The organism is Duganella sp. GW821-FHT07F09, assembly GCF_059418705.1.
The window spans coordinates 114,826-172,289 of the sequence record NZ_JBWKQJ010000003.1; the positions used below are offsets into that span (position 1 = coordinate 114,826).

A 57,464-nucleotide genomic window follows, 5' to 3' on the forward strand; every position below is an offset into this window, starting at 1 on the left:
ATTCGCCGCGCACGCGTCTCATTGGCTGCTGTATGCGCTGATGCTGGCGATGCCGGTGATCGGCTGGGCCATGCTGTCGGCCGGCGGCTATCCGATCCAGATGTTCGGCGGCGTGCATCTGCCGGCCATCCTGCCGCACAGCCCGGAGGTGTATGGAATGTTGCGCCCGCTGCACGGCGTCTTGGCTTACGTGCTGTTCCTGACCATCCTGGCCCACCTCGGCGCGGCGCTGTTCCACGCCTGGGTGCGGCGCGACGAGGTGTTCGGCCAGATGGCCAAGGGCGATGCGCCTTAGGAATCCGATGCTTGAACGGGTGGGGGACGACGTCACGGCTTCAGCGATGGGATGCGCCACCGATGAAGCGCGCGACTGGAAGAAGATGACTGATCACAAGCGCCACCAGATCGTCAACGACAAAACGCGTCGTCTGAAAAAACTGGCGAAGGTGGGCGGTGCGGACATGGACGAATGACATCGCGCCGAAGGGGCTAATCAATTTTTTTGAATAGTTGTAGACGACTGGTCTAATGGATGCTAAAGTACCTTCCATAAACACACGAAACCGCTAAAGCCAAGCGTTTCATCCTCGCACCATATGAAGAGGAAGAGCTTCAGCATCCCGTGAGTCGTTTTTTTTTAAATACGTTAAAGACGACTGGTCTATTAGTGGCGGATTTGCCTTGATTTTTAACTTAACTTTGGAGAACTAACATGAAAAAAGTACTGATGGTTTTGACGTCGCACGACACCCTGGGCAACACCGGCCGCAAGACCGGCTTCTGGCTTGAGGAACTGGCCGCGCCGTATTACACGTTCAAGGATGCCGGCGTGGAAGTCGTGCTGGCCTCGCCGCTGGGCGGCCTGCCGCCGCTGGACCCGAAGAGCAACGAGCCATCGTTCCAGACCGAGCAGACGCGCCGCTTCGAGGCCGATGCCGCCGCGACCGCCCAATTGGCAGCCACCGTCCGCCTCGACAGCGTCGACCAGGCCGACTTCGACACCGTCTTTTATCCGGGCGGTCACGGCCCGCTGTGGGACCTGGCCGAAGACCGCCACTCGATCGCGCTGATCGAATCCTTCCTGGCCGCCAATAAGCCCGTCGCGCTGGTCTGCCACGCTCCCGGCGTGCTGCGCCATGTCAAAACACCGGCCGGCCGCCCGCTGGTCGAGGGCAGGCAAGTCACCGGCTTCACCAACACCGAGGAAGAGGGCGTCGGCCTGACCAACGTGGTGCCGTTCCTGGTCGAGGATGAGCTGGTCGCCAAGGGCGGCGTCTATTCCAAAGGTCCGGACTGGGGTTCGTACGTGGTGCGCGACGGCCTGCTGATCACCGGCCAGAATCCGGCCTCGTCGGCGGAAGCGGCAGCCCTGCTGCTCACGCAAATCGCTTAAACGGCGTTGCGGGCGCGCCAGCCATGGTAGGTGCGCCCGCTGCCTCATCAGTAAAAATAACGCAGAGTAACTATCTAAGGGGAAATTTTTCTTGATATAATCATACTTTACTTTTTTATAAGGATGCTGGTTTTGCCGGCAAAGTGTCCATGCACCATGTAATCAGAGTTTTCGTCAGCGCTTCCTGCGCCCTGGCGTTGTCCGCGTGCGGCGGCGGCGGTGGAGGTTCGTCCACCGGTGCCCCCGCACCGATACCGACGCCGCCGGTGGTCAAGCCTGACCAGAGCTGGCTAACGCTGACTCCCGCGTCACAGGATTTGACGACCTATCCAGATGAGCCGTTGACCTTCACGATCAATGCGCGGTCGAGCAAGACGTTTTCCAAACCGTTCAATGTCGCCATCGTGGACAGTGTGGGCCTCATATCCACCAACGTAAAAATCGACGCCATGTCCAGTACCGAGTACTCGGCGACGTTGCAGACTTCTTCCGTCTTGACAGTGGGTACGCACACGACCAATCTGGAACTGCGGCTGTGCGAGGACGACGCCAAGGTGTGCAAAACGCCGCTGGAGGGCTCGCCATGGTTGATACCGCTGAACGTGACCGTCAAATCGGGCAACAATCTCACTACCTTGCGCGCTACACCGTTCATGGCAAACTGGAGCACCTACCAGGGCAATGCCTCGCACACCGGTTATGTGCCGGCCAATTTCGATGTCAACAAGTTCGCCCGACGCTGGACTCTACCAGCCTCGGCAACGACCAGCGAGCTGGTCCCGCTGGTACACGACAACGGCAAGGTTTTTGGCGTGTACAGCGGCTATTTCAGCCCACAGTCCACCCTGGTGGCATGGAGTGAAGATACCGGCAAGGAAGTGTGGCGGGCCGACCTGGGCGCCGTGCATCGAGCGAATCCAGCAGCCGCTGCGAACGGGAATGTCTACCTTGCCACCAGCGGTCATGAGAGCACCTTCTTCTGGGTATTCGACCAGGCGACGGGGCAGTTGCAAAGCAAAAAAAGCATGAGCTCACAGTGGGAACGCTACCTGGCGCCCACGGTATATGGCGATACCGTCTATACGAACAGCGGTTACTACGGCGGCATGAGCAAGTTTAGTACCGTCACGAACGACCTGCTGTGGGCAAGCACGGCGCTTCCGCAATATGACGGCTGGACGCCCGCAGTGGATGGCACCTATGCCTATACTTTCATCGGTGGCAGCTTGTATGCGGTCAACGTGGGCGATGGCACGGTCGCATACAAGATCGAGGATATCGAGAATTCCTGGAGCGGCTACACCGGCACGGTACCGGTGCTTTCGGACGCCCAATCCGCGTTTATCATCAGCGGCGGCCGTCTTGTCGCATTCGACCTTGTCGCGAAGACGCGGTTGTGGTCGGCCAATGGTACCGCCGTGGGCCAGCCTGTGTTTGCGAAAAAGGTCGTGTATGCCTTGAACGCGGCCGGCACGGTACTCGAAGCGCATTCGCCTTCAACCGGCGCCATGCTCTGGACATCGCAATCGCTGAATAGCGGAGAGGTCTTTAACAAGCTGCTGGTGACCGATAACCTCGCCTTTGTTAGTTCGGAGAACGTCACGCTGGCGATCAACCTGGCGACCAGGCGGGTGGTGTGGAACTACCCGCTCGGTGGCGACTTGTCTATCTCTAACCGCGGTGTCCTTTTCATCAGCGGGCCTAACCGTAAGATCGCGGCGATCAATCTCGAATGAAAAAGCTCGGCCTATAAGGATGGCGATCATCCTTATTTTAAAAAAAGCTCCCTGAAGGGAGCTTTTTGCGTTTAATGTGGCGAAAAATATTTGATTACTGTTCGTTGCCGCGGACACGGCAGTCGTGGTGCGCTCAATAAAGCGTGGTGCGCAGACGGTCCGGCAGTTCGGCGTCATACTTTTCGCCATCGATGCCATTGTCGCTGAGGGCGGCGAGGATGGCGCCGGGGCGCGGCAGCGCGGTGTCGCGCACCGCCGCCGCCGGGTCCCACAGGCGTGACCGCAAGACCGCGCGGGCGCATTGGAAGAAGACCGACTCCACCTTGATCACCAGCACGCACTTTGGCGCGCTGCCGTTGACCGCGAAGCGCTCCAGCAACGCGGGCGCGACGACGATGCTCGCGCGGCCTTGGACGCGCAACGTTTCGCCATGTCCGGGAATCAGAAACAGGAGCGCGACGCGTGGATCGACGACCAGGTTGCGCAGGCTGTCGATGCGGTTGTTACCGCGCCGTTCGGGCAGCAGCAGCGTCGTATCGTCTTCCACGACGATGAACCCGGGGGCGTCGCCACGCGGCGAGACGTCGAGGCCGTCCGGGCCGTTGGTCGCCAGCACCGCGAAGGGCGAGGCCGCGATCAATGTCGCGTAGTGGGGGTGGATGAAAGCGGCTTCCTTCGCGATCGACGGGGCCGCCGGCGGCACGAACAACGCCTCGAGGTCGGTAAGCGTCGCGATGGTCTGATGTTGCGGGTACGCTGGCATAGGTTGTCCGGTCCGAGGGAAAGTCCCCATGGTCTCACACCAGCGCTAGCGGTGGACAATTTCGTCGGTAGCAGCGCTACAGCCAGCCGACGCGCTTCAACCGGCGGTAGAGCAGGAGGACGACGAGGGCGATCGCGCCCATCGCCATGGGGTAGCCCCCCTTCCATTTGAGTTCCGGCATGAACTCGAAATTCATGCCGTACAGGCTGAACACCATGGTGGGGACGGCCAGGATCGCCCCCCAGCCCGCCAGTCTCTTCACCACGTCGTTCTGGCGTATCGTCACTTGCGCCAGCGACACCTGCATGGCGGCGTTGATCATCTCCCGCATCCGGTCCGCCGCTTGCGTCACCCTGGCCACATGATCGAGGATGTCGCGATAGTAGACGCGGTTTTCCTTTGGGATGATGTCGCTGTGGAACCTGAGCAATTGGGTGCAGATCTCCACCAGCGGCATGGCGGCCGACTGCAACTCCAGCAGCTCGTTTTTGAGGTTATAGAAATCCTCGAGATTGTCGGACGTCGAGTCGGGTGTGAACAGCTGTTCCTCGAGGCGCCGGAATCGTTCCTGCAATTTATCGATGCACGGCTGATATTGGTCGACGATGAAATCGATGATGGAGTACAGCACATAGCCGGGACCCTTGGCGAGCCTGTCCGGCATGGACTCAGTCCGTTCGCGTACCTTCGTGTAGCCGGATGACTCTCCGTGACGCACCGTCACCACAAAGCGGGGAGCGATGAATATGTGGGTTTCGCCGTAGTGGATGTCTTCGCCCACGAGCGTCGCCGTGCGCAGAGCGACGAATAGCGTTTCACCATATTCCTCCAGCTTCGGGCGCTGGTGGGCCGTTTGCGCATCTTCGACGGCCAGTTCGTGAAGGGCGAATTCCTCCTGGATTTTCGCCATCAGTTCCTGGTCGGGCTCGAACAATCCAACCCAGACGAAGGTGCCCGCCTCCAGCAGCACATCGCTGATCGCCTCGAGCGACGTCTCGCCCAGCTTGTGGCCGTCACGGTAAGAAGAGCAATTTATAACTGCGTTTCCATCATTCATGTATTCGATCTATTCGGTTGGCGGCCTGCCCGGCGATTCGCGCGGGCAACGGCACGATTTCCGAAGTGTACTATGTGGGAGCGCGATTTCGCTTAGCGCGTCATCTTCATGCGGTCGATGGCGTGCAATGACCGCCTTAAATGCCGGCTTTCCTTTTCCGCTGCCGCCGTCACGTAGCCCGCACATACTGCACGTACTGCCCACCTTCGGCCTCGTCGATCTGCGCCAACAGCCCTTGTGCGACAGCCAGGTCGTTCAAGTGGCCGAGTTTCCCCTGCAGATCCTCCAAGGTGCGTATGTACGACTTGATCTGCTTTGCCGGCAAAAGGTCGCGGAAGAATTCGGCGGCGTAGCGCGTTTTCTTGGCGGCGATGCGGATACGGTGGCGCGCCGGCGCGTCATGCTCGTCGAGCGTGTCGATGCGCTTGTGCAGGCGGCGCTGCGCCTTGCGCAGCAGGGGCGCCATGGCCTCGTGCGCCGGGCGCACCAACGGCGAACCTTTCGGCAGCTTTCCTTCCGTACGCCATAGTCGCGCGTGGAACCATCCGTTTAACTGGAGTATCAGTTCGGTGTAGCGCGGCTCATGGAGCTTGTCCAGCATCTCGCTGTGCAGCCGCTGCGAGCGCTGTTGGGCGATCTCGCGCAACCCGGACACGTCCGCTCCCTGTATTTCCGCAAGGGTTGTTCCCGCCAGCACGTCCCAGTCGCGCGTCGCGCCGAGTTCCCCCGCCAGCCATTCCAGGCTGTCGCGCGTCTGCGCCGGCGGTGGCGCCATCTCCTCGAACATATCCAGCAGGGCACGCAAACGCCGCAAGCCCACGCGCATCTGGTGCAGGCTTTCCACGCTTTTTCTGAGCACGCCGGGTACGTTGGCCTCCATTTGCGCCAGACAGTTCAGTCCCATGCATTGCAGCGCGTCCTCCAGCGACATTTTCTTCGTCAATCTGACCGCCGTCGCCTTGACTGGCTTGATCGGTTCGCTGTGCAACAGCGCATAGCCACGGGCCGCCTTGCTGTCGTTGGCGATCTGGAACGGAATGTCGGCGTGCAGCGCCAGCGCCAGCTCGAACAGGCCGGCGGGATTGCCCCGCTTGAGTTCGAACTCGAGTTCGCCGATCGCCGCGTTGCGGCTACCGACGTGCAGGTCGCCGGCGTCCAGCGCGCACTCGACCTTGCGTCCGTCCGGCAGCACGACGCGCCAGCTGGTGCGCCGGGTGGTGTTGTTGAATATCGGCTCAAGCTGGTTGCCGATTTCCGGCGAGCGCAGCAACTCGGCGATACGGGCCTGCTTGATCTGCTTGGCCAGCAGCGCGGGGGCGGGAGCCGGTCCCGCCAGCTCGGACTCCCATTCGCCACGCTCGTGCAAGCCGGTTGAGCTCTGCGCGGCCGTTTTGACGGTTTGCGTCCAGCCGCCCGCTTCCGCGCGCACGCGCAACGTCAAACCGTTTTGCCACAAATCCAAATTCGGGGTGTCGTAGTACACATCGTGCAATTCGTGTTCCACCGGCGCCGTCGCCGGTGAGCCGGTCAGCAAATGATGGTGGCGCAGCCGCGCCAGATCGGGCTGGGCGACCTTCAGTTTCAGTTCGGTTTCCATTCGTATTCTCCATGCAAATTCCTGAGGCTCAATTAGAACCGTTTTGCAAGGCGACGAGAGTAGGACGGAAAGCAACTCCCGTGTAGGGGTGGACCGCTTGGAAGAGCATGGCAGCGAGCTGCTGACCTCCGCGTTGTCATGCCTGAGTAATTTTCTTCGGGCAAACTTTGCTTGGTGTGGCGAACCACGAAAGTAGACGCAATGGCGGTATGGCAGAGTGATGTGTATCTCATATCGGGTGTGGACAACCTGCCCGATATAACCCTGGATGGCTGGCTGCCACCGGTCTTGGACGCGAATCGGGTACTACGGGCGCAGCAGATGTTGGCCGGATACCTTGGGCCGTCGTGGCCGGTCGCAGACGACTGGTTTGTGTTCGGTCCGGAAAACGGCAACCGCATCGATGTCATCTTTTCGAATGCCTCGACGGCGACCATCGTGGCGCGCTTCGATAGAAGAAACGAGAGTGTTCATTTCCATGGACTGGTCTGCCGACTGGGCGGCGAACTTGCCAGCCTTTTGTTTTCGCCGGACCTCAACGCCATTATCCAGCCCGACCACAAGGTGCTGCGCATGGCGTTGGCCGATATCCAGACGGACGTCACGTTGTAGATTCCCCGATCCCCGATCGCCGGTCCCCCTTCCCGCGACCGGCGATAGGCGATGCCGGCCGGTCAAATACCCTACAATCGCGTCTTTCTCCTTTTTAAACGAGGGACGCTTGAATCAACGTGCCGAACCCGGAAGACCCAACAAGGCGCCGCAGCACGACGTACTGTTGGCCAGCGCCTGCCGTATCGTCGGCGACGGCGGCTTGGCGGCGCTGACGCTGCGCAGCCTGGCAGGGGAGCTGGACGTGTCGGTCACGGTATTGACCCATCATTACGGCGCGCGCGCCGGCGTCATCGCTGCCATTTGCCAAGCCGCCGCCCAACACGATGCGCGGATGCTCGATGGCTGGCGCGCCATGCTGGAGCAGCCGGCGCCGCTGCCCATCGCGCTCGCCGCCGACCTGGCCGAAGCGATCCTGGAGGAGCAGGCCACCGGTCAACGCGGGCTGACGGTGCTTTTTCTGGAAATGCTGCACGCCTGCACCTGGGAGGCGTCGTTGCGACCCGCGATGGTCGACTGGATCGGCGTGCGCCGCGACTTCTGGCACGCCTTCGGCGAGCAGGCGCGGGTGGCGCCGGCATTGATCGCCTGCGGCTGGTGGCATGGCTATGTGATTGCCGAACAGGCGTATGGCGTTGTGCTCGATGGTGTGGGGCCTTACCGCATGCTGCGCCGTTTGTGCTTGCAGCGCTTGCTCGGCGGTGGCGTCGCCGCCGCTCCGGAGACGGCCGATGCCCGTCTGTTTGCGGCGGTGGCGTTACGGATGGCATTGCCGCGCGTGGAGGCGGCAGGCGGTGACAAGGCGGCGCGCGTGCCGGCGTGGTCCGTCGCGGCGGCGCGGGTGTGCGGCATCCGGCTGGCCGCGCAGGGCATCGGCGGCCTGACCCATCGCGCCATCGCGGCCGAAGTCGGCATTCCGTCCAGCACATTGAGTTACCGCTATCCCGCCCAGCGCGATCTGTTGCTGGCCGGGCTGGAGTCGATCGTCGCGCATATCTCCGCCGCCGTCGATGCGGACGACCTCGACAAGTTGCAGCGCTTGCGCACGGACGGCGACGGCGAAAAGCTCGATTTGGCGCGCGCCAGCCTCGCCGTCGCCATCGCCGCCACGCGCATGCCGGAGCTGGCCGGATGCGTCGCCGACATGCGCGCCCGCCGTGGCGCCAACCTGGTCACGGTGTTCGGCAAATATCTGCCGCAGGCGCGCGGCATCGACGGGCTGGCGGCCCAGGTGGTTTCCATGGGGCTGACCGGGCTGACCATCACCGAGCCGCCCGGCGACGGGTCCGACAAGTCGGTCGCCACGGCGTTCGCGGCGGCGGGCAGGTGGCTCGCCACCTACTCCGGATAGGCCCACAGATCGACCGGCCCGCCGGCGCCCGGGGTGATCAGGCGGAAGGCGGCGGGCGCATAGTCGTCGTCGGCCACCAGCAAACCCTCCGATTGCGCGGGCAGGTCGCCACAGCCGCTGGCGGCCAGCGACAGCTTGAGGGCGTTCGGCAGGCTCGACGCCGCCAGCTTGCCCGACAGTTTGCAGGCGCTGGCGCCGGCCGTGATCTCGCCACCCGCGCCAATCGAAAACAGTGCGGCGTTGCCGTTGTCGAGCCACACCGCGTAGCTGCGGGCCAGTGGCGCGATGGCGAGCGCCTTGGCCGGGATCACGCTGCTGTGGAGCAGGTCGAGCGCGGTGTCCGCCTTGGCTTCCGGCGAACGCAGCCATGCGCCATTGGCGTCGCGCCGGTACGTGGCGCTGGCCCGCTGGGCGCTGTTGTTGAGCACAAGCAGTCGACTGCCATCGGCCGCAGCATAGTATTTGCCGGCGGTCGGATCGGCGGCGTCACCGGCGCTGACGGCGTAGGCGCCAGCGCTCAGTTCTGTCACTTTGACGACGGGAGAGGGCGGGGACGCCGGCGCGTCGTCATGGCTGCCGCCGCATGCCGACAGCAGCGTCGCCAACAGCGACACCATCAGAGACGTTGGCAAGCGCTGGGCGCCGGCACATGGGAGGAAACTCGGTGTCATGGCGCGGCTCATTGGGCAAACAGATCGCGCAGACGCAGGCGCAGCCACTGCTGGCCGGCGGGGCGCTGCTCATAGCCGACCTGGAACGCGGTCACGGCCACCTTGGTCCGGTACAGCAGCGCTTCATCCTCGGCCTGTTCGGCGGTCGGCGCACCCGGCGCCGTGCCGCTCAGCCCCCATGGCGCGGCGCTGCTGAACTTCAGGCGATAGCTATCGTAGGTGCCCTGGCGCGAAAAAGCCCAGCCGGCGTTGGCCGCCGGGACGTCGGGAAAATTCACGTTCAACGCGAGGCCGCCCGGCAACAGCGGGGACGCGCCCGCCTTCGATTGCAGTGCTGCGATCAGTTTGACGGTCAGTTGGGCCACAACGCGCGACTTCGGATTGGCCAGTCCAGTGTTGTCGGCGCTGTCGGCGCTGGCGCTCAGGGCGATGGCGGGAATGCCGCGCCCTGCGGCGAACTGCACGTTGCCGATGGTGCCCGAGTTGATCGCCAGCTTGCCGACGTTTTGTCCCTCATTCGGCCCGGACAACACGAGGTCAGGCGCCTTTCCCCAGCGCGCCGTCGCCAGCACGTCGAGGCCGTACATGGTGGCCATGACCGGCGTTCCATGCACATAGTTGTAATCGCCCCCGGTGTAGCCGCTCTTGGTGAAGGCGCCCACCGCCGGTGCGCCGAGCGGCGCCGCGCCGTTGTGGCAACCGCCCTCGGCTTCGATCTGGGTCTTGTCATTGTCGGCCACGATGGTGGTGGTGCTGTACATGACGATGGCGGCGCTGCGCCCGCTCTGGCCGGTGCAGGGCACCGAGACGATGACGGAGTGGCCGGCGGCCTTGAGCTCGTCGTACAAGGCCTTGACGTTGCTGGTCAGGCCGTCGTCGTTGGCGACCAGGATGTTCAGAGCCAACGCCGGGCTGGCGCACACGGCTAGGCCGACGGCGGCCATCAAACGGTGATTCATGTTCTACCTCTTGTGCATGGATGGAAGCACGAATCATATTTAAACTTTATGACGGCATTGTGACGGAAGTGCGAATTTATTATGGGACAATGTGTTTGGATTCCGCATTAAAAAGACAACTGTGCGAATTAATCCCGGAAATACGTGATTCGTGGCTCATTGCTGGACCTCGTACTGGAATCGGAGGAGCGGGCGCTGTGCGCTTGCAGACAGGCGGGTGCTCGCGTACAGACCGTCGTCATAGCGTTGGCCGGCGAGGCGCGTCGATTGCACCACGTTGGCCACGGTCAGGCGAAGGCGGCCACCGGCGGCCGGCCAGGTGGCGTAGGCTTCGAGCTCCCGTGCGACGCCGGTTTCCTGGACCAGGGACTGCGCCGTGCGCGCCCGCCAGCCGCCGACAAAGCGGAAATTCGTCCCCGCGCCGCGTCCCTGCGGCAGGCGCAGGTCCAGCCCCAGGTTGGCGGTCAGCGGCGCCTGGTTGCCGAGGCGGTTGTCGGAGCCGGCCAGGCCTTCGACGCGCGACCAGTTGCGGCTGAGGTTGGTCCGAAAATCGATCGTGCTTCCGCCGGCCAATGCCACCTTGAGCGGGACGCGCGCGTCGATCTCCACGCCGCGCACATTGGCGACGCCGCCATTGGCCGGGCTGCCGACCCAAACGCCGTTCTCCTGCCAAAGCCTGAGCTGGACCACGTCCTGTATGCGCCGTACATAGGCCGAGACACTGACCATCGCATCCCGCGCAAAGTAGGATTCCAGCGCGGCGTCCAATCCCCAGGCCAGCTCGGGACGAAGCGACGGATTGCCCTGGTAGTCCGGCTGCGTCGGTCCGTTGTCATTGTTGACCGTATAGCGGCGCGGCACCAGGTCGCGTGGCTGCGGCGCCTTGTAGGTGCGCGCGAGCGCAAGGCGCAGCTGGTCGCGCGCGCTGTCGGGGAGCTTCCAGAGCACTTGGGCCACCGGGCTCCACACGCGGGACGCCGTCGCGGCGTCGCCCGGCCCCCAGGTGCGCGTCTCCAGCCCTTCCCAGCGCAAGCCGAGATACGCTTGCAGGCGCGGCGTGACGCTCCACTCGTCTTGGGCGAACAGGGCCACTTGTTCGACGCTGGCGTTGTAGTCTTGATCCAGGCTGTACAAGGGCGCGCCGTCCGGTTCGCGCGGGGCGGTGTCCCGCTGATGCCGGCTTTCCTCGCGCCGCACCTGGGACGCGTCCCAGCCGATGGCGATGTCATGGCCGGCCGCCAGCGGTGTCAGGTACTTCCCGCTGGTGGTGGCGCGGCGCTGGTAGGCGCGCGAGGCGACCGCGCGATTCAGCCAGGGGATACCGCCAGCGTCGATGCCTTGGAAAAGGTAGTCGCCGTCGCGGTTGTTTGCCTCCAGGCCCGCCTTGAGCGTCAGGCTGCCAGCGTCGAAGCGCCGCATCCATGCCAGGTCCGACTTCACCAGCCAATTTTTAAACAGCCCCCGCCAGTCGGAGTCGGGAGATGCGGTGGGGGCGCCTTGCAGCGTGTGCTCGGACTGTGTCCCGCGCGCATCGATCCGCGACAGATCCACCAGTCCCTGCCATGTCAACGTGTTGCCGCCGTCCAGCTTGACGTCCGCGCGTGGCGCGGCGCTGAGACGGCGAGTAAGGTTGCGATCCCCGTCCTCCAGGCGGCGCACGGCGTCGAGGCCGGCGCCGCTGGCCTGTTCGTCGGTGGCGGTGCGTTCGCGTCGGCGTGTTTCGCTGGCGGTCGCGGTCAGACCGTAACCGACCGTGCCGCTGCGTCCTATCCATTGTGCCGTCGCGGTGGGGCTGGTGGCGTGGGCCTGCCGCTCGGCGCTGATTTTGGCGGTGCGCCGCGCCGCGCCTGCCGCCTTGCGCAATATGATGTTGAGCGACCCCGCCACCGATTGCGTGCTCGAATCGACTTGCGCGCTGCGCTGGATCTCCACGCGCTCGATCAGCTCCGGCGACAACGTGGCGATGTCAAAGTTGGCCGGCGCGGGCTGGCCGTCGATGAGGATTTGGGTGTACCCGCCGCCGAGGCCGCGCATGCGTATCTCGCCGCCGACGACGCTGAGGCCGGGCTGCCGTTTCAACGCGTCCGACAATGTCGTCTCGCCGTAGCGCTGCAGGTCGTCGCGGCCGATCACGATACGCCCGACGGCGTCGTCACGCCGCAGTTGGCTGCTTCCCGGTCCGCGCACCTCGATTTGCTGCGGTGGAGGTGTGTCGTCGCTGGCCGCGGCGGCGAGGCTGAACACCAGAAGCGGGACTGGTCGCAATAGGGAAAAACGCATGATGGTGGTAGACCGGAAGTTGGAGAGCGGCCAGCGTAGCGCAAGGCCGGACGCGGCCACATCGGCGTGTGACGAATGCCTGTTCCCGTGGGACGAAAGGGGGGCAAAGCGCTTGAGGCCGGCTGTTATACTTTGTCAATTAGATAAACAATATCGCTGCCTATGTCCGCTAAACTGCGCGCCTTCTTGATTAATTTCGGCCTCTGGACGCTGCTGTGCGCGGTGGCGGGAATCAGCACCTACGGCGATGCGGCGCACCATCTCGACGCCCGCAGTTACTGGATGATGACATTGGGTTGGTGGTGCGGCTACGCGGTGATGATGGTGCAGAGCTATTTGCTCTATCTGATTTATCAGCGCCATCCCGGCTGGCTCGCCACGCGCCGGCGCATCGTTCACGGATATCTCTTGTACCTGGCCTTGTGTTGGCCGGTTGCGATGCTCGGCCTTGCCTATCGGCGCTGCTTCAAGGTCGACCTGGTCCCGAACCTGCCGAACGCCTGGCGCTACTGGCTTTCGATGGGCAAATTCGAATGGTTCGTGGTGTTTGTGTTGTTGACCCTGGCGTTTGGCGTTGTGGTGGCCGGCCTGCTGTGGCAGCAGCGGCAGCAGCAGGCACGCGAACTGACCGAAGTGCGCTTGGCGCTTGAGCGGCAGCGCCTGGCCGCGTTGCGCGGACAGCTGGAGCCGCACTTCGTCTTTAATACCCTCAGCGCGATCGGCGCCATGGTGCGGACCGACGACAAACCGCTGGCGCTGGAGGGACTGTCGCGCTTCGGGGACCTGCTGCAGTACGCCTTGCTCAGTAGCGAGCGCGACTGGGTCAGCCTGAAGCAAGAGCTGCAGTTCGTGCGCGATTACCTGGAATTGCAACATCTGCGTTTCGGCTCGCGCTTGCGCGTCAGCATAGAGGGCGCCGATCTGCTGGACGAGGAGGTGGAGTGCCCGCCGATGCTGCTGCAGCCCTTGGTCGAAAACGCGCTGCGGCATGATCTGGAATGTCATGCGGACAGCAGCGATATCCGTGTGACGTTCGCTCGGGAGGGCGCGTTCCTGCTGGTGCGGGTCAGCAACCCGGTCTTCCCGCAGGCGGCACCGACGGCGGGGCTGGGGATCGGCCTGCGGGGCATACGGGCCCGCTTGGGGCTGGCCTACGGCAACCTGGCGTCGCTCGATATCGCGCGGGTCGACGGCCGGTTTGTGGCCGGACTGCGGCTTCCATGGCAAGTGATGGATTGACGATGGCTTTTAAAGTACTGATAGTCGACGACGAAGCGCACGCGCGCACCAATTTGAGACTGGCGCTGGCGCCGCTCGGCGATTGGGTGGTGGCGGCCGAATGCGCCAGTGCGGCCGCCGCTCGCAGCTTTCTGCAAACGAATGAAGTGGACCTGGTGCTGCTCGATGTCCAGATGCCGCAGGAATCCGGGATCGAGATGGCCCGTTCGCTGGGCCGGATGGAACAGCCGCCGCTCATCGTGTTCGCCACCGCGCACCGGGGACATGCGCTCGACGCCTTTGACACCCATGCGCTGGACTACATCGTCAAGCCTGTCGATGAGCGGCGCCTGCACCAGGCCATGTCGCGCGCCCGGGTGTTGCTGGAACAGCGCGCCATCTATACCAGGGCCTTACGCCAGTTCACCGATCCCGCGCCCGGGTTCTGGCGTGAATTGATCGTCAGGTCGGTGGGCCGTATGGATAAAGTCGCTTTGAAAGACGTGTTGTGGATCGAGACCGCGGGCAACTACGTCGAGTTGCACATGGCGGAGCGCACCCTGTTGCACCGGACGACATTGACGGAACTGGTGCAATACCTGGACCCGGACGAATTCCTGCGCATTCATCGCCGGATATTGGTGAGGCGTGACGAGGTACTGGGACTGCGTCAGATGCAAGAGGGGGGCTATGTCGTCGCGCTGCGCTGCGGCCAGTCGTTGCCGATCAGCGAGCGCCACTGGGCGGACGTCAAGTCCGTGCTGGAAAGCGGGAAACCGGCGCCGCCATGATAGTCTTGCCCGAGTCAATTTTTGAATGTCGATGATGAATAAAACTATGAACTGCTTGTTGCGTCGTCTGGCTGTGTTTTTCCTCGCGGGCGCCGCGGCATCCGCGCACGCGGCCAATCCAGTCGTCCCGGGTTGGTATGCCGATCCGGAAATCCGTATCTTCAACGGGCGCTACTGGATATACCCGACCTACTCGGCCGACCAGGGCACGCCGGACCGGTCGAAGGCCTTCACGCCCGCGCAACAGCGCATGCGTGCCCGGTCGGAGCTGATCTGGGAGCCTTTCCTCAAGAGCACCTTCTTCAATGCCTTCTCGTCGCCGGATCTGGTGCACTGGACCAAGCACCCGCATGTGCTCGATGTCGAGCATGTGTCGTGGGCGGCCTATGCCTTGTGGGCGCCCTCGGCGATCGAGCACAAGGGAAAGTACTATCTCTTCTTCGGCGCCAACGACATCAAAAGCGACACGCAGCTTGGCGGCATCGGCGTTGCCGTCAGCGACCGTCCGGAGGGGCCGTTCAAGGACGCGCTGGGGCGGCCCCTGATCGGGCAGATCCACAACGGCGCCCAGCCCATCGACCAGATGGTGTTCAAGGACGACGACGGCCAGTTCTATATGTACTACGGCGGCTGGAAGCACGCCAACGTCGTCAAGCTGGCGCCGGATCTGCTCGGCGTGGTGCCATTCCCCGACGGCGCCACCTACAAGGAGATCACGCCGGACCCGGAATACGTCGAAGGATCGTTCATGGTCAAGCGCAAGGGTGTGTATTACTTCATGTGGTCGGAGGGGGAGTGGACCGGCCCGGGATACAGCGTGGCGTATGCGATGAGCCCGTCGCCGTTGGGGCCGTTCAAGCGCATCGGCAAAATCCTGCAACAGGATGACAAGGTCGCCCGGGGCGCCGGCCACCATTCCGTCGTCAATGTGCCGGGGACGGACCAGTGGTACATCGCCTACCATCGCCGTCCCCTCAACGAGCTCGACGGCAATCATCGCGAGCTCGCGGTCGAGCGGATGGTCTTCAACGAGGACGGCACGATCCGGCCTGTTGTCATGACGACAGAAGGCGTGGCGCCCAATCCACTAACCGCTTCCGGTCGCTGAGACCGGCGGCCTTGCGCATTATTTCGGCGGCGCGACGATCCCCAGCCCGCGCAGAAAATCGCGCACCGCCAGATAAGCCTGCTGGTTCTGCTCGGGCGTGAAGCCGCCGTGGCCACCGTCCTTGATGGTCAGCAGCTGGTTCTTCTCGCCGGCCTTGTCCATCGCCTGGCGCAGGCGCACCGCGTGCGCGTACGGCACCAGCGGATCGGCGTCGCCGTGGATGGTCAGCACCGCCGGACCGTCCTTGCGCACATAGCTCAGCGGCGAGAGGCGGCGCGCCAGCTCCATCCGGCCTTCCATCGCGCCGAACCAGCCCACCGCGTAAGAGCGCACGTTCGGCCCCTGCAGCATGTCGGCCACGTCGGTGATGCCGAACCAGTTGATCACGGCAGCCACCTTCGGCGCCGGATTGACGTAGGGCCCGCTCCACGAACCGTTCGGCGCGCACTGGTTGGTGAACGGCGAATCGGACGGGATCATCGCGGTCGCCAGCGCCAGGTGTCCGCCCGCCGAGCCACCCGTCACCACCACCTTGGACAGGTCGAAGTTGTAGCGCTTGGCGTTGCGGCCCACCCATTGCAGCGCGCACAGCGTGTCTTCCACGGCGGCCGGCGCCAGCGCGGTTTTGGCCAGCCGGTATTCGATGTTGACCACCGCGAAGCCCATTTGCATGTACGGCAGCAATCGCAGCAAATCCCCTTCGCGCGAGCCGGCCACCCAGCCGCCGCCGTGGATGTTCAGCACCACCGGCGTGGCGGCCTTGGCGGGCGAGGGCTGGTAGACGTCGAGCTTGAGATCGCGTCCGCTGGCGGTCAGGTAGGTCACGTTGGCGTTGACGTTGTAGCCGCTGCCGATCGCGACGGCGGCGCCGTAGCCGTCGTCGGCCGCGCTCTGCGCCAAGGTGGGCGCCGGCGCGATCAAACACAGGGTGGAGCACAGCAGCACATGGGGGAGTCGCATCGTTTCTTTCCTTACATGTTGAGTTGGGGACCGCTTCGCGCCATCCGCCGGGCGGCGTTCGCGGCCCGGTCGGTCACGCCACCACGCGCAACAGGACGGAACCGTGCGGAACCAGTTTCTGGCGGATGACCCCGCGCACCGGCGGAAGGTCCTTGCGTGTCCACAGGTCGCGCAGTTTCACCGTCTTGCCGCCCAGGTTGAGGCGCGACAGGTCGAATTCGATTTCCACCGGCGCGTCCTCCGTGTTGAACAGCGCCAGGTAGTGGACCGGTTTGGCGCCGTCGGCCCGCGCGCTCCAGATCCGCGTGCCCGGATCGGCGCGGTGTGGATGGTTGTGGTGGCTCTTTTGATTCACCGCGATCACTTCCGGATTGGTCAGCAAGGCCAGCGTGTTCGTGTCCAGGCGCCGCAGGTCGCCGCCCATGATCAGCGGCGAGCGCGCGATCGACCATAAAGTCATCAGCGTCTGCTGCTCGTCCGGTGTGAATTTGGTGTCGCGCTCGCCCATAGCAAGGCGTCCGAGGGGCAGCATGTCGGCGTCCGGCCAGGCGTTTGCGGCCATCGTCGGGTTCCAGTTTTCCAGGCGCTGGAACTGATCCTTCAACAATTTCCATTCGTCCCAGAAATCGTCCGAGATGCGCCACAGTTGCGCGTAGTGCGGCACGTGCTCGGCCCATTTGAGATCGGTTTCGCCGGGCGACAGGCTCAGCGTGATAGCGCGCCCGGACGCCAGGATGGCTTTGTGCGCCGCTTCGATCTCGCGCCAGTTCTTGTCATAGGGGCGCGACATGTCGTCCATCTTGACGAAGTCGACGCCCCACGACGCGTACAGCTTGAAGATCGAGTTGTAGTACTCCTGCGCGCCGGGCTTGGTCATGTCGACGCCGTACATGTCGCCGTTCCAGCCACAGATGGAATTGGTGTCGGCGATATCGCGGGCGCGCAAGGTCGTGCCCAGGATCGGGGTGTTCAGCCGCACCGCCTGGCGCGGAATGCCGCGCATGACGTGGATGCCGAATTTCATCCCCATGCCATGGATCTGGTCGGCAAGCGCCTTGAACCCCTTGCCGTTCGCGGCGGAGGGAAACCGGTTCGGCGCGGGCAGCAGGCGGCTGTGCGCGTCCATCGTCAGTTCGGCATCCTTGCGATAGTCGTAGCCGGTGGCGTTCGGTTCGTACCACTGTATGTCCACGGTGAATATGTCGTAGCCCGACGGCAGCAACTTCTGCGCCATGATGCGCGCGTTCTCGAGCGCCTGGGCCTCGGTGATGGTGGTGGCAAACGAATTCCAGCTGTTCCAGCCCATCGGCGGCGTGGGCGCCAGCGCTGCACCGGTAGCGGTTTTTTTGTCGGCGGCCAGCGCCGCGCCGGGCAGGGTCGTGGCGGCGGCGGCGGCGATGGAAGCGGCAAGAAGGTGGCGGCGAGGTAAATTGATCATGAAATCCTAAGCGGGGCTAAGAAAAGGAAAAGTAGCACATTTCAGCGCGGAATAGCATTGCACAGCACGCAATCCTTATCAATTATGAATTCCGCCAAAACCGGAGATAAAAAGCGCTTGCGGCACTTCGGCAGGACCTCTCGACGGGGCATTATGTTGGATGGAATAGCACTATCTGTTATCATTGTCGTGGGTGTCCACACATGTCGTGTGGCAGGGATTGCGTCAGGTCGGGCCGCCGCGCGGTTTCCACACGCCATATGAACCTCATTCCAACGACCGTTTCCCACACATTCAACCGATTCGTCGAATCGGAAAAAGCCGGCGGCATCCTGCTGATCGTTTGCACCATCGTTTCCCTGTGCCTGGCCAATTCGCCGCTCGCGGAGCCCTATCTGCATTTTTGGCACGCCAAGGTCGCCGGACTGTCGGTGGAGCTGTGGATCAACGACGCCTTGATGGCGATCTTCTTCCTGCTGATCGGCCTGGAACTGGAGCGCGAAATCCACAACGGCGAGCTGTCGAGCGTTCGCACCGCGCTGTTGCCGATGTTCGCGGCGGCCGGTGGCATCGCCGTGCCGGCCCTGATCCATTTCCTGTTCAACGGCGGCACGCCGAGCCAGGCCGGCATGGGCATACCCATGGCGACCGACATCGCCTTCGCGCTGGCCGTGCTGATGCTGCTGGGCCGCGCCGTCCCCACCTCGCTCAAAGTGTTCCTGACGGCGTTGGCGGTCATGGACGATCTCGGCGCCATCATCGTCATCGCCGTTTTCTACACCTCGACCCTGGCGCCGCTCTACCTGCTCGGCGCGCTGCTCGTGTTCGCCGGCTTGTTGTGCATGAACCGGGTGTTTCGCGTGCTCGCGCTCGCGCCATATCTGGTCGGCGGGGCGCTCATGTGGTTCTTGATGTTCAAATCCGGCGTGCACGCCACCATCGCCGGCGTGTTGCTGGCGTTCGCCATTCCCTATTCGGCCAAGGGCGAGGACGCCGCCTCGCCATCGCACAGGCTCGAGCATGCCCTGCACACGCCGGTGGCGTTTGTCATCCTGCCCATCTTCGCGTTGGCCAATACCGGGATCGTCATCGGCGCCGGCTGGATGGGGGATCTGCTGTCATCCAACAGCGTCGGCATTCTTGCCGGCCTGGTCCTCGGGAAGCCGCTGGGCATCACGCTCGCCTGCGTGGCGGCGGTGGCGTTTGGCGTTTGTGCCTTGCCGTCCGATTTGAAATGGCGTCATGTGATCGGCGCCGGCCTGCTCGGCGGGATAGGATTTACGATGTCGATCTTCATTACCAATCTGGCGTTCAGCAACGACGCGGCGCTGATCAACGCGTCTAAGATGGCGATTCTATTGGCCTCGCTCGTTGCCGGCGTGGCGGGTTTCGTCTGGCTGAAGATGTTCGGCAAGCCGGCTGCCGAACATCCGTGACGCGGGAGGTTTACTTCTTCATCGCGTCTTTCGCCATGTCGTCCTTTTTCATTTCATCCTTCTTCATCTCATCCTTGGCCATGCCGTCCTTTTTCATGCCGTCCTTGGCCATTTTGTCGTGATGCATGGGCTTTTTCATGGCGTCCTTCTTCATGCCATCCTTCGCCATGCCTTCCTTGGCCATGGCGTCCTTGGACATCTCGTCCTTTTTCATCGCGTCCTGGGCGTAGGCGGTGCCGGAGATCATCAGGCAGGCGGCGAGCAGGGTGGTGGTCAGTTTGTTCATGGTGATTCCTTTTAGTGGGGTTTAACAGCGGGTTTAAAAACGAGGTTTAACAACGTGGGTACCGGTCAGCTGCCGCCGAACCAGTTATATCCCTGGTCTTCCCAATAGCCGCCAGGGTGGGTATTCGTGACAAAAATGGCTTGTACGTGCTTGGGATTCTTGTAACCGAGCTTGGTCGGCATGCGCAGCTTCATCGGGAAGCCATAGCGTGGTGGCAGCGGTTGGTCGTTGAAGCTGAGCGCCATCAGCGTTTGCGGATGCAGCGCGGTGGCCATGTCGATGCTGGTGTGGTAGTCGTCGCCGCATTTGAAACCGACATATTTGGCGCTCAAATCGGCGCCGACGTGGCGCAGGAAGCGGGAGAACGGCACGCCGCCCCACTTGCCGATCGCGCTCCAGCCTTCGACACAGATGTGGCGCGTGATTTGTGATTGCTGCGGCAGCGCGCGCAACGCGGGCAGCGTCCACGGTTTGCGGTCGGCGACCATGCCGCCGAGTTCCAGGCGCCAGTCGTCGCCGTCGATGTCACGGATTTCGTCCTCGCCGTAATAGGCGTTGAACGGAAACGGCTGCGTGATCATCGATTCCGGGTAGGTGGGCGCCAGCCGGGCGGGATCGAACAGCATCGCCTGGACCCGGTCGTTGAAGCGGGAAACCTGGTTCAGCGCCGCCTCGATGCTTTCCTCGCTGCCGAGGGAGCAACCGGTCAGCAAGGTCAGTCCGCCCAGGGTGACGCTGCGTTGCAGGAAGGCCCGGCGCGACGGCTCCGCCACCCGCGCGATGGCGTCGGCCAGCATTGCGGCGCCCTCGGCGGGGATGACGATCTCGCGTTTCTTGAAAAGTTTTATCATGATGTTCCAGTTCGGCGATCAGCGACCGCTTAGCATGGCAAGCAGTGTGCGCGGCACGAGGGCCACCACTACCACGTGGATAACGATGAAGCCGAACAGGCCCGCCATCGCGAAAAAGTGCACCAGGCGCGCGCCTTCGTAGCCGCCCATCAGCTCGCGCAGCAGCGGAAACTGCACGGACTTCCACAGCACCAGCCCGGACAGCACGATGACGACGCTGGCGACCATCACAAACAGATACGCCAACCGCTGCACGCTGTTGTAATGGCGCGGGTCGGCGTGCGACAGCTTGCCCCGCAAGGCCAGGCCCAGGTCGCGCAGCAGCTGGCGCGGCGTGACCGGGAAAAACTGCCGACGCAACCTGCCCGAGGCGACATTGATCAGTAAATACAGGATGCCGTTGGCGACCAGCAGCCACATGGCGGCGAAGTGCCATTGCAACGCGCCGCCGAGCCAGCCGCCCAGGGTGAGGCCCGGCGGAATGGCGAAATCGAGAAACCGGGTGGCGTTGTAGATGCGCCAGCCGCTCGTCAGCAGGACCAGCACGGCGATGGCGTTTAGCCAGTGTGTCAGGCGCAGCCATGCGGGGTGGACGATGGCCGGCGCGCCGCGAGCGGGTGGATCGATGGATTTCATGGTGTGCGTTCTCGATGAAGGTAACATTGAGTTCGCAACAGCCCGGCGATTGGTTACAGGCCGGGTCGAAATATTCGTAAAAAATTTATTTGATGGGCGATGTAACCAAAGGGCGCGATGCGACGAATAGAAGAGGTGGACCACCTGCGCATGACCGAACTACGCCTCCATGCCCTGTTTTTACAGGGCATGGACGGCGACGCCCTGGCTTATCGCCGTTTCCTGACGGCGACGGCGACGCATTTGCGCGCCTTCCTGCGCCGGCGTCTGAGCCGCTGGCCCGACGAGGTGGAGGATCTGGTGCAGGAGGCGCTGCTGGCGATCCACAACCAGCGCCTCAGTTACGACACCGCCGTGCCGCTGACGGCCTGGGTCTATACCATCGCCAAGTACAAGCTGATCGACTGGCTGCGGCGGCACGCGCGGCGCGACAGCCTGCACGATACGCTGGACGATGTCGACGAGGGCGAGGGCGGGCTGTTCTCCAGCGCGGCGGCGGAGGCCGGGGAGGCGCGCCGCGATCTCGCCAAGCTGCTCGCCCTGCTGCCGGACAAGCAGCGCGACGCCATCGTCCATACCAAGCTGGACGGCTTGTCGACGCGCGAGGCCGCCGCTGCGCTGAAGATGTCGGAGGCGGACGTCAAGGTATCGGTGCATCGCGGAATGAAGACATTGGCCACTATCCTGAGAGGTTCGCCATGAAAACAGACGATTTGATCACCATGCTGTCCAACGGTCCGGACGTGGCGCTGGCAGCTCGGCCGGTGCGCGCCACCGCGCTGCCGCTGCTTGGCGGCCTGCTCGCCAGCGCCGCCTTGATGCTGGCGATACTGGGCCTGCGCCCGGATCTCGACCTTGAGATGACCTGGCCGAAGTTCTGGCTGAAGCTGGTGTTTTCGCTGACGCTGGCGGGCGCGGGGGGGCTGGCTGTCAAGCGCCTGGCCGCGCCCGGCGCCAGCACGCGCGCGCTGCCGCTGTTTGTCGCCGGGCCGGTGCTGGCGCTGTGGGCGGTGGCGGCCGTGGCGCTGTGGCTGGCGGCGCCGGATTTGCGTGCCGATCTGTTCTGGGGCAGCACGTGGCGCTATTGCCCGCTGCTCATCGCCGTGTTGTCGCTGCCGCTGCTGGCCGCCGCGCTGCATATCCTGCGCGGGCGGGCGCCGACCCGCCTGCGCCTGGCGGGCGCGGCGGCGGGTTTCGCCGCCGGCGGCGCGGCGGCGGTCGTGTACTGCCTGCACTGCCCGGAAATGAGCCCGGTGTTCGTCGGCTTCTGGTATTTGCTGGGCATACTGATACCGACCGCGCTGGGCGCGGCGCTCGGTCCGCGCGCGCTGGCCTGGTAAGGCCGGTCAATGCTGCGTCTAAAACGGGGCCGGCAGCGTATCTCAATCATGTAAACAACTTTAACAAGGATTAACATGAGAAAGATCGCCATCGTGGGCGCCGGACAAGCGGGACTGCAGCTGGGCATGGAACTGCTGGATCAGGGCCGCCGCGTCACGCTGTACACCGACCGCACCGCGCAGCAGGTTTTTGACGCGCCAACCCAGCCGGTCGCGCTGCAGTTCGAGCCGACCATGCAATACGAACGCGATCTCGGGCTGGACTTTTGGCGCGCCTACGACGCGATCAAGGTCGACGCCTTCCTGATGCGGATCTACTCGCCCGAGGGCGTCGAACAGGTCAAGTTGCGCACGCCTATCGCGCCGCGCGCGCAGGCGATCGATCTGCGCCTGAAATATTCGCGGTGGATGCGCGAGTTCAGCCGACGTGGCGGCGAGCTGGTCATCGGCGAGGCCGAGATCGAGCTGCTCGAGCGGGCTGCCGCCAGCCATGACGCGGTGTTCGTTACGGCGGGCCGCAAAGCCTTCGCGGGACTGTTCGAGCGCGATGCCGAGAAATCCCGGCTCGAGCGGCCGCACCGCAACCTGGTGCTGCTGTACGCGAAGAACGTGGCTTTCGATCCCGAGGCGCCGGCGGCGCGGCACGTGAACGCGGCCAATATCATCGCCGGCGCTGGCGAGTGCCTGTTCTATCCCTTCATGCATCGCGATACCACGGCCGCGGCCGTGGTGCTGATCGAAGCGGTGCCCGGTGGACCGCTCGACATCTACGACCGTAACCTGTCGATCGCCGACAACTTCGATGCCTATCGCGCCTACCTGCGCCGGGCCTGCCCCGATATCCACGCGTCCCTGGCGGATGCGCAGGTGCTGGAGGACGAACTGCTGCAAGGTGCCATCGAGCCGGTGGTGCGCCGCCCGGCGGGACGGCTGCCGTCGGGCAAACTGGTCATGGCCCTGGGCGACGCCTTGATCGTGCACGATCCGGTGGGCGGCCAGGGCTTGAACGCGGCCGCGAAAGCGGCCGACCACGTCGCCCGCAGCATCGCCGCCGATCCGGCCGCCCGTTTCGATGCGCAATGGATCGACCGCGTTTTCGCCGAGTACTGGCTGGGCGCCGAAGGCTGCTATCGCATGACCAACGATTTCCTCACCGGGCTGCAACCGCACCAGCAAATGGCCGTCTACGCCGGCAGCGTGGTCCCCGAAATCGCCGCCGATCTGCTGAACCATTCGGGCCGGCTCGATCAGGTGTACGCCTGGTTCGGCGATCCGGACGCCACCTATGCGCACCTGGCCGGCCGAGGCTTTGCCGTGCCCCGGGCCGCCTAGGCCGGCCGTTACGCAGCCCTGGCCGGTGATACGCCGGGCAAGGGCTGTGCCCTGCAAGAAACGCCTATAAACGCGGTCGATAGCCAGCCATACAAATGTTCGATTGGCCGCTCCGGCGGATTTCGGCGACCATGCCCGCATGGATACTTTGACGAACGAAAGACAGTACCTGGCCGTACTCCTCACGGAGATTTCCACCGGATGCGAGCGGGCGTTTAATGAACTTTACAGGCGGACACGCTCTTGCCTTTACGGCGTGGCGTTCCGGCTGGTCCGGCAGCCGTTCAAGGCGGAGGAGGTGTTGCAGGAGGCGTACCTCAAGGTGTGGACCGGCGCGCGCGGCTTCAGGAGCGGGCTCGGCACGCCGATGACGTGGCTGATCACGATCGTGCGCAACCAGGCGATCAGCCGTTTGCGCAGCGAGCAATTGGAGCACAGCCTGAGCGAAGACCTTGGCCGACAGGAGGACTGGCAAGCGCGCGACGACCAGCAGCCTGACGGCGATCCCGTCGGCGGGGAGGCGTTGACGCAAGCCTTCTACGCGGAGAAACGCATGCGCCTATCGGCGCATACCGCCGGGCTCGAGCCGATGCAGCGACAGTGCCTCGCGCTGGCCTTCGAGCACGGGCTCTCGCATTCCGAATTGTCGCAGCATCTGGGCGCGCCGCTGGGAACGGTTAAATGCGCCATCCGGCGCGCCATCGCGCGGCTGCGCGCCTGTTACAAGGTGGCCTGACCCGCGAGGCTTCGCGTGGCGGCGATGATTTGTTCGCGCAGCCAGCGCAGGCCGGGGCATTCCTCGTTGTGCGGGTGCCAGGCCATGCAGAGCACGTACGGCGGCAGATCGAAAGGGAGCGCGGCCAGTTCGACGTCCGCGGCCCAGGCCCGGGCCAGGCTGTCGGGCACGGTGCATACCAGGTCGCTCGCCAGCAGCACGCTCGGCACGGAGGAGAAATCGCGCAGCGCCATGGCGACATGGCGTTTCTTGCTGAGGCGGTACAGGTGTTCGTCGATTACCCCGTGCAGGCTCGCCGACAGCGAGACATTGACATGCTCCAGCGCGCAATACGCGTCGAGCGTCAGCGGCGACACGCCACGCGGATGATGCCGGCGCTGGGCGAGGACCATCGCGGCGCTGCCCAGCGTCACGCTGGCGAGGTCCGGCGGCAGCAGGCAGGCTGGACCGACGTAAAGGTCGTACCGGGCTTTCTCCAGGTCGCCGGCCAGGCGGGAGAAATCCGGCTCCGCCGCCGTCACCTTCAAGCGGGGATTATTCAGCGTGGCAAATTGCTTGGCCAGCAGCGGCAGCACAAGGGCGGCGGCGGTGTTGCTGGCGGCGATGCTGAATTGTCGGGCGGCGGTGGCCGGGTCGAATTCGTCGCGCGGCAACTGCACAGCCGACGCCAGCGCGACCAACGCCGGCTGCAGGCGCCGGTGCAGGCGGTTGGCGAACGGGGAGGGGACCAAACCGCGTCCGTTCGCCATCGGCACCAACAAGGGATCGTTGAACAGCAGCCGCAGGCGCGCCAGCTGCGCCGACAAGGCTGGCTGGCTCACGTGCAGCTTCGCCGCCGCGCGCGTCACGCTCAGTTCCTGCAGCAGAACGTCCAGCGAGGCCAGCAGTTGGAGGTCGGCGCCACGCAATTGCAGTGGTTTGGGCGAGGAAGTAGGCATGGCGGCTCGGGACGTATCGATGTGGTGGCGTTATGGCGGGGCGGGAAAAACTATTTATGCAACATTGCTATTCTGTTACAAATTTGAGCATGTCGTGCGAGCGCACGTTTCAATGTGGCAACTTCTCCAGGGGGCGGTAGCCGTCCTCGATGCTTGTTTGGCTATCGCGGCGGCGTAAAAGGTCATTGGACACGGCGGTTCCAGCGCTATATCGTGCAAAGCCGATCATGGGATTTACGGAGCGCTTCCGGCGGCAAGGAAGGCGTCCGTGTTCCTGGCGGGTAAAACGATAAAAATACAATGGAGACAAACGTGACCAAATCCTTCTCGCTGTGGGGGGCCGTAGCTGTAGTGGCCTCATCCATGCTGTCCACCCACGCCGCCGCGCAGGCGCCAACCGCGCCGGTGACCTTCCTCAACGCCTCCGTCCACGATCCTTCCGTGATCAAAACGGACGGCACCTATTACGTCTTCGGCTCCCACCTGGCATCGGCCAAAAGCAAGGATTTGATGCGGTGGACCCCGATCACCGATTCCGTCAGCGCCACCAACAAGCTGTTCCTCAACGGTTCCAGCAACGTCTACACGGAACTGGCGGAGACCTTCAGCTGGGCGCAAACGAATACACTGTGGGCGCCGGACGTGATCCGCCTCGCCGACGGCAAGTTCTACATGTACTACAACGCCTGCAAGGGCGACTCCCCGCGCTCGGCGCTGGGTATCGCGGTCGCCGACAAGATCGAAGGCCCGTACGTGAACAAGGGCATCATCCTGAAGTCCGGCATGTGGGGCCAGGCCAGCTATGACGGCACCGTCTACGACGCCCTCAAGCATCCGAACACCGTCGATCCGAACGTGTTTTTCGATAACGGCGGCAGGCTGTGGATGATTTACGGCTCCTATTCGGGCGGCATCTTCATCATGCAGATGAACCCGGTCAACGGCATGCCGCTGCCGGGGCAGGGATACGGCAAGCGCTTGATGGGTGGCAATCACAGCCGGATCGAAGGCGCCTATGTGATGTTCAGCCCCGTCACGCAGTACTACTACATGTTCACGTCGTTCGGCGGCCTGGACGCGGCCGGCGGCTACAACATGCGCGTGGCCCGTGCCACTTCGCCGGACGGCCCGTACTACGACGCCCAGGGCGTGGACATGGCCAACGTCAAGTCCGATCCGTCCAAACCCCTGTTCGACGACGCGTCGATCGCGCCGTACGGCGTGAAGATCATGGGGAACTTCCTGTTCGAGCGCAAGCTGGGCGAGCCAGGCACCGGCATCGGCACCGGTTATGTCTCGGCGGGCCACAACTCGGCCTACTACGATGCGGCCACCGGCAAGCACTTCCTGATTTTCCACACCCGCTTCCCCGAGCGTGGCGAACAGCATCAAGTCCGCGTGCACCAGATGTTCATGAACGCCGATGGCTGGCCCGTCGTGGCGCCGTACCGCAACTCCAATGAGACCCTGGAATCGGTTCAGCGCGGATTCGTGTTCGGCGACTATATGTTCGTCAACCACGGCAAGGATATTTCGGCCACCGTCAAAAAATCCCGGTTCATCACACTCAACGCGAACGGCTCGATCAGCGGCGCGGTCACCGGCTCCTGGGCGCTGGTGGGCGCCAACCAGGCCGAGATCAATCTGCCCGGCTCGCCGCCATTCAAAGGGGTGTTCCTCAAGCAGTGGGACGAAACCTCGCAAAGCCATGTGATGACGTTCTCGGCGACCTCGCGCGACGGCGTCTCCGTCATGGGCAGCCGGCTGGCGCCGCGCAGCGACATGCAGGCGGTGAACGCCATCGCCGACCAACTCACGCTCGGCAACACCAACGCGGTCACCGGCGACATGACCTTGCCGACCAGCGGCGCGCGCGACGCCGTCATCACTTGGACGTCGTCGAATCCGCAAGTGTTGAGCAATACGGGGCAGGTCACCAGCCCGGCCAGCGATGTGACCGTCACCTTGACGGCCACCATCACCAAGGGGCAGGCGCGTGTGGTCAAGTCGTTCGTCGTCACGGTCCGCAAGCTGGGCGGCATGATCGCCCACTATACGTTCGACGGCAACCTGGGCGATGCGACCGGCGCGTTCGGCGCAGGCACTGTCATCGGCGCGAAGATCGATGTCGGCGGCGGCAGCCTGGGCTACGAGGCGGGCATGAAGGGCAGCGCCGCCGTGTTCAATGGCGCGAGCGGCGTGCGCCTGCCGAATGGCCTGATCTCCAGCAACACCTACACGGTGGCCATGTGGCTCAAGCCGGCCCAGCTGACCGCGTTCTCCACCACGTTCTTCGGCGCCCGCACCGGCGACTCGTGGATCAGCCTGCTGCCGCGGGGGCATGACGGCGTCGGTGGCGCGACCATGCTGTGGTCGGGAACCGCCTGGTACGATGCCGGCCTGGGCATGAACATCCCGGTCGGACAGTGGTCGCACGTGGCGTTCAGCGTCAAGAACGGTGCCGTCAACATCTACGTCAACGGCGCCAAGCGCTACAGCGGGGTGAACTTCCCCAACGTGTTCACCACCACCACCGGCGTGTTCGCGCTGGGCGTGAACTGGTGGGACGCGCCGTACAAGGGGTCGATGGACGACCTGCGCATCTACGGTTCGGCGTTGACGGACGGGGAGATTTCCAGCCTCGCGCGTTAAGTCCGGGATTTTTTTATGCGGATGCCGGCCCTCCCGGGCGCCTGATGGCCGGCTCAGCAATTATCATAGGCATGGCCGGCACCCGCCGGCCGCCTCTTTTTTAACGGACACCTTACCTACACATGACTATTTCCACCAGACCCGCCACGATTTTCCTGCTCAGCACCCTGGTCGGCCTCAGCGCCTGCGGCCAGATGCCGTCCCGCGACGCCTCCGATCCCGCCGCGCCAGCCGGCGTATCGTTGTCGCGCATGCCTTTCGGCACGCTGTCCAATGGCGCCAAGGTCGAAGCCATCGTCCTGAAAAACGCCGGCGGGCTGTCGGCCACCTTGATCTCCTATGGCGCCACCGTGCAGAGCCTGCGCTTCCCGGACAAACAGGGCAACGCCGCCGACCTGGCGGTGGGTTACGACACCCTGGCCGGCTACGAGACGACCCCGGGTTTCACCAACGTGACGGTGGGCCGCTACGCCAACCGCATCGCCAACGGCACGTTCGCCATCGACGGCAAGAAGTTCGCGCTGTCGGTCAACGAGGCGCCCAACACGCTGCACGGCGGCGCGATCGGCTGGGACAAGCGCAACTGGGTGGTCAAGAGTGTCGAGCAGACGGCCGACAAGGCGTCGGTGACGTTCACCTTGACGTCGCCCGATGGCGACCAAGGCTTCCCGGGCACCGTCGTGGCCGACGTGACGTACGAGCTCAATAACAAGAACGACCTGACCATCCGTTACGGCGCCAAGACGGACAAGCCGACGGTGGTCAACCTGACTTGGCACAGCATGCTCAACCTGTCGGGCATCCCGGCCACGCGCCTGGCCACCGATGCCGAGGTGACCATCGAATCGGACGCCATCCTGCCGGTCAACCAGACCTTGATTCCGACCGGCCAGCCGCTGCCGGTGGCCGGCACGCCGTTCGACTTCCGCACCCCGGGCGTGGTTACCGAGCGCGTGCGCATGCAGCACCCGCAACTGGCGCTGGCCAACGGCGGCATCGATCACAACTACCTGATTCGCGGCGGCAAGACGGCGCAACCGAAACCGGCGGTCAAGATCGAAGACCGCCAGTCCGGACGCGGCCTGACGATCGCCACCACCGAGCCTGGCATGCAAGTTTATACGGGCAATTTCCTCAAGGGCGAGGTGACCGGCAAGGGCGGGCAGAAGTTGACCAAGTACCAGTCCATCAGCTTCGAGGCGCAGGGCTATCCGGACAGCCCGAACCAGTCGGCCTTCCCGACCACGCGCGTGGACCCGGGCCGCGACTATTCGCAGACCACGGTGCTGCATTTCTATACGCTCGATAAGTAATCCGGAAATCCCGCGCTGCCGCGATTTCGCGGCACGCGTCCGCGATGCTATATTCAGGTTTTCTGAATAATGGGGGCGGTATGGACAGGTTGCGGGCGATGGAAGTGTTCGTCGAGGTGGTGCGCAAGAACGGCTTCGCGCGGGCGGCCGACGCGCTCGATACATCGCCGGCCAATGTCACGCGCATCATCGCCGATCTGGAAAGCCACCTCGGCACCCGGCTGCTGAACCGCAGTTCGCGCAAGATGTCGCTGACCGAAAGCGGCGACGCGCTCTACGAGCGGGCCAAGACCATCGTCGAGGATATGGCCGAGGTTGAGGCGATCGCGTCGTCGACGTCGATGACGCCGCGCGGCCTGCTGCGGTTGAATGCTCCGCTCAGTTTTGGCGTGCTGCAACTGGCGCCGCTGTGGGCCAAGTTCATGGACCTGCACCCGGGCGTCGAGCTGGAAGTGGCGTTGAGCGACCGGGTGGTCGATATCGTCGAGGAGGGCTACGACATGGCGATCCGCATCTCGCGCTCCGGCTCGGCGTCGCACGCCGCGCGCAAGCTGGCCACGTCGCAAAATATCTGCTGCGCCGCGCCGGCCTACCTCGAAAAACACGGCGTGCCCAAGGTGCCGCAAGACCTCGCCGCGCACCGCTGCATCGGCTACCGCTACGCGGCCACCGCCGACGAGTGGCACTTCAGCAATCAACTGGGACAAGCGGACGTCGTCAAGGTCAGCTGCCCCATGCATACCAATAATGGCGACACGGCGCGGGCCGTGGCCGTCGCCGGCGGCGGCGTCATCTGGCAGCCGACCTTTTTGGTCGGTGCCGACCTGAAGGCGGGGCGTTTGGTGCGCGTGTTGCCGGACTATCATTTGCCCGACATCGACGTGCTTGCGGTGTATCCAAGCCGGCGCCATCTGAGCGCCAAGGTGCGCGTGATGATCGACTTCCTGGCGGATGAGTTTGCCGGAATTCCGCCGTGGGATCGTTAGTAGTCTCGGGCTTTCCTATAACAATCAATGACTTGCGAAAATTTGGCTCAGTCTTTATTTTTCAGATTGTATAAAATATCCAAAAGGATTATCATCCACCGGTGGGTGATGACGGAAGTTGTGCATCGCCTTTTCCTAAATCACCTGACGACTTTATGAAGGAAGCACCATGAGCGACAACATCTTCACCGGCACCATTCCGGCCCTGATGACCCCATGCACCCCCGAGCGCACCCCCGACTTCGACGCGTTGGTGAAGAAGGGCCGCGAGCTGGTCGACCTCGGCATGAGCGCGGTCGTGTATTGCGGCTCGATGGGCGATTGGCCGCTGCTGACCGAGGCGCAGCGCCAGGAAGGTGTGGCGCGCCTGGTCGCCGCCGGCGTGCCGACCATCGTCGGCACCGGCGCGGTCAATTCCAAGGAGGCGGTGTCGCACGCCGCGCACGCCGCCAAGGTTGGCGCGAGCGGCCTGATGGTGATTCCACGCGTGCTGTCGCGCGGCGCCTCGCCGGCCGCGCAGAAGGCGCACTTCGAGGCGGTCCTGTCGGCCGCGCCGAAGCTGCCGAGCGTGATCTACAACAGCCCGTATTACGGCTTCGCCACGCGCGCCGACCTGTTCTTCGAACTGCGCGCCAAGCATCCCAACCTGATCGGCTTCAAGGAGTTCGGCGGCGCGGTCGATCTGCGCTACGCGGCCGAGCACATCACCAGCCAGGACGAGAACGTCACGCTGATGGCCGGCGTCGACACCCAGGTGTTCCACGGCTTCGTCAACTGCGGCGCCACCGGCGCTATCACCGGCATCGGCAACGCGCTGCCACGCGAAGTGCTGCAACTGGTCGCGCTGTGCCGCAAGGCCGCCGAGGGCGACGTCACCGCCCGCCGCCAGGCGCGCGAGCTGGAATCGGCGCTGGCCGTGCTGTCGTCGTTCGACGAGGGCACCGATCTGGTGCTGTTCTACAAGTATCTGATGGTGCTCAACGGCGACAAGGAATACACCTTGCACTTCAACGAGACCGATGTGCTCAGCGACAGCCAGCGCCGCTACGCCGAGATCCAGTACGGCCTGTTCCGCACCTGGTACGCCGGCTGGTCGAAAGAGGTCGCCGCCTGAGGTTTTCGAAAGGCGCGCCGCTTATTTTCCGGCGGGGGCGGCAATATAATTTATACTGCCGCCTGCAAAGTTCGGGCGCCTGCCCGGACATCCGACAGAAAGTCCCGCCATGAGTTCCACCGTTACCGCCCCCAAGGCCGCAGCCCCGCGCTTCGCGGTGACCACCGTCGCCGAGCAGGCGGCGGACGCGTTGCGCCGCAAGATCATGGCCGGCGACCTGCCGGAAGGATTCCAGCTGCGCCAGGACGCGCTGGCGGCCGAATTCGGCATCAGCCGGATTCCGGTGCGCGAGGCGCTGGTGCAGCTCGAAGGCGAGGGCCTGGTCAGGATCGTGCCGCACAAGGGCGCGGTGGTGTCCGAGCTGTCGATCGCCGAGATCAGCGAGCTGTTCATGTTGCGCGGTTTGCTCGAACCGCTATTGCTGAAAAAGTCCGCGCCCAAGCTCACCGCTGCCGACTTCGCGGAAATCGACGCCATCCTGGCCGAGTACAAACAAGAATTACACGCGCAACATCCGACCCGCTGGGGCGAACTGAACACGCGGTTGCACGACTTGCTGATGTCGCGCGCGGAGCAGCCGCGCACCATGGCCATCGTCGCGGGCCTGTTGCTGCAGACCGACCGCTACACGCGCCTGCAATTGTCCCTGAGCGTCGAGAGCTGCCGGCGCGCCGAGGAAGAGCACGCCGAACTTGTGCGCTTGTGCAAGGTCGGCGAGGTGAGGGCGGCGGCCAGCCTGCTGAAGCGGCATATCGAACACGCCGCGGCCGAACTTGAACGCTTCATCGTGTCGCGGCGGCGTTGAAGGGCATCGATCTCATTCTGTCTCAATCCAGACGTCACCGCATTGGCTGAAAATCCGGCATAGGCTGTGCGGAAACTCATACATGCCCTCCGGTTGTCACTTGACGACCGGAGGGCATGTCCAATTGATCGAGGTTGCCCCGGATTTGGTTGGATTGACCGACGTGGCTGAGTTGGTGGGTGTCTCGCGGCAAAACATGCGCAAGCTGATGTTGACTTACCCGGGCAGTTTTCCGGCGCCGGTACATGAAGGCAGCGCTTCGATCTGGCATCTGGCGGACGTGTTGGCTTGGCTACGGGCCAAAGGCGGTTACTCGCTGACGCAAGATGTGCTTGACGTCGCAAACGTCGCGCTGCAGGTCAACGTGGCGAAGGAAGGGAAACGGTTGGTGCATTCAGGTTTCGTGGAACTGAAAGCGTTTGACTGAATAAACTCTGGGCGTGTTCTCTAGCGCCGGTTTGCTTCCCGGTGCGGCCCGTTCCCTGGCATTCGATACCGATGCGAAATTCATTCCGATGTGGCATGATCGCCAAACCATCACTTGGCAAGGGCGCGCATGACCATCTCCCACCTCATCTCCGACTGTGACGGCGTGCTGATCGACAGCGAAGCCATTGCCCTGCAGGCATTGGCCGACTTTTTGGCGCCGCTCGCCGGCGACCGCGGGCGCGTGTTGCCGCTGATCCGTCCACGGCTCGGACTGAAACTCGAAGCGCTGGTGCTGGGCGTGTGCGCGGAGCTGGGCCTGGCGGCGCCGAGCGCCGCCGACCTGGCCGTCATGCGCGGTGTGGTCGAGGCCGAATGCGACCGCATGGCCGAGCCGGTGCCCGGCGTCGAAGCCGCGCTGCGCGCCATCGCGCTGCCCAAGGCCGTCGCCAGCAACAGCCGCCTGGTGCGCGTGCAGGGGCTGCTCGAACGCACCGGGTTGATCGCCTTGTTCGACGGCGGGCTTTATACAGCCGACATCGCCGGCCGGCCGAAACCCGATCCGGCCGTCTACCTGATGGCCGCCGCCGCCATGGGCGCGCGCGCCGCCGACTGCGTCGTCGTCGAGGACAGCATCACCGGCGTGCACGCGGCCGTGGCGGCCGGCACCGTCGTGCTGGGCTTCACCGGCGGCCCGCACAGCCCGCCGGACCAGGCCGAACGGCTGCGCGAGGCCGGCGCCCGGCTGGTGTTCGGCTCGATGGCCGAGCTGCCTGGGTTGGTGGGGCAACTGTCGCGGGACTGACTTCACAAGGGGACAACGTATGGGTTTGCAAGAATGGACGCCGGTCGACCATGGGAATTGTGCCAAGGTCGAGGGGCCCTTTTACCATGGAACTAAAACCCGGCTCGGGATAGGCGATTTGCTGGTTCCCGGCTTTCAATCCAATTTCGAGGAAGGGCGCGTTTCCAACAACGTCTATTTCTCAGCAGGCCTCGATGCGGCCATGTGGGGTGCGGAACTGGCCACCGCGCTCGCCGGCGAGGCGGGGCCGGGATATATTTACATCGTCGAGCCAACAGGCGTCTTCGAAGACGATCCCAATTTGACGAACAAGCGCTTCCCTGGCAACCCGACGCGTTCCTATCGCACGCGCCAACCCTTGAGGATCGTCGGCGAAGTCATGGACTGGACCGGGCACCCGCCGGAGACGGTGCAAGAAATGCTCAATAATCTGGCGGCGCTAAGGGGCAGCGGCCGTGCGGCGATAGAGGATTAGCAATGCATTCCTTTGTGCGGTAGCGAACAGCGCGACGGCCGATAGACTCCTATCATTGCCAACCGACATGTCGAGTTCCACGCTTTACGCTTGGAAACTACATGTAACAGGCATAGGAGTCGTTCTTAGCATGCGTTTTATTCCCACCTTCCTGATCTGGCTGATGCTCGCGCTGGCCGCGCCCCTCGCCGTCGCGGTACCTCCTGCCAAGCCCGCCGCCGAGGCGCCGGCCGTTCCAGCGGACGTACTCGGCCGCGAGACCCCGCGCTCGATGGTTGCCGGACTGATCGGCGCCCTGGCCGAACTCGATTACGACCGCGCCGCCCAATTCTTCGATCTGCCGGCGCCGACCAGCAACCGGCAGCAGCGCACCGCCGCCAGCCAGGCGCGCGCGTTCCACGCGCTGCTCGACGACAGCGGCTCGCTCAAGCCGTTCGCAGCCTTGTCCAACGTCGATACGGGCAGGCTGGACGACGATCTGCCGGCCGACGAGGAAAACATTGGTGAAGTCACGTTGCAGGGCAAGGAAGTGCCCATTCTGCTCACACGCGGACAGGACGGCGACCGCCAGGTGTGGCGCATCTCAAAAGAGACGCTGGCGCTGATGTCGACGGCAGCCAAGCTGGCGCCGGTAGCCCAGGCGCCGCCGAAAAACGAATGGTTTGTCGCCGGCGCGCCGCTCAAGGACTGGGGCGTGCTGCTTGGGCTGGGCGTGGTGGTCTTCGGTGGCCTGTGGCTGGTTTCCGTCATCTGCGTGACCGTGATCCGCCGGCTGGTCGCCGATCCGGCCGCCAGCAGCGGCTACCGCTTCGCCGAGGCGGCGCTGCCGCCACTGAGCCTGCTGATCGCCGTCGCCGTCTTCTACAACTGGGCCGACGCGCTGCCCGTGTCCATCGTCGCGCGCCAGAATTTGCTGCGCTACACCGGCGTCATCACCGCCATCGCGGTGGTGTGGTTCGGCCTGCGATTGGTCGACGGCATCGCCGACCTGGCCGTCGCGCGCATGCAGCGCCAGCAGCGCCGCCAGATCGTCTCCGTCATCATTCTGGTGCGGCGCACGGTCAAATTCCTGCTGCTTGCGTTCGCCGGCATCGGCATCCTGGGCACCTTCGGCATCGATGTCACCACCGGGATCGCGGCGCTGGGTATCGGCGGTATCGCGCTGGCGTTGGGCGCGCAGAAGACGGTGGAGAATCTGGTCGGCAGCGTCACCATCATCGCCGACCGCCCGTTGCAGGTGGGTGACTTCGTCAAGGTCGGCGACGTGGTCGGCACGGTGGAGGACGTCGGCATACGCTCGTCCCGCATCCGCACCGGTGAGCGCACCGTGGTGACCGTTCCCAATGGCGACTTGTCGGCGCGCCAGATCGAGAACTACGCCGAGCGCGACCGCTTCCTGTTCAATCCGGTGATCGCCATTTCCTACGGCACCACGTCGGCCAAGCTGCGCGAGGCCATCACCATCGTCCAGCAGGTGCTGGCTACGCACGACAAGATGGCGGAGGGCGCCCGCGCCCGGCTGGGCAATATCACCGACCGCGCCTTCAATATCGAGGTGTTCTCGTATATCGACGTGCCGGACTTCGATACACAGGTGGTGATCCGGGAAGAGCTGCTGCTGACGATATACGAAAGGCTGGAAGCGGCCGGCATCGGCCTCGCGTTCCCGACCCAGACCGTTTTTTATGCGCCGCAGCGCGCGGCGGCGGCGGAAATGCCCACACCGGTGGGTATCGGCGTCACAGCCTCACGCAACAGCTTCGCCAAATCGGTGATGTGAGGCGTCGCATCGTCTCCCGATGTAATCGTCCTGTTTGCTGCCTCCTTGATCGGAGGCATTTTTTTCGCCATCGCCCGTCTTAAACCAGCACTTGGGCTACCATGAAGACACACGCTTTGACGATGCCCCAGATGACGCCGGAAACCAAAACGGCGGAAGCGGTGGCCGCGACCACCCCGGTCGTGATCGCAAAGCCATCGCGTTCAAGCAGGCCCAGCGCAAGCAGACTGATGGAAAGGGCGGGCAACATGTTCCCAAGCGGGATGGGCAGCACCAGCACCAGCGCCAGCAACAGGCACACCAGGCCGATCACGTATTCGCACGGCGGCAGCGCCAGTACGCTGATGCGTGGACGAAGCAGCTTTTCCGCTCGTTCCAGCCACGGAATCACGCGCCGCATCATCCCATGGAAGTCCGCGCGCGCCATGGAGCGCCGGCTGATGATCCCCGGCAGCCACGGCCGCATGCCGAATGTCAGCTGGGCGGCGAGAAACACCAGGGGTGCGCCTAATATGGCCGACGTTCCAGGCGGCACTGGCAGGATATTGGGAAAAGCGAAAATGAACAGCAAGGCGCCGGTGGCGCGGTCGCCCAGGGCGTGCAGGAGGTCGCCCACGGCGATCCGGTCCCGCGACGTATCGTCGGCCAGTTCGCGCAATAGTTGGGAAAGTGCGGGGCCGTCGCCTGCGCAACTCATTTGATAGGCTTCATTAGTCAGGGGAAAGGTAGAGTAAGCTCACACGATTATGACCCGGGAACCTTAAGACCCTGTTAATGACATGGAAAAGACGATGGTTGTGACAAATTCCAACAGCGGCCACAGGGCGGGATGACCCATGCGAGTCCTTTTGACTTGCCGATTTCGTTATAAATTCTTCCGATTTTTTATTACTTTCCCGGCATTGTCGATGCTACCATTCTCGCCAGACTAGCGAATGGCGAACGGCGATGAGCACGAGGATGATCAGGATGGGCATGGTGGTGGCCACCGGCGATACCGCAAAGGAAAAGCACCAAAATTTCCTGACCGGTGACGGCGCCGCGCCGACCTCCGATTGCACAGACTTTTTCTACCGTCACGGCATCTCCACCCCCAGCGTCCTGTTCGACGATTTGCAGGATACTTATTATTTCGCCAAGAACCGTGCCGGCCAGTTCGTCTGGGGCAACCGGCTGCTGCAGGAGCAGCATTCCCTTTCCAGCGTAAAAGACATCATCGGCAAGTCCGATCATGATTTCTTCCGCCGCGACATCGCCGACCGCATCCGTGCCGACGATTTGCAGGTGATGGAAAGCGGCGCCGCCGTCAAAAACAAGCTGGAAGTCATCGACGGCAACAACGGCGCGCTGACCTGGCTGTTCACCACCAAGGCGCCGGTGCGCGACCGCCACGGCGAGATCGTCGGCGTCGAGGGCTTCAGCCGCGACGCCCAGCGCTCGCAGGAGGCCATCGCGCCGTTCCACGTGTTCAAAAGCTGCATCGAATACCTGCAGGCTCACCTGACCGAGGACATCGGCATCGAGCATCTGGCCAGCCTGTCGTGCATGTCGCTGTCCACCTTCGAGCGCAAGTTCAAGCAGCATTTTTCGCTGACGCCCAAGCAGTACATCCTGCGCATGAAGATCCACGAGGCTTGCCGCCTGTTGCCGGGCGCGCAGAGCATCGCCCGCGTGGCCGTGGAGACCGGCTTCGGCGGGCAGAGTTACTTCACCAAGATTTTCCGTAGTGTGGTCGGCATCACCCCCAAACAGTATCAGCTGTCCTTGCTGGCCTCCGGGCGGGCGGGAACGGTCCGAAGGAGTAATTGAACCAAAGAAGTATTGGAGGAGACATGTTGCAAGCAGAACGAGAGATAGACGGACGCAGATCCGCTCTCATCAAACTAGCCGGGCTGTGTGGCCTGGCATTGTCCGGCGACGCCCTGGCGGCGCTGGCGGCCTCCGGCAAGGCGCCGGCCGCGCCCGAGTTGTTGTCGGCCGACGCGCTGGCGCTGACGGCCGTGCTGGCCGAGCACATCATTCCCGCGACCGACACGCCCGGCGCGCTGGCCGTCGGCGCGCACCGCACCATCGACCATATGTTGATGGTGTGCGCGACAGCGTCGGAGCAGCAAAGCTTTATCGCCGGCCTGGAGCGGGTGGACGCGATGGCGCTGGCCGCCGACGGCAAGCGCTTCCGCGCGCTGCCGGCCAAGCGCCGCATCGCGCTGCTGCACGCCCTCGATGGCGGCAGCGCGCCGTTCACCGCCGAGGACCAGCGGTTTTTCCGAAAGATGAAGTCCTATACGCTGTTCGCCTACTACACCTCGGAGGCCGGTTCGACGCTCGAGCTGGCGTATCTGCCGGTGCCCGGAGGCTTCAAGGGCAACTTCCCCGTTCGTAAAAACACCAGGACCTGGGCGATCTGACATGAGCCAAACTTCATCGTTCTACATCAAGCAAAGCGCCGAACAATTCGACGTCATCGTGGTCGGCTCCGGTATCACCGGCGGCTGGGCCGCCAAGGAAATGTGCGAGCGCGGCCTGCGCACCCTTATGGTCGAGCGCGGCCGCCCGGTCGAGCACCGCAGCGACTACATCGGCGAGGGCGTCGACGAGTGGAAGCTGCCCAATCGCGGCCTGGTCGAGGAAAAGCTGGCGGCGGACCAGTTCGCCGAGCAGCGCAAATGCTACGCCTTCGACGACCACACCAAGCACTTCTTCAACAACGACCGTGACATGCCTTACAGCACGCCGGAGGGCAAGCCTTTCAGCTGGATACGCGGCAACCAGCTGGGCGGCAAATCGTTGCTGTGGGCGCGCCAGTCCTACCGTTGGAGCGACCTCGACTTCGAGGCCAACGCCAAGGATGGCCACGGTGTCGATTGGCCGATCCGCTATGCCGACCTGGAATCCTGGTACACCCACGTCGAGCGCCACGTCGGCATCAGCGGCGCGCGCGAAAGCCTGGATGTCTTGCCGGATAGCGAATTCCTGCCGGCGTTCGAATTCAACACGGTCGAGGCGGCGCTGAAGAAGAAGTTCGACGCCAGCTTCGCCCCGGCCCGCATGATCATGGGCCGCTGCGCGCACCTGACCAAACCCAGCGAGAAACATCTGGAAATGGGGCGCGGCAGCTGCATGGCGCGCAGCATGTGCAACCGTGGCTGCTCCTTCGGCGCGTATTTCTCGACGCAAAGCTCGACCTTGCCGGCCGCCGCCGCGACCGGGCGTTTGAGCGTGGCCACCAACGCCATCGTCCACAGCGTGCTGTACGACGCCAAGACCAACCGCGCCACCGGCGTGCGGGTGATCGATGCCGACACCATGGAAACCCGCGAGTTCTACGCCAAGGTGGTATTCCTGTGCGCCTCGACCCTGGGCAGCACGCAGGTCTTGCTGAACTCGACCTCCGAGGCGTTTCCCACCGGCTTGGGCAACTCGTCCGGCGTATTGGGCCACTATCTGATGGACCATCTGTTCGGCGCCGGCGCCTCCGGCCGCGTCGAGGGCTACGAGAACGATTATTACTCCGGCCGCCGTCCGACCGCGCCTTACATTCCGCGCTTCCGCAATGTGCGCGAGCAGCATCCCGGCTTCCTGCGCGGCTATGCGCTGGCGGGCGGCGCCGCGCGCGAAGGCTGGGCGGAACAGGGCCGCAAGCCGGGCTTCGGCAAGGACTACAAGGCCATGATACGCAAGCCCGGCCCATGGCATTTCGGCCTGTACGGCCAGGGCGAGATGCTGCCGCGCTATGAAAACATGGTCAGCCTGCATCCGACCAAAAAGGACAAATGGGGCATGCCGCAGCTGCACATCGACTGCACCTATTCGGCCAACGACGACAAGATGCGCGAAGACATGGCCGACACCGCCGCCAACATCCTCGAATCGCTGGGCGTCAAGGACATCCATAAGTCGATCAAGACCCCCGAGCAGTGGGCGCCGGGCTTGTCGATCCACGAGATGGGCACGGCACGCATGGGGCGCGATCCGAAGACCTCGATGCTCAACGGTTACAACCAGGCGCACGATGTACCCAATCTGTTTGTGACCGACGGCGCCAGCATGAGCTCCAGCGCCTGGCAAAACCCGTCGCTGACTTTCATGGCGCTCACCGTGCGCGCCTGCGCCTATGCGGCCGAACAACTCAAACTTGGCAAACTCTAAGGAAAAATAATGAAAACATACCAACGCAAGGCCCTGGCATTATCCCTGACGCTCTGCTTCACCCTGGGCGCCGCGTCCGCGCAGGCCGCCACCAGCCCGCTGCTGGGCGTGCAGCTGTGGTCGGTCAAGGACGAGGTCAAGCAGGACTTCGAGGGCACCCTGGACAAGCTGTCCAAGCTGGGCTTCCAGGGTGTCGAGTTCGCCGGCGAGTTCGGCAAGTACAAGGCCGATCCGGCCGGTCTGAAAGCCTTTTTGAGGAAGAAGGGACTGCAATGCGCCGGCGCCCACATGCGTGTCGACCAGCTCAACGCGGCCAACTTCAAGGCCACCACCGACTTCTACAAGCAGCTCGGTTGCGACCATCTGATCATTTCGATGGACGACCGGGCCGCCAGCAAGGAAGGTTCGACCGAACTGGCCAAGGAACTGAGCGCCTTGTCGGTCAAGCTGGACGCGCAGGGCATGAAGCTGGGCTATCACAACCATGAAGCGGAAATGCTAGGCGATAAGGGCCAGACCAACTGGGACCTGCTGGCCAAGAACACGCCCAAGAACTTCATCCTGCAGCAGGACGTGGGCTGGACCACCTATGCCGGCAAGGACCCGATCGACTTCGTGAAAGAGTATCCGGGCCGCACCGTGACCACGCATTACAAGGCCAAGTTCGTCAAGGGCACCGAGGGCGTCAGCATCATCGGCCAGGACAAGACCGACTGGGCCGGCCTGACCAAGGCGGTGCGCAGCGTCGGCGGCACCAAATGGATCATCGTCGAGCAGGAGGAGTATCCGAACGGCATGGGCCAGCTGGAATCGGTGGCGGCGTCGATGCGCGGCCTGCAAGCGGTGTTGGCCAAGCTGCCGGCGCGCTAACCAGGGAACTACATGAGCTTGTCAGTACATTTTCAACACATCGTCAAGGAGTTCGGCCCCGTGCGCGTGCTGCACGGAGTCGACTTCGCGCTCGAGCCTGGCCGCGTCTACGGCCTGCTGGGCGAGAACGGCGCCGGCAAGTCGACCCTGATGAAGATCCTGGCCGGCTACGAGCGGCCGACCGGCGGCCAGCTGCTGATAGACGGCATGGCGCGCGACTTCGCCGACGCGCGCCAGGCGGAGGCGCTGGGCATCGCGCTGATCCACCAGGAATTCAATCTGGCCGAGCATTTGACGATCACGCAAAACATCTTCCTCGGCCATGAGAAAACCAGCGGCTGGCTGCTGGACACCAAGGCCATGCGCGCCGGCGCCGCCGCCTGCCTGGAGCAGGTGGGGCTCAACGTCAGTCCGGACACCAAGGTGGCCGACCTGATCGTCGCCGAAAAACAACTGGTGGAAATCGCCAAGGCGCTTAGCCGCAAGGCCCGCCTGCTGATCATGGACGAGCCCACGGCCAGCCTGTCGTCCGGCGAAACGCGCAAGCTGTTCGAGCTGATGGCGCGGCTCAAGTCCGAGGGCGTGACCATCGTCTACATCTCGCACAAGCTCGACGAGATGGAGGCCAACACCGATGAGGTGGTCGTGATGCGCGACGGCCGCTTCGTCACCCGCGCGGTGACCGCCGACATCGACCGCCACCAGATGGCCAACCTGATGGTGGGGCGCGACGTGTCGGACATGTTCGTGGCCAAGCAATTGCCGGCGCCGGACGCCAGGCCACTGCTCAAGGTCGAGGGCCTGAGCGTGCCGGGCTGGGTGCGCGACCTGAGCTTCGAGGTGCGCGCAGGGGAAATCCTCGGCTTCGGCGGCCTGGTCGGCGCCGGCCGCACCGAGGCTTTCGAAGCCCTGCTGGGCCTGCGCCCGCGCTCGTCGGCGCGGATCGAAATCGATGGTGCGCCGGTCGACATACGCAATCCACGCCAGGCCATGCTGCACGGCCTAACCTACCTGAGCGAGGATCGCAAGGGCAAGGGCCTGCACGTGGAACTGGGCCTGCGCGAAAACCTCACGATGATGACCTTGGAACGCGACTCCAAGCCGTGGCTGGACCTGAAGGGCGGCCGCGCGGCGCTGGACAAGGCGATCGCCGATTTCGGCATCCGCCTGCGCGACATCGACTGCAAGGCCGGCTCCCTGTCCGGCGGCAACCAGCAAAAGCTGGCGCTGGCCAAATACCTCCACAGCGATCCGCGCGTGGTGGTGCTCGACGAGCCGACCCGTGGCGTCGATGTCGGCGCCAAGCGCGATATTTACCAACTGATCCACCGCCTGGCGGCCGAGGGCAGGGCCGTCATCGTCATCTCGTCCGAGCTGATCGAACTGATCGGCCTGTGCCACCGCGTGGCGATCCTGCACGGCGGCAAGCTGCAAGCGATGCTGGACCACGACCATCTCACCGAAGAAGAATTGATCTCCCATGCAACCGACACCCACCACTAAAGTTCCATTCGCGCTGCCGGGACTGTCGCGCTTCCGGGGCTATGGCCCCGTCATCGCGCTGGTTCTGCTATGTATCGCGGGCGGCCTGTTGAATCCCGATTTCGCCACCGTCGAAAACCTGATGAACGTGCTGACCCGCACCGCCTTTATCGGCATCATCGCGGTCGGCATGACTTTCGTCATCGTCTCCGGCGGCATCGACCTGTCGGTCGGATCGATGGCCGCGCTGATCGCCGGCGCCATGATCATGCTGATGAACGCCGCCGCCGGTTCGGCGCAACCGCTCGACCCCGTTGCAACCGTGATGCTGGGCTGTGCGCTGGCGCTGCTGATGGGCGGGGTGCTGGGCGGAGCCCACGGCCTGCTGGTCACGCGCGGCCGCATCGAACCGTTCATCGCCACCTTGGGCACCCTGGGTATCTTCCGCGCCACCTTGACTTATCTGTCCGATGGCGGCGCGCTGACCCTCGACAGCACCGTCTCCGACGTCTACAGCCCGGTCTACTATCAAAGCGTGCTGGGCGTGCCGATTCCGGTGCTGGTGTTCCTGCTGGTGGCCGTCGGCGGCGCGGTGATCCTGAACCGCACCGCCTTCGGCCAGCATGTACAGGCCATCGGCTCGAACGAGCAGGTCGCCAGCTACGCCGCCATCCGCGTCGACAAGATCAAGGTGCTGACGTATTTGCTGCTGGGCGTGTGCGTGGCCATCGCCACCATCCTGTACGTGCCGCGCCTGGGCTCGGCCACCCCAACCACCGGGATTCTGTGGGAGCTGGAGGCGATCGCCGCCGTCGTCGTCGGCGGCACCTCGCTCAAGGGCGGATCGGGACGCATCATGGGCACCGTCATCGGCGCCATCCTGTTGTCGGTGATCGGCAATATCGTCAACCTGACCAGCATCATCAGCGTCCACCTGAACGCTGCCGTGCAAGGGGTGGTGATCATCACCGTCGCCTATATGCAGCGTGGCCGTCGTTAATTTTAAGAAGAGGAACACAATGATCACAATGAAACGCATCGTTAGCGCCTGCCTGTTGGCAGTTGCCGCAGGGTCGGCCATCTCCGCTGAAAAAGTCACGCTCGGCGTGGCGATCCCGACCGCGACCCACGGCTTCACCGGCGGCATCGTCTGGTGGGCCAACCAGGCCAAGAAGGAGCTGGAGGCGGCCAATCCGACGCTCAAGGTCATCATCAAGACGGCCGCCAGCACGCCGGACCAGGCCAATCAGCTGCAGGACATGCTGGTGGTGAACAAGATCAACGCGCTGGTGATCTTCCCGCTGGAATCGGCCTCGCTGACCCAGCCGGTGATGCAGCTGAAAAACAAGGGTGTCTACGTCACCGTGGTCGATCGTGGCTTGACCAATCCGGCTGCGCAGAACGCCTACGTGGCGGGCGACAACACCGCCTTCGGCAAGTTGCCGGCCGAATACCTGGCCAAGAAGCTGGGCGGCAAGGGCAATATCGTCATACTGCGCGGCATGCCCAGCACCCTGGACAACGAGCGGGTCGACGCCTTCAACGCAGCGTTGAAGGCCAATCCAGGCATCAAGGTGCTCGACACCAAATACGGCAACTGGAACCGCGACGACGCCTTCAAGGTCATGCAGGATTACCTGACCCGCTTCAAGCAGATCGACGCGGTCTGGGCGGCCGATGACGACATGGCCATCGGCGTGGTCAAGGCCATCGAGCAAGCCAAGCGCACCGATATCAAGGAGGTGTTCGGCGGCGCCGGCGCCAAGACCGCGGTCAAGAAAATCATCGATGGCGACAAGCTGATCCAGGCCAACGTCTCGTATTCGCCCAAGTTCATCTACGACGCCATCAAGATGACCGCCACCGCCCGCCTCAAAGGCGAAGCCTTGCCGGCCAAGACCGTCATTCCATCGGTACTGATCACGCGTGAGAACGCCAAGCAGTTCTATTTCGCCGATTCGCCGTATTAATCCAACACCGCGAAATCAAGCGGCCAACGGAACCACGTAGGGCGGATTAGCGCAGCGTAATCGGCCATGGTTGAGCCGCCGACGGCACATGCATGGCCGATTACGGCGTTCCGCCTAATCCGCCCTACGAGAATCGACTTAGCCTTAACTTAGCGGCATAACGCAGGAGCTCAGTATGAAAACAATTAAGGGACCGGCCATCTTCCTGGCGCAGTTCATGGGCGATGACGTCCCGTTCGACAGCCTCGAGAATCTGGCAGGCTGGGCCTCGGGCCTGGGCTACAAAGCCATCCAGCTGCCGTGCGATCCGCGCCTGTTCGACCTGGAGCAGGCCGCCGACAGCCAGGCTTATTGCGACGACATCGTCGCGCTGCTGGCCTCGCACGGCTTGCAGATCTCGGAACTGTCGACCCATTTGCAGGGCCAACTGGTCGCCGTGCATCCAGCCTACGACGCGCTGTTCGACGGTTTCGCGCCTGCGCACGTGCGCGGCAATCCGGTGGCGCGCCAGGCCTGGGCCGTCGACCAGTTGCTGCGCGCCGCGCGCGCGTCCAAGCGCTTGGGACTGGCGGCCCATGTCAGCTTCTCCGGCGCGCTGGCCTGGCCCTACCTGTATCCGTGGCCGCAGCGACCGGCCGGACTGGTCGAGGAGGCGTTCGCCGAGCTGGGCCGCCGCTGGCTGCCGATCCTCGACGCCTTCGAGGATGCCGGCGTCGACATCTGTTATGAACTGCATCCCGGCGAGGACCTGCACGACGGCGTGACCTTCGAGCGCTTCCTGGACGCGGTGGGCGGCCACAAGCGCGCCAACATCCTGTACGACCCGAGCCACTTCGTGCTGCAACAGCTGGACTACCTGGCCTTCATCGACATCTATCACGAGCGCATCAAGGCCTTCCACGTCAAGGACGCCGAGTTCCGTCCCAACGGGCGGCAAGGCGTGTACGGCGGCTACCTGGGCTGGCAGGAGCGCGCGGGGCGCTTCCGCTCGCTGGGCGACGGCCAGATCGACTTCAAGGCGATCTTCTCGAAGATGGCGCAATACGACTATCCGGGCTGGGCGGTGCTGGAATGGGAATGCGCGCTCAAGCACCCCGAGGACGGCGCCCGCGAAGGCGCGGACTTCATCCGCAGCCACATCATTCGCGTGGCCGGACGGGCGTTTGACGATTTCGCCGGCAGCGGCGCGGACCTGCAACAAGTGCGCGCGTTGATGGGACTGGAGAACTGACATGAGTGTGCAACGACGACTTCGGCTGGGCATGGTGGGCGGCGGCGACGGCGCCTTTATCGGCGCGGTGCACCGCATCGCCGGCCGCCTGGACGACTGCTACGAACTGGTGGCGGCCAATCTGTCCAGCAATCCGGAAAAAGCGGCGGCCAGCGCCGCCGGCCTGCGTCTCGGCTCGGGGCGCAGCTACGCGGATTACAACGAGATGGCGCGCGCGGAAGCGGCCCGGCCGGACGGCATCGACGCGGTCGCCATCGTCACGCCCAATTACCTGCACGCGCCGATGGCGACGGCTTTCCTGGAAGCGGGCATTCACGTCATCTGCGACAAGCCGCTGGCGATCTCGCTGGCCGAGGGCGAGGCGCTGGCGGCCTTGGCGCGCGAGCGCAACAAGGTGTTCGCGTTGACCCACGTCTACGCCGGCTATCCGATGGTGCGGCACGCGCGCGCGATGGTGGCGGCCGGCGAGATCGGCGAGATACGGCTGGTGCACGTGGAATATCCGCAGGACTGGCTGGCCGAGGCGGCCAACCAGAGCGAGGATTACCAGCGCAACAACTGGCACAACGATCCGTTGCGCGCCGGGCCGAACGGCTGCCTGGGCGATATCGGCAGCCATGCCTATCATCTGGCCGGCTACGTCAGCGGCATGCTGCCGAACGAGATCCTGGCCGAGCTGCACGCGTTCACTCCCGGCCGGCGGCTCGACGACCACGTGCAGGTCATGCTGCGCTACGCCAACGGCGCGCGCGGCATGCTGTGGAGCAGCCAGATGGCGACCGGCTGCGAGAACGGCCTGCGCCTGCGCGTGTACGGCACCAAGGCCAGCCTGAGCTTCGAGCAGGAAAATCCGAACGAACTGTGGCTCACGCCGCAGGGCGGCTGCGCCCAGCGCCTGACGCGCGGACGGGTGCGCAGCGCGGCCGCCGATGCGGCCACCCGCGTGCCGTCCGGTCATCCAGAAGGCTATCTGGAAGCGTTCGCGCAGCTGTACCGTGATGCCGCCGCGCAGATCCATGCCATCGACGCGGGGCAGGCCATGCCCGAGCTGACCCAGGGCATGCCGGATGTCGGCGATGGCGTCGCCGGCCTGAAGTTCATGGACGCGGCGATGGAAAGCAGCCGGCAGGGTTCGCGCTGGATCAAAATAGCTGAATAAACCAGCCCTTGGTTGTCAAACTGGATTTCGCCAAAATTCACCCCAGTCCAGCAGCGGATTTAAGCAGATCAGCGAATTGCGGCTGGAGCCCGGAGTGACCGGAGTCGGCCGCTGATCAGGGACGGCGGCCTCGACCTGCACGCGTGGACGACGTTAAGAACACCTATCCTCCGCATTCAACAGCGCGGAGCTGTTCGTGGGGTATTCTGCATAGGATATATGAAATACATTGCCCGAAAGAAATATTCCTGCCATAATTAATGACTGGATGTGCGAGGCTGTAGCCGAAGCGGCGATAGCCACGCGCCGGTTCGCACTGTTTATTGATGAGGGATACCGATGAGAAACCATTTGGGAGCATGGCCTTTGGAAATCCGACCAATCCCGGCGCATATCCGCACCTCGTCGCTGGTGTCGACGTTGCGCGGCTGCGTGGGCGCCGCCGCGTTGGCCTTGAGCTCAGCGCTGCTCCCGGCCCATGCCGGCGCGGCCGAACCCCGCATGTTCATTCACCCGGGCACGCCGCTGACGGTCTCGGATCTCGCCGCGCTCAAGGCGAAAGTGGACCAGGACGTGGAACCATGGAAGTCCGCCTATGTCCAACTGGCGAACGATGGCAGGTCCAAGCTTACCTACGGCATGGCGGGCCCAAGGGAAACCGTCAGCCGGGCCCCCGACGTGAATCTCGGCGTATGGCGCAGCGACATGATGGCGATCTGGAACCTCTCGCGGATGTGGTATTTCACCGGCAACGAAGAGTACGCTAAGAAGGCGCGCGCGATCCTGCTGGCCTGGGCCACCACCCATACCGAGTTCTCGGGCCGCGAGTCGATGCTCGATCTGGGCGACTACGCCTACATGTTCGTTGGCGGCGCCGACATCCTGCGCGGCACTTGGCCGGGCTGGACGGAGGGCGACACGGCCATGGTGAAGACCTATTTCAAAGACGTGCTGATGCCGGCATCGAACCCCTATGGCGAACATATGTTCGGCGCCGCCAACAAGGGCGCGCTGGCACTGGTCTCCCTCGGGATGTTGGCCATCTTTAACGACGACGCCGAGGCGCTGGACAAGGTCGTCTACCAGGCCCGCACGCTGGCCCACATCGGGCTGCGCAGCTCCAACGACATCGGCATGCTCGGCGACTCGCTGCGCGACCAGGGACACGCCCACGGCCAGTTGCTGTCGCTGACCATGCTCGCCGAGGCGTTGTGGAAGCAGGGCATCGACATCTATTCCGATTTTGACGACCGACTGCTGGCGGCCGGCGAGTATTTCGCTCGGGTCAACTCGCTCGCGCCCACGCCCTTCCTGCCGTTTGGCACCACCGATGCCTACTACACCGGCGACTATACCAATCGCGGCTGGGGCGGCGGGAACATCGCGCTGAATCAGATTTATAGCGCCTACGTGGTCCGCAAGGGCATGCAGGCACCGTTCATCGCTCAACGGCGGCTCACGCTGCCGGTGGACAGCCGTAGCTTCATGTTCCTGAGGGATGCCGACACTTCGACGGCGACGCCAGGGCCGGCGCTGCCGATTCCTTCGACCACCTCGGTCACCTCGGGCTTTAGCAGCATCGATATCGGCGGCGCCAAGCCGGCCGGCTCGGCCGCTTATGCCAACGGCAAATGGACCGTGCTGGGGGCGGGCGCCGAGATGTGGGGCACGAACGATAGCTGCCACTTTTCCTACAAGGCCCTCACCGGCGACGGCGCCATCGTCGCGAAAGTCGAGTCGGTCCAGAACACCAACCTGTCCGCCAAGGCCGGCGTGATGATGCGCACCAGCCTGGAACAAGGCGCCCCGCGCGCCTGGATGGCGATCACCAACCGGATCCAGGCCGAACAGAACATGCCGGGGCTCGCGGTGTACGGCGGTGAGAACTACGGCAACAAGGCGCTCGCCATCGCCAGCTCCACACCCTCGTACTGGGTCAAGCTCGAGCGCATCGGCAACGTCATCACCGGCTATATCTCGCCCGACGGCACCAACTGGGCCGCCACCGACGTCGGCCGCATCCAGGGGCCGCTTCCCGACACGATCTATGCCGGCCTGGTGGTCGCCTCGGTCGCCAACGGCACGCTGAATAGCTCCACCTTCAGCAACGTCCAGATCACGGGCGGCGACGGTGGCGCGCCAAGCGTCGTTCCCGCCGCGCCGGCCGCGCTGCTGGCCTCGCCGGGCGACGGGGCGGTCCCGCTGCGCTGGCAGCGGTCGTTCGGCGCCACCAGCTATACCGTGAAGCGCGCCACCTCCAGCGGCGGTCCATACTCGACCATCGCGATGGACGTCAGCGACGGCAGCTACACGGACAAGTCGGTCAGCAACGGCACCACCTACTACTACACCGTCGCGGCGGACAACGCCGCCGGCACCAGCGCCAACTCCCCCGAGGACAGCGCCACGCCGGTTCACTAGATGGTGGATGTCGTCGCCGGCGGCGCCGGCGACGACCCGGTGGACCCGGACTAGAACTTCACCGACACCGGCTTGCCGGTATAGGTGATGGACTTGGTGGCGGCGGCCGGCTCGATCGCGGTGGCGTTCTTCGGGTTCACCAGCACGATATTGAGCTTGCGCGTCTTGACCAGGCCCGGGTAGGCGCCTTTGCGGGCGCCGACAGTGAGCGACTTGGCGGCGTCGTTCCAGGTCAGGTCGTAGGTCGCGTAACGCCCTTTTTCGTAATCGTAGGTTTCGTTGTCGTCCTCGTAGACGGTGAACTTGCCGTCGGCGCCGGGATAGACGCGCACCTCGTATGGCGCGTCCGGCCGTTCGGTCGCGTATTGCACCACCGGCCCCATCGGCACGATGGCGCCGGCGCGCACGTATAGCGGGAAGACGTCGAGCGGCACGTCCTTGCCGACCGTCTTGCCGCCGGCAAAGCGTTCATGCGTCCAGAAGTCGTACCAGTCGGCACCGGCCGGCAGGTAGGTTTGCATCGTGGTATCCGGTTTGCCGGTATCCTTGGCCGTGGCCGCCAGTTGCGACGGCGTGCGCCACACCAGCCGCAGGTTGCGCTCGTTGCCGCCCTGGAAATATTCAAGCTTGACCGGCAGGCTTTGCCCCCGCTTCAGCGTGATTTTGGTGCCGGCGTAGCGCTTGCCGCCGTTTTTCCAGTCCTCGGCGGCGAGCTTGCCGTCGATGAACAGGCGGAAGCCGTCGTCGCCTTCCAGCCCCAGTTCGTACTCGCCATCCTCCGGCGCCACGATGGACCCGCTCCAGCGCGCGGAGAAGTTGTCCAGGCTGGCGAGGCCGGCCGGAATGTCGGCCAGCGGTGGCCCCGGCCATTGGAAGTCGATGGTGGCGTCCAGCGTTTTACCCTTCGGTGTTTCGAAACCGGTGCCCTCGAAGTACTGCCCGGCCAGTCCCGGCTTGCCGTCGGCCGTGCGCAGCGCGCTGGCCGGAATGGTGGCCGGCGGCGGCGGCTGGAAACGGTACATCTGGCGCGTGACCGGGTGGACCAGGAACGACGGCCCGAACTGGAAGGCGTCGTTGATGTCGCGCACGCCCTTGTCATCCGGGAAGTCCATCGGCAGCGCGCGCATCATCGTGTAGCCGTCGTGGGTGACCTTCCAGCTCAGGCTGTAAATATAGGGCAGCAGCCGGTAGCGCAGGTGGACGGCGTCGCGCAGCGACTTGTACATCTCGGGATCGGATTGCTTGAACAGATAGGGCTCGCGCTCGACGTCGGTGCCGTGGATGCGCATCAGCGGATTGAACGCGGCGTATTGCAGCCAGCGCGCGTACAGCTCGCGGTAGGAGGCGTTTTTTTCACCGCCGGGGAATCCGCTGACGAAGAAGCCGCCGGTATCCTGGGTCCAGTACGGGTTGCCGGTGATGGTGACGTTGACGCCACCGTTGATCTGCTCCTGTAACGTTTTCCAGCTGGCCCGGGTGTCGCCGGACCAGGAGGTGGCGGCCGTCCTTTGCGCGCCGGCCCAGGCCGAACGGGTCAAGGTCATGGCGCGCTTGTTGCCGGTGGCCCGCTGGCCCTCGTAGGTGCCAAGCGTGGTCATCAGCGAGTAGGGATTGAGGTAGCGGGTGAAGTCGCCCATGGCGTTGTCGCCCAGCCCCTTGATATCGCGTTCGGTTTCACCGGCGTCGTGGACGGCGGTGCCGACCTCCACCTCGGTGCCGTCCATCCACAGCGCGTCGACGCCGACGTCGAGCAGACCCTGCTTGACGTGCTTGAAGTAGATCTTGCGTCCGGCCGGGCTGAAGGCGTCGTAGATGCGCGCCTTCTTGGAAATCCAGTGCAGCGGTTCGAAGCGCAGGCCTTTCTCGTCGAGCTCCTTGGCCAGCGCCGTGTCGTTGCCGATCGACGGCCAGATCGACACCATCAACTTGAGGTTGAGGTCGTGGAGGGCCTTGGTCATGCCCTTCGGATCGGGGAAGCGCTCGGGATTCCAGATCATGCCGCTCCAGGTGCCGTCCTTGTCGCTGCCCCAGTACTGCCAGTCCTGCACGATGTAGTCGAGCGGGAACTGCTCCTTGCGGAACGTTTGCGCCACCTCCAGCAGGCGGGCCTGCGTCTGGTAGCGCTCCTTGCTCATGAACAGGCCGAAGGCCTGCTTGGCGTACATCGGCGCCTGGCCGGTGAGGTCGCGGTAGCCGGCCACCACCTTGTCCAGTGTGCTGCCGCCCATGAAGTAGTAGTCGACCCCGCCCGGCGCGCTCTCCGCCCACAGCGAGGCGCCATCGGGCGTGTCCTTGAAGCGCATCTTCGAGTAGGTGTCCCACAGGATGCCGTAGCGCTCCGAAGACATCATGACCGGGATGACGATGCCGACATTGGTCTGCACCAGCAGCAAATCCTTGTTGCGGCGATTGAGTTCGCCCTGGCCCACGAAGCCCAGGCCGTAGATGCCTTCATCGGGCTTGAGCGTGAAGGTGTTCTCCGCCTCGTAGGTGGGCGCGCCGGAGATCTCGATCTTTTTCAGGGACTGCGGCGCTGCCTGGCGTTCCCGCGTATAGACCTTGCCGTTGGCGTCCTGGAAGGTGAGGGCGCCGCTGGCCTTGTCGATGACGATGTGCAGCAGTTTGCTTTCCAGGGTCAGGGTGTCGGCGGCGTCGCGGGTTTTGAAGCCGATGGCGGCCGGCTTGCCGGTGACGACGATGCTGGGGTGGCGCCAGAAATTGCCAGCCAAGGTGGTGTTGACGCGGACCGTCTCCGGACCGTAGAAGATCACGTTCTTGGTCATGCCGCCCACGCGGATCTGGACGCCGTGCTCGATCGGGGAATACGAGAAAGCGGAGGACGGCGAAGCCGCGACCGGCATCATGTGGCCGTTGGCGTCGAGGCCGATGGGCGCTTTCGCAGCGGCGCCGGCGCTTGCGGCGAGAACGGCAAGCAGCGTGACCGCCGGCAGCGTTGTATGTTTGTTCATTTGTCTCCACATTTGTGATTGATCTGGCTCGTGTAGATCGGCCAGGATAGGGCTGAAGCTAGCAGAGTACTTCGATCGATGCCAATTCCAAATTTAGCGTTTTCGATAGCAAAATTGATATCAATCGCTTTTTGAGGAAGCGCATGAAAAAAGGTTTGCCTCCCCCTTATGTTTTCTATATATTCCATACCGGTGCGGCGTTTTTATTACGGAGTGTTATGAAACGATTTTCCTTGACGATGGCGGCCACGGCCGCGTCCTTGCTGTGCCTGTCGTCCGCTTTGGCGGCATCGACCGGGCCGGTCGCGATCTCGTCGCCGAACGGCGCCTCGGTCATCAAGATCGAACGCGACGGCAGCCGCTTTTCGGTTTCGCGGGCGGGCGAAACCGTCATCGCCGATTCGCCGCTGGGCCTGGAGCTTGACGGCGCGCCCGAATTCGCCGCCCTCGCGCTGGAAAAACAGCAGAACGTCAGCATCGACCGCACCATCCCGTTGGTCGCCACCAAGGCCGCCGAAGCGCGCGACCGCTATCGCGGCACGACCCTGGTGTTCCGCGAGCGCGCGCCGGCGGGCCGCCGCCTGTTCATCGACGTGCGCGCCTACGACGACGGCGTCGCCTTCCGCTACCGCATCGACGGCAGGGAGCAGGTGCGCGTGCGCGGCGAACGCACCGCGTTCGTGCCGGCCGGGGATCCGGAATGCCTGGCGTCGCTCGCCCACGGGGCGCACGAGGAGCCGTTCGATCGCTTGAAGTTATCGCAGTTGCGCGACGGCGTCGCCTACGACGTGCCGATGGTGTGCACGGTGCCGTCCGGACGCACTACTTACGCCATCACCCAAGCCAATCTCAACGGCTATGCCGGCGCGTCGCTGTGGCGTGAGGGCGGCGGGTTAAGGGTGAAGCTGTCGGCGCCGCCGAAACGGCCGGTGCCGGCTGTGGTGTCCCCGGCGGGGCTGACGACTGCCTGGCGCGTAGTCATGCTGGGCGACCGCGCCGGCGACCTGATCGGCTCGCATCTGATCGGCAACCTGAATCCGGCGCCGCAGGGCGACTTCAGCTGGGTCAAGCCGGGCAAGGCGGCCTGGGACTGGTGGTCGGGCCCGCTGGTGGGCATGAAGCCGAGCATGGAAAACTACAAGCGTTTCATCGATTTCGCCGCCGACGCCGGCCTGCCTTATTACCTGATCGATGCCGGCTGGGCCTCGGGTCCGGGCGGGTGTTGCGACGCGCTGCCGGGCACCGACATCACCCGCGCCGCCGACGGCATCGACATGCCGGCGCTGGTGCGCTACGCCGCCGGCAAGGGCGTGGGACTGATGCTGTGGGCGCACTGGGAACATGTCGCGCCGCGCATGGACCAGGTGCTCGATACCTATGCGGCCTGGGGCATCAAGGGCGTCAAGATCGATTTCATGAACCGCGACGACCAGGATGTCGTCGATTTCTACCAGCGCGTCGCCGCCGCCACGGCCCAGCGCCATCTGCTGCTCGACATGCACGGCGCCTACGTGCCGGCCGGATTGCAGCGCACCTACCCGAACTTCATCACCCAGGAAGGCGTGTTGGGCGCCGAATGGGACAAGATGACCGACAAAGTCACGCCGCGGCACAACCTGATGCTGCCGTACACGCGCATGCTGGCCGGCCCGATCGACTACACGCCGGGCGGCTTCCGCAACGGCTCGCCGGCGACCTTCAAGGTGCGCGAGGTGCTGCCGATGACGCAGTCCACGCGCGGCCAGGCGCTGGCGATGTACGTGGTCTACGAGAGTCCGCTGCAGATGGTGTCGGACGCGCCGGAAGCCTACCGCGACGCCGCCGGATTCGACTTCGTCAAGCGTGTGCCGACGGCGTGGGACGAGACGCGCTTCCTGTCCGGCGAGCCGGGACGCGACATCGTGCTGGCGCGGCGCCAGGGCGCCAGCTGGTATCTCGGCGCGATGACGGCGGACGAGGCCAACGGCGGCGGCGGCGTCCAGCGCGTGCCGCTGCGCTTCCTGGGTGCGGGCAGGTACCGCGCCACGATATGGGAGGACGGCGCCACGCCGAACGACGTCACGCGAGTGGAGCGCGAGGTCGTCGCCGGCGACGTGCTTACCTTGAAGCTGGCATCGGCCGGCGGCGCGGCGGTGGTTCTGGAGCCCGTGGCCGCCCGGGCCGTCAAGGCAAAAACCAGCGCCGGCTCGCGTGACAATTAAAATTCCCTCGATTCGAAAATGCTTGCATTGTTATCGATAACAATGCAAGCTTGGCGGTTCTAAAAAATCGAATGGAGATGTGAATGAAATTCTCACTGGCCACCCTCGCGCTTGCGCTGCCGCTCGCCTTTTCAAGCATGGCGCACGCCGACGAGCCGGCGTCCAAGCCGCTGTACCGCGATCCCGTGTTCGATGGCGCCGCCGATGTCTCCATCGTGTACGACCGCGCCGCCAAGCTGTGGAAGATGTTTTACACCAATCGCAGGGCGACGGTGAAGCTGCCCGATCCGCAAGACGTCGGCTGGGTGCACGGCACGGCCATCGGCATCGCCACCTCGCCGGACGGCGTACGCTGGCGCTACCAGGGAACGGCGGAGTTTCCCAAGGAGTGCACGGACGCGACGCTCTGGGCGCCGGACGTGATGTATGAAAACGGCATCTACCACATGTGGCTCACCATCGTGCCGGGCGTCTTCCACCGCTGGGGCGTGCCCGGTGCGGAAGGGCGCATCGAGCATTTGACCAGCACCGACCTGACCAGGTGGGAGTGCGCGGGTACGGTGAAGCTGGATACCGGCCGCATGATCGATCCGACCGTCGTGAAGCTGGGGCAGGGCTACCGCATGTGGTACAAGGACGAGCGCGCGGGCAGCCGTATCCTGGCGGCCGACAGCCGGGATCTGCGCGACTGGAAGAAGGTCGGCGACGAGCCGGTCAATCCTACCAAGGGCGAGGGGCCGAAGGTGTTCCGCTTCAAGGGCCATTACTGGCTGATCGCCGACGTGTGGAAAGGCTTGATGGTGCTGCGCTCCGACGATGCCCTCAAATGGACGGAGCAGTCCGGTTACATCCTTGCCGAGCCGGGGCGCGTGGCGACCGACCGTTCGATCGGGCAGCACCCGGACGTGGTCGTCGATGGCGAGCGCGCGTTTATCTATTACTTCGTCCACCAGAAGAACGAGGCCGAGGCGGCCGCCGACCCGCGCTGGCACCAGCGCACCGTTATCCAGGTCGCCGAACTGGTCTACAAGGACGGCAAGCTCCATGTCGATCGCAACGCAGCTCCCGCGTTCCAGCTGCACGCCCCGCGCCCCTAAAGCGACGAGCAAAACGACGAGGGTCAGTGCCGACATTCGGACACGGACTCATACGTACCGCTGGCTTTGTGGACGAGGTCGTGTCCGAATGTCGGCACTGACCCCGGCGGAGCTGCTGACCCCGGCGGAGCTGACGAGTTCGTGTCCGAATGTCGGCACTGACCCCGGCGGAGTTGCGTTTACCAGTCGCGGCGCACGCGCAGCATGGCGAACGGCTGGGTGCGGGTGAGGTTGTGTTCGACGAAGTCGACGCCGCCGGCCAGCCTGTCGCCGGTGTAGTGGGTGCGGTCGTAGCTGATGGTCCGGCTGGTGAGGTTGTTCAATTCCAGAGTCACCATCACGTTCGACGCCGGCCGGTAGTTGACGAAGGCGCGCGCCCAGCCGCTGCCGCTGCTGGTGGCGCGGTCGGCGAGCTGCCAGCTGTCGTTGCTCCAGCCGTTGTCGACCGAGAAGCCCCAGGCGGTGCGCTGGCGCGGCAAGTCCTGCGAGAATTCGATGCGCCACGCCAGCGGCTGCTCGCCCGACAGGCGGCGCGTCTCCTGCGTGGTCGGGTCGGTGACCGACGACGAACGCCACGTGGTCGACAGCTTGAGCAGGCCCTGCGGCAGTGCCCAGTCGTCGGTCGGCAGGTTCAGCATGCCGGTCACGCTGTCGGCGCTGGCGTCGCCGATATTGCCGGCGGCGTCATAGGTGGCGTTGGCGGCGCGCATCGGCATGCGGTCGATGACGTCGCTGATGTGCGATTGCGTGTAGCTCAGCACGGCGGCGCCCCGGTCCCAAAAGCGGTATTCCAGCGCGCCTTCGCACAGCCAGGTCTTGGCCGGCACCAGTTCGGGATAGTCGGCGCGCAGCGTTTCGTCGGCGATGCCGAAATAGGCCGCCGCGTCGCCGAAGTTCAGCTGGCTGACCTCGCGTTCCAGCCGCAGGCGCAATTGCAGCGACGGCGTGGGCGACATCGACAACCGCAGGCGCGGCTTGGGATAGAAATGGGCCTTGGCCTCGGGCTGGTCGGCGCCCACGCTCAGGCTGGCGTGCGAGACCTTCAGGCCGGCCTCGGCGCTGAGCGAATTGTCGAGCTGCCAGACGGAAGACAACTGGCCCTCGACGCGATCTTCCTGCACCCAGGCGCTGCCGGTCGGCACGGCGGCCGCGCCGGCGTTGGCCTGGTAGGCGTTGGCGCTGTCGTTGGTGTTGACGGCCCGTTCGACGCCGCCGCGCAGCACGACGCCGTTCAGCGCCTGCCAGCTCATCTGTGCAGCGAGGATCTGTTCGGTGGCGTTGGTGGTCGTGACCGCGTAAGAGGTGTGGCCGCTGGAGGAGAATGCCGACTCCGCGTCCACCTCGGAGCTGCGGTACAGCGCCTTGAGGTCCAGGCTGGTGCCGGGCGCCAGGTCGCGCGTGTAGGCCAGGCCTTGCTCGATGTTGCGTCCGGCGTTGTCGTTGCTGTTCAGGGCGCCCGTCTCGGTGTCATAGCGGGCCTGCGACTGGTAGGTCCAGGCATTGAGCGCGCCGTTCCAGGTCAGTTGGCCGTCGAGCAGGTCTTGCCCGTAGTTCCACTTCGCCACCTTGTTGCCGGCCATGCCGGCGCCGGCCATCGTCACCTCGGCGGTCGGCACCTGGCCGGCGTACACCGTGGTTTTACGTCCCTGGCCCTGCGAGGTGTCCGGCGAGCGCGTCCAGCCGAGCGAGAAATTGATGCTCTTGTCGCCGCGCTTCAGGCTGTAGTTGCCTTCCAGCGAGGGCGTCAGGTCGCCGTCTTCGGTCAGGTAGCTCGACGCGGTGGTGCTGGCCGACACCAGGTCCATTTGCTTGATCACCAGATTGGCGACGGTCGGGTAGCCCTGCATGTCGATGCCGCCCGTGCCGCCGTTGATCACGTCGATGCGTTCGACCGCCGCCGCCGGAATGCGCCCCAGCACGTCGCCCAGCGGTTCGGTTTTGGACGCCGGGCGCTTGCCGTTGATCAGAACGTTGCCCGCCACGCCGCGCGACGGATTGCCGCCGTCGAAGACGAAGCCGGGCAGGCGGGTCGCCATGTCCATCGCCGTCGTGGCCTGGAATTGCTTGAAA

49 protein-coding genes and 1 pseudogene (2 of these 50 only partly in view) are annotated in these 57,464 nt (G+C 64.3%); 35 read left to right on the forward strand and 15 right to left on the reverse strand.

The annotated features are described in order from the left end of the window. From AC07P1_RS09125 to AC07P1_RS09140, 4 genes are all read left to right on the forward strand, one after another. Nucleotides 1-295 carry the 3' portion of a cytochrome b gene (locus tag AC07P1_RS09125; protein WP_494695484.1) on the forward strand. The gene continues 242 nt to the left of window position 1, outside the view, so 295 of the gene's 537 nt are visible here — the last part of the coding sequence; its start codon lies beyond the left edge, outside the window; it ends in the stop codon at nt 293-295. Between the two features lie 7 nt (nt 296-302). Beyond that, nucleotides 303-473 carry a DUF1289 domain-containing protein gene (locus AC07P1_RS09130; RefSeq protein ID WP_494695485.1) on the forward strand — a complete coding sequence of 57 codons (171 nt, stop codon included), beginning with the start codon at nt 303-305 and terminating at the stop codon, nt 471-473. Nucleotides 474-712: 239 nt separating this feature from the next. Next, nucleotides 713-1,393, forward strand: a complete 681-nt coding sequence (locus tag AC07P1_RS09135; protein WP_494695486.1) for a type 1 glutamine amidotransferase domain-containing protein — start codon at nt 713-715, stop codon at nt 1,391-1,393. A gap of 149 nt (nt 1,394-1,542) precedes the next feature. Next, on the forward strand, nt 1,543-3,129 hold the full coding sequence (locus tag AC07P1_RS09140; RefSeq protein WP_494695487.1) for an outer membrane protein assembly factor BamB family protein: 1,587 nt from the start codon (nt 1,543-1,545) through the stop codon (nt 3,127-3,129). 133 nt (nt 3,130-3,262) lie between these two features. Here AC07P1_RS09140 and AC07P1_RS09145 read toward each other — a convergent pair whose 3' ends face one another. From AC07P1_RS09145 to AC07P1_RS09155, 3 genes are all read right to left on the reverse strand, one after another. After that, on the reverse strand, nt 3,263-3,892 hold the full coding sequence (locus AC07P1_RS09145) for a pyridoxamine 5'-phosphate oxidase family protein (RefSeq protein ID WP_494695488.1): 630 nt from the start codon (nt 3,890-3,892) through the stop codon (nt 3,263-3,265). A 76-nt stretch (nt 3,893-3,968) separates the two neighbouring features. After that, nucleotides 3,969-4,949, reverse strand: a complete 981-nt coding sequence (gene corA / locus AC07P1_RS09150) for a magnesium/cobalt transporter CorA (protein WP_494695489.1) — start codon at nt 4,947-4,949, stop codon at nt 3,969-3,971. A gap of 169 nt (nt 4,950-5,118) precedes the next feature. Then, a complete protein-coding gene (locus AC07P1_RS09155) occupies nt 5,119-6,546 on the reverse strand; it encodes a CYTH and CHAD domain-containing protein (protein WP_494695490.1) in 1,428 nt (475 codons plus the stop codon). A gap of 201 nt (nt 6,547-6,747) precedes the next feature. Between AC07P1_RS09155 and AC07P1_RS09160 the strand changes: the two genes are divergently transcribed. Together AC07P1_RS09160 and AC07P1_RS09165 are read left to right on the forward strand one after the other, a co-directional pair. Beyond that, on the forward strand, nt 6,748-7,158 hold the full coding sequence (locus AC07P1_RS09160; protein ID WP_494695491.1) for a hypothetical protein: 411 nt from the start codon (nt 6,748-6,750) through the stop codon (nt 7,156-7,158). 109 nt (nt 7,159-7,267) lie between these two features. Next, nucleotides 7,268-8,509, forward strand: coding sequence for a TetR/AcrR family transcriptional regulator (locus AC07P1_RS09165; RefSeq protein WP_494695492.1), 1,242 nt, complete (start codon nt 7,268-7,270; stop codon nt 8,507-8,509). Here AC07P1_RS09165 and AC07P1_RS09170 read toward each other — a convergent pair. From AC07P1_RS09170 to AC07P1_RS09180, 3 genes are all read right to left on the reverse strand, one after another. Beyond that, nucleotides 8,497-9,180, reverse strand: coding sequence for a hypothetical protein (locus AC07P1_RS09170; RefSeq protein WP_494695493.1), 684 nt, complete (start codon nt 9,178-9,180; stop codon nt 8,497-8,499). The genes AC07P1_RS09165 and AC07P1_RS09170 overlap by 13 nt on opposite strands. Before the next feature lie 8 nt (nt 9,181-9,188). Then, nucleotides 9,189-10,139, reverse strand: a complete 951-nt coding sequence (locus AC07P1_RS09175; protein ID WP_494695494.1) for a 5'/3'-nucleotidase SurE — start codon at nt 10,137-10,139, stop codon at nt 9,189-9,191. 156 nt (nt 10,140-10,295) lie between these two features. Next, nucleotides 10,296-12,383, reverse strand: coding sequence for a TonB-dependent receptor plug domain-containing protein (locus AC07P1_RS09180; RefSeq protein ID WP_494695495.1), 2,088 nt, complete (start codon nt 12,381-12,383; stop codon nt 10,296-10,298). Between the two features lie 198 nt (nt 12,384-12,581). Between AC07P1_RS09180 and AC07P1_RS09185 the strand changes: the two genes are divergently transcribed. The 3 genes from AC07P1_RS09185 to AC07P1_RS09195 are packed head-to-tail and all read left to right on the forward strand — an operon-like array spanning nt 12,582 to nt 15,536. Continuing rightward, on the forward strand, nt 12,582-13,658 hold the full coding sequence (locus tag AC07P1_RS09185; RefSeq protein WP_494695496.1) for a sensor histidine kinase: 1,077 nt from the start codon (nt 12,582-12,584) through the stop codon (nt 13,656-13,658). A 2-nt stretch (nt 13,659-13,660) separates the two neighbouring features. Then, a complete protein-coding gene (locus AC07P1_RS09190; RefSeq protein ID WP_494695497.1) occupies nt 13,661-14,428 on the forward strand; it encodes a LytR/AlgR family response regulator transcription factor in 768 nt (255 codons plus the stop codon). Between the two features lie 46 nt (nt 14,429-14,474). Continuing rightward, nucleotides 14,475-15,536, forward strand: a complete 1,062-nt coding sequence (locus AC07P1_RS09195; protein WP_494695498.1) for a glycoside hydrolase family 43 protein — start codon at nt 14,475-14,477, stop codon at nt 15,534-15,536. 18 nt (nt 15,537-15,554) lie between these two features. Here the strand turns inward: AC07P1_RS09195 and AC07P1_RS09200 are convergent, their stop codons facing one another. Next, on the reverse strand, nt 15,555-16,496 hold the full coding sequence (locus tag AC07P1_RS09200) for an alpha/beta hydrolase fold domain-containing protein (protein WP_494695499.1): 942 nt from the start codon (nt 16,494-16,496) through the stop codon (nt 15,555-15,557). Between the two features lie 73 nt (nt 16,497-16,569). Then, nucleotides 16,570-17,934 (reverse strand): glycoside hydrolase family 27 protein, encoded by a 1,365-nt coding sequence (locus AC07P1_RS09205; RefSeq protein WP_494695500.1) that lies wholly within the window; start codon nt 17,932-17,934, stop codon nt 16,570-16,572. Nucleotides 17,935-18,194: 260 nt separating this feature from the next. Here AC07P1_RS09205 and nhaA point away from each other — a divergent pair, with 260 nt between their 5' ends. Next, on the forward strand, nt 18,195-19,370 hold the full coding sequence (gene nhaA, locus AC07P1_RS09210) for a Na+/H+ antiporter NhaA (RefSeq protein ID WP_494695501.1): 1,176 nt from the start codon (nt 18,195-18,197) through the stop codon (nt 19,368-19,370). 10 nt (nt 19,371-19,380) lie between these two features. Here the strand turns inward: nhaA and AC07P1_RS09215 are convergent, their stop codons facing one another. The 3 genes from AC07P1_RS09215 to AC07P1_RS09225 all read right to left on the reverse strand — a co-directional run bounded on the left by AC07P1_RS09215 (nt 19,381) and on the right by AC07P1_RS09225 (nt 21,143). Further along, complete coding sequence (locus tag AC07P1_RS09215) at nt 19,381-19,656, reverse strand: pentapeptide MXKDX repeat protein (protein ID WP_494695502.1); 276 nt, start codon at nt 19,654-19,656, stop codon at nt 19,381-19,383. Between the two features lie 65 nt (nt 19,657-19,721). Next, nucleotides 19,722-20,453, reverse strand: coding sequence for a molybdopterin-dependent oxidoreductase (locus tag AC07P1_RS09220; RefSeq protein ID WP_494695946.1), 732 nt, complete (start codon nt 20,451-20,453; stop codon nt 19,722-19,724). A 72-nt stretch (nt 20,454-20,525) separates the two neighbouring features. After that, nucleotides 20,526-21,143: a cytochrome b/b6 domain-containing protein gene (locus AC07P1_RS09225; RefSeq protein WP_494695503.1), complete on the reverse strand. Its 618-nt coding sequence runs from the start codon at nt 21,141-21,143 to the stop codon at nt 20,526-20,528. A gap of 117 nt (nt 21,144-21,260) precedes the next feature. Between AC07P1_RS09225 and AC07P1_RS09230 the strand changes: the two genes are divergently transcribed. The 4 genes from AC07P1_RS09230 to AC07P1_RS09245 all read left to right on the forward strand — a co-directional run bounded on the left by AC07P1_RS09230 (nt 21,261) and on the right by AC07P1_RS09245 (nt 24,551). Then, nucleotides 21,261-21,845 (forward strand): sigma-70 family RNA polymerase sigma factor, encoded by a 585-nt coding sequence (locus tag AC07P1_RS09230; protein ID WP_494695504.1) that lies wholly within the window; start codon nt 21,261-21,263, stop codon nt 21,843-21,845. Further along, a complete protein-coding gene (locus tag AC07P1_RS09235; RefSeq protein ID WP_494695505.1) occupies nt 21,842-22,483 on the forward strand; it encodes an NrsF family protein in 642 nt (213 codons plus the stop codon). The genes AC07P1_RS09230 and AC07P1_RS09235 overlap by 4 nt, the downstream gene beginning before the upstream one ends. A gap of 75 nt (nt 22,484-22,558) precedes the next feature. Continuing rightward, nucleotides 22,559-23,815, forward strand: a complete 1,257-nt coding sequence (locus AC07P1_RS09240; RefSeq protein WP_494695506.1) for a styrene monooxygenase/indole monooxygenase family protein — start codon at nt 22,559-22,561, stop codon at nt 23,813-23,815. Nucleotides 23,816-23,954: 139 nt separating this feature from the next. Continuing rightward, nucleotides 23,955-24,551, forward strand: coding sequence for a sigma-70 family RNA polymerase sigma factor (locus tag AC07P1_RS09245; RefSeq protein WP_494695507.1), 597 nt, complete (start codon nt 23,955-23,957; stop codon nt 24,549-24,551). On the opposite strand, the gene AC07P1_RS09250 is transcribed toward AC07P1_RS09245, so the two are convergent. Beyond that, nucleotides 24,536-25,489, reverse strand: coding sequence for a LysR family transcriptional regulator (locus AC07P1_RS09250; RefSeq protein ID WP_494695508.1), 954 nt, complete (start codon nt 25,487-25,489; stop codon nt 24,536-24,538). The genes AC07P1_RS09245 and AC07P1_RS09250 overlap by 16 nt on opposite strands. A gap of 312 nt (nt 25,490-25,801) precedes the next feature. On the opposite strand from AC07P1_RS09250, the gene AC07P1_RS09255 reads away from it, so the two are divergent. From AC07P1_RS09255 to AC07P1_RS09295, 9 genes and pseudogenes are all read left to right on the forward strand, one after another. After that, a complete protein-coding gene (locus AC07P1_RS09255) occupies nt 25,802-28,141 on the forward strand; it encodes a family 43 glycosylhydrolase (RefSeq protein ID WP_494695509.1) in 2,340 nt (779 codons plus the stop codon). A gap of 122 nt (nt 28,142-28,263) precedes the next feature. Then, nucleotides 28,264-29,454, forward strand: a complete 1,191-nt coding sequence (locus tag AC07P1_RS09260; RefSeq protein ID WP_494695510.1) for an aldose epimerase family protein — start codon at nt 28,264-28,266, stop codon at nt 29,452-29,454. A gap of 80 nt (nt 29,455-29,534) precedes the next feature. Then, a complete protein-coding gene (locus tag AC07P1_RS09265; protein WP_494695511.1) occupies nt 29,535-30,440 on the forward strand; it encodes a LysR family transcriptional regulator in 906 nt (301 codons plus the stop codon). Between the two features lie 169 nt (nt 30,441-30,609). Next, nucleotides 30,610-31,554, forward strand: coding sequence for a dihydrodipicolinate synthase family protein (locus tag AC07P1_RS09270; protein WP_363497110.1), 945 nt, complete (start codon nt 30,610-30,612; stop codon nt 31,552-31,554). A gap of 109 nt (nt 31,555-31,663) precedes the next feature. Further along, entirely contained in the window at nt 31,664-32,359 is a 696-nt protein-coding gene (locus AC07P1_RS09275) for a GntR family transcriptional regulator (protein WP_494695512.1), read from the forward strand. A 121-nt stretch (nt 32,360-32,480) separates the two neighbouring features. Beyond that, nucleotides 32,481-32,786, forward strand: a pseudogene (locus AC07P1_RS09280) (helix-turn-helix transcriptional regulator); the annotation flags it as partial. A gap of 129 nt (nt 32,787-32,915) precedes the next feature. Further along, nucleotides 32,916-33,590: an HAD family hydrolase gene (locus AC07P1_RS09285; RefSeq protein WP_494695513.1), complete on the forward strand. Its 675-nt coding sequence runs from the start codon at nt 32,916-32,918 to the stop codon at nt 33,588-33,590. A gap of 19 nt (nt 33,591-33,609) precedes the next feature. Continuing rightward, nucleotides 33,610-34,065 carry an NAD(+)--rifampin ADP-ribosyltransferase gene (gene arr / locus AC07P1_RS09290; RefSeq protein WP_494695514.1) on the forward strand — a complete coding sequence of 152 codons (456 nt, stop codon included), beginning with the start codon at nt 33,610-33,612 and terminating at the stop codon, nt 34,063-34,065. A 130-nt stretch (nt 34,066-34,195) separates the two neighbouring features. Continuing rightward, nucleotides 34,196-35,845 (forward strand): mechanosensitive ion channel family protein, encoded by a 1,650-nt coding sequence (locus tag AC07P1_RS09295; RefSeq protein ID WP_494695515.1) that lies wholly within the window; start codon nt 34,196-34,198, stop codon nt 35,843-35,845. 79 nt (nt 35,846-35,924) lie between these two features. Here AC07P1_RS09295 and AC07P1_RS09300 read toward each other — a convergent pair whose 3' ends face one another. Next, nucleotides 35,925-36,542: an exopolysaccharide biosynthesis protein gene (locus AC07P1_RS09300; protein WP_494695516.1), complete on the reverse strand. Its 618-nt coding sequence runs from the start codon at nt 36,540-36,542 to the stop codon at nt 35,925-35,927. A 251-nt stretch (nt 36,543-36,793) separates the two neighbouring features. On the opposite strand from AC07P1_RS09300, the gene AC07P1_RS09305 reads away from it, so the two are divergent. From AC07P1_RS09305 to AC07P1_RS09350, 10 genes are all read left to right on the forward strand, one after another. Next, the gene (locus AC07P1_RS09305; RefSeq protein WP_494695517.1) at nt 36,794-37,654 is read left to right on the forward strand and encodes an AraC family transcriptional regulator; all 861 of its coding nucleotides are present in this window, start codon (nt 36,794-36,796) and stop codon (nt 37,652-37,654) included. A 98-nt stretch (nt 37,655-37,752) separates the two neighbouring features. Further along, on the forward strand, nt 37,753-38,253 hold the full coding sequence (locus AC07P1_RS09310; RefSeq protein WP_494695518.1) for a gluconate 2-dehydrogenase subunit 3 family protein: 501 nt from the start codon (nt 37,753-37,755) through the stop codon (nt 38,251-38,253). A gap of 1 nt (nt 38,254) precedes the next feature. After that, nucleotides 38,255-39,994: a GMC oxidoreductase gene (locus AC07P1_RS09315; RefSeq protein WP_494695519.1), complete on the forward strand. Its 1,740-nt coding sequence runs from the start codon at nt 38,255-38,257 to the stop codon at nt 39,992-39,994. A gap of 9 nt (nt 39,995-40,003) precedes the next feature. Further along, nucleotides 40,004-40,864 (forward strand): sugar phosphate isomerase/epimerase, encoded by an 861-nt coding sequence (locus tag AC07P1_RS09320; protein WP_315213256.1) that lies wholly within the window; start codon nt 40,004-40,006, stop codon nt 40,862-40,864. 12 nt (nt 40,865-40,876) lie between these two features. Continuing rightward, on the forward strand, nt 40,877-42,367 hold the full coding sequence (locus AC07P1_RS09325) for a sugar ABC transporter ATP-binding protein (RefSeq protein ID WP_494695520.1): 1,491 nt from the start codon (nt 40,877-40,879) through the stop codon (nt 42,365-42,367). Then, a complete protein-coding gene (locus AC07P1_RS09330; protein ID WP_494695521.1) occupies nt 42,345-43,346 on the forward strand; it encodes an ABC transporter permease in 1,002 nt (333 codons plus the stop codon). The genes AC07P1_RS09325 and AC07P1_RS09330 overlap by 23 nt, the downstream gene beginning before the upstream one ends. Before the next feature lie 19 nt (nt 43,347-43,365). Then, on the forward strand, nt 43,366-44,316 hold the full coding sequence (locus AC07P1_RS09335; RefSeq protein ID WP_494695522.1) for a substrate-binding domain-containing protein: 951 nt from the start codon (nt 43,366-43,368) through the stop codon (nt 44,314-44,316). Between the two features lie 175 nt (nt 44,317-44,491). Beyond that, entirely contained in the window at nt 44,492-45,547 is a 1,056-nt protein-coding gene (locus AC07P1_RS09340) for a sugar phosphate isomerase/epimerase family protein (protein WP_494695523.1), read from the forward strand. Between the two features lies 1 nt (nt 45,548). Further along, nucleotides 45,549-46,706: a Gfo/Idh/MocA family protein gene (locus tag AC07P1_RS09345; protein WP_494695524.1), complete on the forward strand. Its 1,158-nt coding sequence runs from the start codon at nt 45,549-45,551 to the stop codon at nt 46,704-46,706. A 366-nt stretch (nt 46,707-47,072) separates the two neighbouring features. Next, the gene (locus AC07P1_RS09350; RefSeq protein ID WP_494695525.1) at nt 47,073-49,127 is read left to right on the forward strand and encodes an alginate lyase family protein; all 2,055 of its coding nucleotides are present in this window, start codon (nt 47,073-47,075) and stop codon (nt 49,125-49,127) included. A 50-nt stretch (nt 49,128-49,177) separates the two neighbouring features. Here AC07P1_RS09350 and AC07P1_RS09355 read toward each other — a convergent pair whose 3' ends face one another. Next, nucleotides 49,178-52,096: a glycoside hydrolase family 31 protein gene (locus tag AC07P1_RS09355; RefSeq protein WP_494695526.1), complete on the reverse strand. Its 2,919-nt coding sequence runs from the start codon at nt 52,094-52,096 to the stop codon at nt 49,178-49,180. Between the two features lie 218 nt (nt 52,097-52,314). Here AC07P1_RS09355 and AC07P1_RS09360 point away from each other — a divergent pair, with 218 nt between their 5' ends. Together AC07P1_RS09360 and AC07P1_RS09365 are read left to right on the forward strand one after the other, a co-directional pair. After that, entirely contained in the window at nt 52,315-54,297 is a 1,983-nt protein-coding gene (locus tag AC07P1_RS09360) for a glycoside hydrolase family 97 protein (protein ID WP_494695527.1), read from the forward strand. An 83-nt stretch (nt 54,298-54,380) separates the two neighbouring features. After that, nucleotides 54,381-55,394, forward strand: coding sequence for a hypothetical protein (locus AC07P1_RS09365; RefSeq protein ID WP_494695528.1), 1,014 nt, complete (start codon nt 54,381-54,383; stop codon nt 55,392-55,394). Between the two features lie 179 nt (nt 55,395-55,573). On the opposite strand, the gene AC07P1_RS09370 is transcribed toward AC07P1_RS09365, so the two are convergent. Then, nucleotides 55,574-57,464, reverse strand: the 3' portion of a protein-coding gene (locus AC07P1_RS09370; protein ID WP_494695529.1) for a TonB-dependent receptor plug domain-containing protein. 113 nt of this gene lie beyond the right edge of the window; only the last 1,891 of its 2,004 coding nucleotides appear in the window; its start codon lies off the right edge, out of view; the stop codon is at nt 55,574-55,576.

What these genes read in the sequence shown, in the direction of transcription:
- AC07P1_RS09140 (WP_494695487.1), top strand. Translation starts at nt 1,543, where the DNA reads ATGCACCATGTAATCAGAGTTTTCGTCAGCGCTTCCTGCGCCCTGGCG.
- AC07P1_RS09205 (WP_494695500.1), bottom strand. Translation starts at nt 17,934, where the DNA reads ATGATCAATTTACCTCGCCGCCACCTTCTTGCCGCTTCCATCGCCGCC.
- AC07P1_RS09285 (WP_494695513.1), top strand. Translation starts at nt 32,916, where the DNA reads ATGACCATCTCCCACCTCATCTCCGACTGTGACGGCGTGCTGATCGAC.
- AC07P1_RS09340 (WP_494695523.1), top strand. Translation starts at nt 44,492, where the DNA reads ATGAAAACAATTAAGGGACCGGCCATCTTCCTGGCGCAGTTCATGGGC.
- AC07P1_RS09330 (WP_494695521.1), top strand. Translation starts at nt 42,345, where the DNA reads ATGCAACCGACACCCACCACTAAAGTTCCATTCGCGCTGCCGGGACTG.
- AC07P1_RS09170 (WP_494695493.1), bottom strand. Translation starts at nt 9,180, where the DNA reads ATGACACCGAGTTTCCTCCCATGTGCCGGCGCCCAGCGCTTGCCAACG.
- AC07P1_RS09225 (WP_494695503.1), bottom strand. Translation starts at nt 21,143, where the DNA reads ATGAAATCCATCGATCCACCCGCTCGCGGCGCGCCGGCCATCGTCCAC.
- AC07P1_RS09135 (WP_494695486.1), top strand. Translation starts at nt 713, where the DNA reads ATGAAAAAAGTACTGATGGTTTTGACGTCGCACGACACCCTGGGCAAC.
- AC07P1_RS09335 (WP_494695522.1), top strand. Translation starts at nt 43,366, where the DNA reads ATGATCACAATGAAACGCATCGTTAGCGCCTGCCTGTTGGCAGTTGCC.
- AC07P1_RS09200 (WP_494695499.1), bottom strand. Translation starts at nt 16,496, where the DNA reads ATGCGACTCCCCCATGTGCTGCTGTGCTCCACCCTGTGTTTGATCGCG.
- AC07P1_RS09175 (WP_494695494.1), bottom strand. Translation starts at nt 10,139, where the DNA reads ATGAATCACCGTTTGATGGCCGCCGTCGGCCTAGCCGTGTGCGCCAGC.
- AC07P1_RS09300 (WP_494695516.1), bottom strand. Translation starts at nt 36,542, where the DNA reads ATGAGTTGCGCAGGCGACGGCCCCGCACTTTCCCAACTATTGCGCGAA.
- AC07P1_RS09185 (WP_494695496.1), top strand. Translation starts at nt 12,582, where the DNA reads ATGTCCGCTAAACTGCGCGCCTTCTTGATTAATTTCGGCCTCTGGACG.
- AC07P1_RS09215 (WP_494695502.1), bottom strand. Translation starts at nt 19,656, where the DNA reads ATGAACAAACTGACCACCACCCTGCTCGCCGCCTGCCTGATGATCTCC.
- AC07P1_RS09360 (WP_494695527.1), top strand. Translation starts at nt 52,315, where the DNA reads ATGAAACGATTTTCCTTGACGATGGCGGCCACGGCCGCGTCCTTGCTG.
- AC07P1_RS09345 (WP_494695524.1), top strand. Translation starts at nt 45,549, where the DNA reads ATGAGTGTGCAACGACGACTTCGGCTGGGCATGGTGGGCGGCGGCGAC.
- AC07P1_RS09275 (WP_494695512.1), top strand. Translation starts at nt 31,664, where the DNA reads ATGAGTTCCACCGTTACCGCCCCCAAGGCCGCAGCCCCGCGCTTCGCG.
- AC07P1_RS09295 (WP_494695515.1), top strand. Translation starts at nt 34,196, where the DNA reads ATGCGTTTTATTCCCACCTTCCTGATCTGGCTGATGCTCGCGCTGGCC.
- AC07P1_RS09245 (WP_494695507.1), top strand. Translation starts at nt 23,955, where the DNA reads ATGGATACTTTGACGAACGAAAGACAGTACCTGGCCGTACTCCTCACG.
- arr (WP_494695514.1), top strand. Translation starts at nt 33,610, where the DNA reads ATGGGTTTGCAAGAATGGACGCCGGTCGACCATGGGAATTGTGCCAAG.
- AC07P1_RS09160 (WP_494695491.1), top strand. Translation starts at nt 6,748, where the DNA reads ATGGCGGTATGGCAGAGTGATGTGTATCTCATATCGGGTGTGGACAAC.
- AC07P1_RS09260 (WP_494695510.1), top strand. Translation starts at nt 28,264, where the DNA reads ATGACTATTTCCACCAGACCCGCCACGATTTTCCTGCTCAGCACCCTG.
- AC07P1_RS09195 (WP_494695498.1), top strand. Translation starts at nt 14,475, where the DNA reads ATGAACTGCTTGTTGCGTCGTCTGGCTGTGTTTTTCCTCGCGGGCGCC.
- nhaA (WP_494695501.1), top strand. Translation starts at nt 18,195, where the DNA reads ATGAACCTCATTCCAACGACCGTTTCCCACACATTCAACCGATTCGTC.
- AC07P1_RS09320 (WP_315213256.1), top strand. Translation starts at nt 40,004, where the DNA reads ATGAAAACATACCAACGCAAGGCCCTGGCATTATCCCTGACGCTCTGC.
- AC07P1_RS09145 (WP_494695488.1), bottom strand. Translation starts at nt 3,892, where the DNA reads ATGCCAGCGTACCCGCAACATCAGACCATCGCGACGCTTACCGACCTC.
- AC07P1_RS09365 (WP_494695528.1), top strand. Translation starts at nt 54,381, where the DNA reads ATGAAATTCTCACTGGCCACCCTCGCGCTTGCGCTGCCGCTCGCCTTT.
- AC07P1_RS09305 (WP_494695517.1), top strand. Translation starts at nt 36,794, where the DNA reads ATGAGCACGAGGATGATCAGGATGGGCATGGTGGTGGCCACCGGCGAT.
- AC07P1_RS09250 (WP_494695508.1), bottom strand. Translation starts at nt 25,489, where the DNA reads ATGCCTACTTCCTCGCCCAAACCACTGCAATTGCGTGGCGCCGACCTC.
- AC07P1_RS09190 (WP_494695497.1), top strand. Translation starts at nt 13,661, where the DNA reads ATGGCTTTTAAAGTACTGATAGTCGACGACGAAGCGCACGCGCGCACC.
- AC07P1_RS09155 (WP_494695490.1), bottom strand. Translation starts at nt 6,546, where the DNA reads ATGGAAACCGAACTGAAACTGAAGGTCGCCCAGCCCGATCTGGCGCGG.
- corA (WP_494695489.1), bottom strand. Translation starts at nt 4,949, where the DNA reads ATGAATGATGGAAACGCAGTTATAAATTGCTCTTCTTACCGTGACGGC.
- AC07P1_RS09325 (WP_494695520.1), top strand. Translation starts at nt 40,877, where the DNA reads ATGAGCTTGTCAGTACATTTTCAACACATCGTCAAGGAGTTCGGCCCC.
- AC07P1_RS09355 (WP_494695526.1), bottom strand. Translation starts at nt 52,096, where the DNA reads ATGAACAAACATACAACGCTGCCGGCGGTCACGCTGCTTGCCGTTCTC.
- AC07P1_RS09230 (WP_494695504.1), top strand. Translation starts at nt 21,261, where the DNA reads ATGCGACGAATAGAAGAGGTGGACCACCTGCGCATGACCGAACTACGC.
- AC07P1_RS09130 (WP_494695485.1), top strand. Translation starts at nt 303, where the DNA reads ATGCTTGAACGGGTGGGGGACGACGTCACGGCTTCAGCGATGGGATGC.
- AC07P1_RS09240 (WP_494695506.1), top strand. Translation starts at nt 22,559, where the DNA reads ATGAGAAAGATCGCCATCGTGGGCGCCGGACAAGCGGGACTGCAGCTG.
- AC07P1_RS09315 (WP_494695519.1), top strand. Translation starts at nt 38,255, where the DNA reads ATGAGCCAAACTTCATCGTTCTACATCAAGCAAAGCGCCGAACAATTC.
- AC07P1_RS09265 (WP_494695511.1), top strand. Translation starts at nt 29,535, where the DNA reads ATGGACAGGTTGCGGGCGATGGAAGTGTTCGTCGAGGTGGTGCGCAAG.
- AC07P1_RS09235 (WP_494695505.1), top strand. Translation starts at nt 21,842, where the DNA reads ATGAAAACAGACGATTTGATCACCATGCTGTCCAACGGTCCGGACGTG.
- AC07P1_RS09270 (WP_363497110.1), top strand. Translation starts at nt 30,610, where the DNA reads ATGAGCGACAACATCTTCACCGGCACCATTCCGGCCCTGATGACCCCA.
- AC07P1_RS09220 (WP_494695946.1), bottom strand. Translation starts at nt 20,453, where the DNA reads ATGCTGGCCGACGCCATCGCGCGGGTGGCGGAGCCGTCGCGCCGGGCC.